We start from the raw sequence: 57671 nt of genomic DNA on the forward strand, positions 1-57671 counted from the left end.
CAGGGTTGAAGGTAATGCCCGGCTTGCCTTCTTTAAGGCTGGCAGCCACGGTTTCGACATCCTGGCCAAGGCAGGAAACGATACCCATACCGGTAATCACGACGCGTCGCATAGTGATAATCCTCAGAAACTGTCAGTAGAAGTAAACAGACCTACCCGCAGACCTTCGGCGGTATAGATCTCGCGACCGTCAACAGCCATGCTGCCATCGGCAATGCCGAGTGTCAGGGAGCGATTGATGGTGCGCTTGATATGAATAGTATAGGTAACCTTCTTCGCGGTCGGCAGGACCTGGCCGAAGAACTTCACCTCGCCGGAGCCGAGTGCGCGACCGCGGCCCTCAAAGCCCAACCAGCCAAGGTGGAAGCCAACCAATTGCCACATCGCATCCAGACCCAGACATCCGGGCATTACCGGATCGCCTTCGAAGTGGCAGGCGAAGAACCACAGGTCAGGATGGATATCCAGCTCGGCAACGATTTCACCCTTGCCAAAGCGGCCGCCGGTCTCGCTGATGTGAACGATCCGGTCGATCATCAACATGTTCGGGGCGGGCAATTGCGCGTTTCCGGGGCCGAATAGTTCACCGCGGCTGCACTGTAGCAGCTCTTCCCGGCTGTACGCGTTTTGTCTAGACATAGAAGCTCCTGCTCATCCCCAAAGGTGGGGCGCTAATGATTCGGCTTGGCGGTAATAATTGTGTGAGGCATCCGCCAGCGTAAGCTCAGACTGCTGACCAGGGGCGAAAGTCACACCATGTCAGACCAGAGGCGCTAGAGGATACCCGCAAGGCCCGCCGAGGACAAAATTTCTTGTCTTCGCCGGACACGTGGCTCAGTAGCAATTCCGGGCGTCAGTCCAGCTCACCATGGGTTGCCTGGAAGCTATCGCGTAGCTCTCGCTTGAGCACTTTGCCGATGGCGCTGCGTGGCAGCTCATCAGTAAGTATCAGGCGGTTCAGTCGCTGGGTCTTGCCCACCTGCTCATTGAACCACTGCACAATGTCTTCGGCAGCTGTGGTTGCGCCCGGTTTGAGTACCGCGTAACCCACCGGGGTTTCGCCCCAGCTGCGCGACTGCACGCCGATAACCGTCACTTCCTGCAGGTCCGGATGCTTGCGCAGCTCGGCCTCCAGGTCGCTCGGATAGATGTTGAAACCACCGCTGATGATCATGTCCTTACGGCGGTCCATCAGTGTCAGGAAACCGTCTTCATCGAAACGGCCGACATCGCCGGTGCGGATGAAGCGCTTGCCGGTACTGTCATACCACTCTGCTTCGGCGGTCTTCTCCGGTTTGTTGAGGTAGGCGGTCATCATCGCGACCGAATGCCCCACCACCTCGCCGATTTCGCCACGGGGCAGTTCGTTGCCCTCTTCGTCGATCACGCGCATGTCGTGGCCATCCAGTGGTTTGCCGACAGTGGCGAGCTTGTCGGGATGCGCGTGTGCGGCGAGCATGCAGGAGCCACCGCCTTCGGTCATACCGTAGAACTCCAGAAGCCCACCGGGCCAGCGCTGGAGAATATCGGCCTTGAGCTCGGCATGAAAGGGCGCGCTGGTGCTGAACTTCATCTGGAAACTGGACAGGTCGTACTGATCGAAGTCTTCCCGCGCCATGATGCGCTGGTATTGCACCGGCACCAGCATGCTGTGAGTGGCGTGGTGTTCGGCGGCAAGCTCAAGATACTTCTTGGCGTCGAACTTGCTCATCAATACCAGCGTGCCGCCCAGGCCTAGCGTCGGTAAAAAGGAGACCAGCGTGGTGTTGGAATACAGCGGGGTCGACATCAGTGTGACGCAATCCGCGCCGTAACCAAACGCCAGGCCGCGCTGGATGTGCGACCACCGCATGCCATGCGATTGCACGATGCCCTTGGGCTCGCCGGTGGTGCCGGACGAGTAGATGATATTGAACGGCATCTCGGGGAAGAGCGTTACCGGCTTCGGCGCAGCGTCAGTCAGCCATTCGGAAAATCCCTCTGCGGGCCGGCTATCGTCCAGAGTGAACAAGGGCTGCGTTATCCGCTCCTGGACCCCGCTCAGCTCTCGGTCGGTATGTTGATCGACGAAGAACAGTTTCGCAGCGGAATCCTTGAGCATGATCAGTAGGCTTTCCGGCGTCGAGGAGGGCGCTAGCGGGGCTACGATTACGCCAGCACGCAGTGCGCCGACAAACAGGATGGCGTAGTTGATCGAATTGCTGGAACAGATCGCAATGCTGTCGCCTGGCTCAAGGCCGTCACGCTGCAGAGACGCGGCCACGCGGCTCGCCAACCGATCCAGCTCCCCGTATGTAACGCGGCGATCATCCTGGATCAGCGCCGTCTGTTCCGAGCGGTCACGTCCGTGTTGGGCAATCAGCTCCGGCAGGGTGGTAAAAGGAGACTCGAGGGTGATTGGCGAAGCGGCATTGGCACTCATCAGTTGTTAGGCCCTGTTAGATGATGGATGTCCTAGGATCTGTTCCCGTTTCATCGCGAGCCGCGTTGCTGTGTCAAATGACGCCAGGCAAGGCGCGGGACGCAGGTAATGGTTGTTCCCTTGCCAAGTCTCGCAACGCCGCATGGCGTCATTTGCCGCGCAACCCGAAGGGACGGGGCCCGTTTAGCGCAGCACTGCGTTACTCGTCGCTCATTTGGAACAACCAAATTTCGTTTCTCGCGCCTTGTTCTGCACCAAACGGGCCTCCGTCGCGGCCGCGATGAAACGGGATCAGACCCTAGTGTCCCCTTTTGCAGGCCAATATTCCATTGCCGCGTCCGATGAAGGACGAACAGAATGATGCGCGATCAGTGCGGTAAATGGCGCGGCAAAATCCAGTCATCAATTGCCTGGTGCAGCGCGCGGGCTGACAGCGGTTTGCTCAGAAACCCGCTCATGCCGGCTTGCTCACACTCCAGCCGCTCTGACGTCAGTGCGCTGGCGGTCAGCGCGACGCAGGGCACCGGAATCGCGTTTTGCTGCTGACAGTACCGCAGGTAGTGCTGATAAACGGCGATGCCATCCATGTCCGGCAGCTGTATGTCCATCAGAATGCCGGCGAAAGCCAGCTGCGGATCAGTGAGAAGGTCGATTGCCTGTTGGCCATTATGTGCCGTTCGTACTTCATACCCCCTATTGCGCAACATGCCTTCGATGACCATCAGATTGACCGGATTGTCTTCTACCAGTAGCAATGCGCCGGACGGCGGGCTGCTGCCTGACGGTTTCAGCGTCGTGCTGTTGGCCGTCATGCCGGACCGGGTAAATGGCAGGCGCAGGGTGAAACAGGAGCCTTCATTCAGCTCGCTGGTCGCGCTCAGCTCGCCGCCCATGCTGCGGGCGAATGTCCGGGCTATGGAAAGCCCGAGGCCGGTCCCGCCGAACCGCCGTGAGGTGCTGCTGTCCGCCTGCTGGAAGGCTTCAAACATGGTCTCCAGACGATCTGCTGCGATGCCGATGCCGGTATCGCTTACCTCGCAGTGCAAGACGACCCCGGCGGCCTCCTGATACCAGCGGGCATCAATGCGGATTTCACCCTGCGCAGTAAACTTCAAGGCATTGCCAATCAGATTGACCAGTATCTGGCGTAGGCGGGTAGGGTCGCCGGTCACATCGCACAGTGCTGGCGGCCCATTGAGATCAACAACCAGACGCAGTCCTTTCTGTTTCGCGGCATATTCGAAGGGAGCGATAGCACTGGTGAGCTTTTCGCGCAGGTCGAAGGGAATGCGCTCATATTCGATGGTGCCGCTTTCAATGCGCGACAGGTCGAGAATATCGTTGATCACGTCGAGCAGATGGTGAGTCGATTCGCCGGCGATATGCACATATTCCGCCTGCTCCGGGTCGAGCTCAGTGGTTTCGAGTAACTGGAGCATGCCCATCACCCCATTCATTGGCGTGCGCAGTTCATGACTCATCATCGCCAGAAACGCTGATTTCGCGCTGTTGGCCCGCTCGGCATCTTCTCTGGCAGCGATCAGGTCCCTGATGGTCAGACGTTGCTGCTCACGCGTCTGCTGAAGCCTGTCGGCAAGCGCATTGATATTCGCGCCCAGGCGGCCGATTTCGTCGTTGCCCGCGCTGATGAGGCGCGTTTCAAACCGGCCATTTCTCAACGATTGAATGGCGCTGCTCATATGGGTCAAGGGCATGGCCAGCCTGCGTGCGAGGCGCAGTGCAAGGAGCAAGGTAATCAGCACAGCCAGGCCGATAAATGCGGCACTCCAGAGGATGTCCTCTCGCCGGTCGCTAAGCGTCTCATGGTTGAGTACTACCTTCACCTGACCGAGAAAATCGTGCGCAGCATCGGTGCGGTCTGTCACATCAAGCATGTAAAGCTCATGATCCAGTTCAATGCGCTGACGGAGGATATCGGCGTTGAACACCAGGCTGGCCGAACCCGGTTCGATATCCCTGGCCTTGCGGGGCAACCGGATCAGCAGCTCGCCGTCCCGGTCATATACTTCGATAGCCAGCACGTCGCGAATCTGCAAGGCGCCGGAAATAAGATTTTCCAGCGTGGCGGTGTGGCCCGTTACGACGCCAAGTTCGGCAGTGGACGCCAGCTGCGTGGCGATGAGCTCCCCCGTTTCATGCTGTTGACGTTTGACGTCGTCCAGCCGCGCGTTGACGAAGTACAGGAGTAACGTAAGACCCAGTATGACCGCGGGCATCAAGGCAATGAGAATCAGACGGTTATGGATACTGCCTGGTTTGTAGTGTGTCACTGTCCGGTCTTCATCGTTGCCAGCTCCTGCGACAGTGCGGCGTCATCCGGCGGCGGGAAGCCGAGTGATCGGGCGACGTGTGGGTTGCTGATGACTGAGAAATAGGTCGGATAGCTCATGCCAGTAGAGATACCCCCTGCAAGTATCTCGTTAACACTGCGCGCCGTATCGGCAGGCGAGCTGAACGTGGTGCCCAGGCTTCCGGCAGAAATGAATGGAGCACTGGGGCCGATCATGAGCTTGTCCCGCGCGTAGCTGGTTAACAGTAGCGTTCTGAGAGTGTCGGCCCGATAGATCGTCTGGTCGTCGATCGCGATCAGTACGTCGCTGCGCGATAGCACTTCGATCAGCGGGCGGGTCAGTTTGTCCGGGGTTTCAACGAGCTCGGCGGACAGCTTGAGGCCCGCAGAATCGGCCGTGTCCTGCCAGGCCGGCAGTTGCATGCGGCTGGCGTCGCTGTACAGCAGCCCCAGCGTGTCGATGCGGGGGAGCAGCAAGCGCGCAAGCGCTACCTGACGGGAGGGTTTCGGGCTGGCAAGCAAGATATGTCGCGGGCCCCGAAGCAGCTCGGGCAGGTGCTGCTGAATCTGTTCAAGTCTGAGGTAGGCTGCGACTGTAGGTGCGTCGGGGAGATGTTCCTTCTGCCACTGGGCCGCCCGCCACCCCATGGTCACAACCATGTCGGGAGGCGTCTCTGACAGAGGCTCGCCGAGTATATGAACCTCGATGTTGTCGGCTGGCCGAAGCTGCCGCAGCGCGGCAATGAAATGGTCAGTCAACTCGGTGGTCTCGGGGGTTGCTACCGTCAGGTTGGCCGCCCAGGTCGGGAGCGCAAGCAGCACCAGGCAGGCGTACAGCACCTTTTTCAGGCGCTTCACCAACATAGGGTCGCAAGGGGAGGAAGAGTCATCAAACATCCTTGTCAATGATCTATTAGTATGACCGAAGCCGCGATCATACGCTGCTTCCCGGCTCTCAGAAACTCAGTTGGGCGCTGAGGTAGTAATGGCTTGGACTATCGAATCGGTTTTCAGCCCAGGTCAGACCTTCGTCATCCAGCCTGTATTGCCAGGTCAATGCCAGATCCAGGCTGCTGCTGCGGGTCAGCTCCAGTCGTTTTCCGACCCGGGAGTCTACACGTTCGAAGCGTCGTTCGTTGAGCATGTCAGCACCGTAATAGATCAGGCTACTGTCAAAGCCGCCAGGCCATTGCCGCAGCCACGCCACCGATCCGCTGTTGCGCGGGGTCAGGCGCTGGTCCAGCTTGTGTGCCGCTGTAAAATCGATGTAGGCGTAGGTGAGCCGAAGACGATCGGTTGGCGTGGCCTGCCAATCCAGTTGCCCCTCGGCACCGGTAAAGCGCACGAACCCGGCGTTGGTCGGGACAAAATTCTTCAGCTGCAGTGGTTCGCTCATCATGTCGTCGATTTCTTCATGAAACGCACGGAAATCCATCGATAGCGCGAGCTGGTGGCTGTACCCGTTGTAGCCCAGCTCGGCCGATCGCATATGTTCCTGCTCCAGATTCCCGGGTCCCTTTGCGTGGGCATAATATGTCCGGCTGAGCGTTGAGGCTCCGTTCATGTTCGTCGGGCGATAGGTCCAGGAGGCATGATTCTCGTACATGTCCGGGGAGCGTACCGCTTCGGAATACACGGCCCGCAAGCTATGACTCGGGCGGAGGAAATAATGCACGGCCAGGCGCGGGGAAAACGAGTAACCGGTCAGCTCGCTGTCCTCAGCCATGCCGGCAGCGTGCAACAACCATTGATCGTGGGGCCGGTATTCCACGTTGGCGAAGAGCTGAAGGGCCCTGTTGTCCACTACGCCATTGAAGTAGGTCTCCGAGCGAACCCGGTCGTAACGCAGATTCGAACCGAACACCGTGCGCAGTTGTTCGGTGAGCTGCAAGGTGTCCTGCAGCTCCACCTCGTAGCGCGTTTCGCGCAGCGTCTGGTTTATGTCCCAGCAGACCGGTCCGGTATCAAGGGATGCGTCATGCTGCGCGATGACCTCTTCGGCCAGGGGGAACAGCGCCGCCTTGTCGCCGGGGAATAATGCTTGCAGCGCTTCGGCATCATCCAGCTTGCCGCGGAAATATTTGTTCAGATGCCGTGCCAGTTGCGGATCAGCCTGATAGATCGTTTTCAGCTCAGGGGAGAACACAACAGGCGAGTCGCAGGCTCGCCACTGCTGCAGCCGTTCCATATGCTGGATGGAGCTACTCGCCTGAAGGCTGTGGGTCGAGGAGAAATCGTTGGTCCAGCGCGCCGAGGCAAACCAGTTACGATCCCGCAGATCCGAAGAAGGCGCATGGCTGTTGATCCTTCGCTCAAAGGCGGAACCTTCCGCACCCGGATAATCCGGGTTGCCCGGAGCCATGGCTTCGTAATCATAATCTGCCTGACGGGAGCCATCCGCCGCGCCCAGTTGCCACTCCAGCGTCTGGGTCGGATCGATTTCACTGACGCCGGACAAGGTGAATGCATCGCTGCGCTGACCGTCGCGAATGGACTCGCCGTCTTCGTCGTGGTCAAAACCATTATCGCGTCTGCCGATAATGCTCAGTCGCATATGGGTGTCGCCCGCTTTGAACCCGTGGCTGCCGTAGCGATCCCGCACGCCCCGGGTGCCGCTGGTTACCTTCAGACGGGTGCCCAGGCTCCCGCTCGGGTCCCGGGAAACGATGTTGATCACGCCCATCAAGGCGTTCGCACCATAGGCCGCGGTATTCGGCCCGCGAAACACTTCGATGCGTTCGATGTCTTCCATTGCCAGGGAAAGTCCGGGCCAGTCGATCGTGGCAAATCCGGGGCGGTAGATCGAACGGCCGTCCACCAGCACCTGCAGGCGGCGGGCTTCGCTTACGTTGGTGCCATGGTAATTGACGTTGACCGTGTTGCCCGAGTGGTAGCCAACCAGCATTCCCGGCACCAGCCTGAGCAGTTCGGGCACATCCCGTGCGCCGCTCGCGCGGATCAGTTCGCGATCAATGACCGTCATGCTGCCAGGCACGTCAGCTGGCGCTTGCCTGAGCCGCGTAGCACTAAGAACCGTAGGCAGATCGGGATTACCGAGCGGGCTGCCTTCCCCGGCTTGAACTGCACCGGTCATGGCTATTGTCAATAGAATGACCAGACTACGGGTTTTGATCATATCCTGAGCTGTCCTGGCTGTTTGGGCGGCGCCATCATAGCGGCGAGAACAGATTTTGCCACTCCCGCATCGCTGTTATCGTGCTCTGAACTTATAATGCCGTTTGTCATTTGAACAAAGGATCTTGCATGACTGAGCAAAAACAGCCGGTTTGCGTTCTGGGTGGGGGCAGTTTCGGAACCACCCTGGCCAATCTGATGGCCTCGCATGGGGTGCAAGTGACCTTATGGTTGCGTGATCAGGCCGTCGCAGACGAGATCAACCGCGAGCACAGGAACAGCCGATACCTGCCGGACATATCGCTGGACCCGCGTCTTGTTGTCACGACCGATCTGCATGCCGCTCTGGCGTCGGCCCAGTTGATATTTCTGGCCATACCCAGTGGCGCGTTTCGCAGTGTATTGCAGCAGATCGGACCGGATCTGGCGGGCAAGGGCGTCGTCAGCACAACCAAGGGAATAGAGCAGCCCGGCTTCCTGCTGATGAGTCAGATAGTCGAAGCCGAGGCGCCTGCTGCGCGGGTCGGGGTGCTGTCGGGGCCCAATCTGGCCCGTGAAATGGCAGCAGGCGCACTGACTGCCACCGTGATCGCTTGCCGGGACGAGACGCTGTGCAGCGAGGTTCAGGCCGTGCTGGGCAGCAAGAGTGTTCGAGTGTATGCCAGCCAGGACCGTTTTGGTGTGGAGCTCGGCGGTGCGTTGAAGAATGTCTACGCCATCATCTCTGGTATGGCAGCGGCAATGGGTGTCGGGGAAAATACCAAGAGCATGCTGGTCACCCGGGCGCTCGCGGAAATGACCCGGTTTGCCGTCAGCATGGGTGCCAATCCCATGACATTCCTCGGCCTTGCCGGCATCGGCGATCTGATGGTCACCTGCACGTCACCGCAATCACGCAATTTTCAGGTTGGTTTTGCGCTTGGCAAAGGCCAGACGCTTGAAGATAGCGTGGCGCAACTGGGGCAGGTCGCCGAAGGGGTGAACACCCTGCGCGTGCTCAAGCAGAAATCCGATGAAGAGGGCATCTATATGCCGCTGGTTGCCGGCCTGCACGCTATCTTGTTTGAAGGTCAGCCACTGGCTGATGTGATCGGTCGGCTTATGTCAGCCTCTCAGAAAGACGACGTCGAATTCGCCTCCTATGTCACTACCGAAGCCGGGAACGCCACACCATGAAGCATGCCAAGACTGCCGTCACCTCCGCCGATTTCTGGCTGCGGTTACTCTATATCCTGTTGTTTGCGCTTGCGTGGCAGATTACCGAGCTGCTGCTGGTCGTGGTGGTGGCGCTGCAGATCGGCTCCCAGTTACTGAACGGGGCCCATGAGCCACGGCTGACCGGCTTCGGTAACAGTCTTTCCCAATATGCGTGGCAGATCGGACGTTATGCGACCGGCGCTACCGAGCAGAAACCCTGGCCGTTTATGGAATGGCCGGACCCTCAGGCTCAATGGCACGTCACTATTGCTGAGCCGATGTCCGCGGGCAACGCCAAGGCCGGTGACGCGGGTACTGGAACTCCCGGCGAATCGCCCAGCGGGCCAGTGCAGCCATGAAGCTCTGGATACTTCGACATGGTCAGGCCGAGGCGCAGGCGCCCGCAGACGCCCTTCGTGAACTGACCGAGGCGGGCCGTCATGAGGTACGGGGCGTTATGTCCGGTCTGGCTGGTGAGCCCTTTGAGGCAGTGCTTTCGAGCCCGTACGTGCGCGCGCAGCAGACTGCTGAGCTGGCATGCCAGGCAACCGGTTATAGCGGCGAGGTAACCACCGTCGACTGGCTGGTACCTGAATCGGATCCCCTCACTGTAATCAGCCAGCTGGAACAGCAGACCGAGCAGAACCTGCTTTTGGTAAGTCATCAGCCTTTGGTCAGCCAGTTGATCAGCCTGCTGGTGGAGGGACATCGTCGCGGCCACTTCCCGGTGCCCACCGCAGGGCTGGTCTGCCTTGATCTGGACTACGTGGCAGCGGGGCTGGCCCGGCTCGTCAAATGATCTGGCATTCATTTGCAGAATCGGTGCGTTTGCCTCTGTTCTGCGCTTGTTTGCCCTTTTTGAGCATGGGATAGTGACGCTCGAAGCGATTATTCGGGTGACGCTATACCTTGGTCATTCAGCATTCAGCGCAGAAAAAAACAAAAAGTCCATGAGGCACAGCAAATGCCAGATCAGGTAAAACTGGCTGTTTCGTCTGCTCTCGAAAGCTTCTATGAGCGGGAGCGGGCTCACCCTGACAAGGTCTATCTGGTCCAGCCCCACGCAGACGCCAGCGTCGACGAATTCACCTGGGCTCAGGTGGGTGACCAGGCGCGCCGGATTGCCAGCTATCTGCGCTCGCTTGAGCTTGAACCTGGCAGCCATATTGCGCTTTTCTCGAAAAATTGTGCCCACTGGATAATCGCCGACCTGGCGATCTGGATGGCCGGGCATGTCAGTGTGCCGATCTATCCGACACTGGGCCGCGATTCAGTGCGCCCGATGCTCGAGCATGCCGAGTGCCGGGCGGCTTTCATTGGCAAGCTGGACAGTTGGCAGAGGGTACGCCCCACCGTGTACCCGGACATTCCGTGGATCGGGCTGCCATTGGCACCGGAGGATGCCGATCTGCTGCCCTGGCAGAGCCTGCTGGAGAGCAACGAGCCGCTGAGCGAAGATGTGCTGCCCGACCCTGCCGCTGTCGCGACCCTGGTCTATACGGCAGGCACATCGGGGCCACCAAAAGGCGTGATGCTCAGCTTCAGCGCGATGTATCACGCGGCCAGCAACTGGCTGCGTCTGTTCGTGATCAATGATAATGATCGACTGCTGTCCTACTTGCCGCTGAGTAACGTGGCGGAGCGTCAGTTCGTGCAGATTGCTTCGCTGCTTGGCGGCGAGACGGTTTATTTCGTGCATGGCTCTGACACCTTCGTGCGCGACATGCGCCGGGCCCGCCCAACGGTGTTTTTTGGCGTGCCGCGGCTCTGGTCCAAGTTACAGCGAAGCGTATACAGACGGGTCCCGGCGATTGTGCTGAATCCTCTGTTGAAGATACCGCTGCTTCGCAGAATCCCCGCCCGTATGGTGCTGGCAACATTGGGCCTGAACCATATCCGCTATGCCGTCAGCGGCGGCGCGCCTCCAGCCGACGACATGCTGCGCTGGTTCCAGCGTCTTGGAATGAACCTTGTCGAAATATACGGGATGACCGAAAACTGCGGCTATTCCCACCTTGGCAGACCCCAGCGATTCAAATCAGGCTGGGTCGGCTTGCCGAACCCGGGCGTCGAATGCCGGCTCGCGGAAGATGGCGAGCTCCTGCTGCGCAGCCGGGCCACTATGCTGGGCTATTTCAAGGATCCGGACGCTACCGCCCGAATGCTCGACGAGAATGGTTTTCTGCACACCGGAGATCTCGGTGAGGTCGACAAGGAGGGATTTGTGCGGGTCATCGGACGCGCCCGGGACCTGTTCACCACGCGCGCCGGCAAGGTGATCCCGCCCGGGCCGATCGAGCGGCTGCTGGATGCCAGTTCGCTGATCGAGCAATCCTGCGTGCTGGGAGAGAAGCTGCCGCAGCCGATAGCGCTGGTGCAATTGCAGGAGACCGAGTCTGCCGCTACGCCCAGCCGCGATCAGGTTGTTGAGGAGCGCCTAACGCGCATCCTCAGCGAAACCAACAAGCGGCTGCCTCAGCATCAGCAACTCGCTTGCCTGGTCGTGATTGGTGATAAATGGAGCGTGAATAATGGCTTCATTACCCCGACGCTGAAGCTCAAACGTCACGTGGTCGAAGCAACCTACCAGGACCAACTCGAAATGTGGTCGGTCAGCGGTAAACGGGTGCTCTGGCAAGAGACACCCACCCCGGGCTGAACTCTTGAGCCGGACCCGCTCCGACGGCGTTGTGCTGCGTTTCATGCATGCCAGACGCCTTGTCTACGGGCCATCCGAGGTATAGATTTTCCCGCTTTTTTAAGGATCCCAGGATTTATGGAACACGCGAGTCATGAAGTCCGCTTCAATCTGCCTTCGGTCGAGGTAGCCGCAAAAGTGTGGGGCAAGCCTGACGGGCTCCCGGTCATAGGGCTGCACGGCTGGCTGGATAACGCTGCCACCTTCGATCTGATCGCCCCCGAACTCGATGGGGTTTATCTGATCGCGCTGGACCTGCCGGGTCACGGTCTCTCCGGTCACCTGCCTGCCGGCGGCTACAGCCTGTGGCAGCAAGCCGCTGCCGTATTACAGGTCGCCGAAAGCATGGGGTGGGACCGGTTCGCGCTGCTGGGCCATTCGATGGGTGCGATTATCAGCAGCATTCTGTCCGCCAGCGTGCCCGACCGCATCATGGGCGCCGCGCTTATCGATGGCCTGATGCCGATCACCTCCGAGGCGGATGACACGCCAGATCAGATGGCGCGCTTTCTAAAAGCCAGCCTGGCCACCAGCAGGAAGCGCAAGCCCATTTACGTATCGCCCGAGAAGGCTACTACCGCTCGGATATTGGGCGGTAGCATGCCCCTGTCACGCGTTGCCGCCAATTGTCTGGTTGAACGCGGGCTGATGCCTGAGCAGGGCGGCTGGACCTGGCGAACCGATCCGCAATTGATGTTGCCTTCGGCGCTGCGCTTCACCCATAAGCAGGCCATTGCGATAGTTGAAGCGATCCGCACGCCTACCTGTCTGGTGGTTGCCAGCGAAGGTATCTTTGCCAGGCGCCCGGAGACGTCAGCCCTGCTTGATCAGCTTGAGAACGTGCAGATTCATCGGGTTGAAGGCGGACATCACTTGCACCTGGAACAGGCCGCTCCACGTGTCGCAACGATTATTGACAGTTTTTTCAAAGGCCTTGCTTGACCCGCTACGGGCGCTGGCCGAGGCTATCAGAAGGTCGGTCTTTGCTATAGGCTCATGCCACCGCATGACTGGCCAGAGTTGGTTGGGTGGGTCTGGCCCCGTGAATCCCCTGGGAGGCGCGGTAATCTGCAACGCTGAGGAGAACAAATGCCGTCAAGAAGACGACCGGCTCTGCTGTTAATGGGATTGGCATTCGGGCTGGCATCAGCCGTCAGTCAGGCTGCCGATGCGGTCCCGGATGAATTGTTGATCCAGCCGTTTCCCCGCGCAGAGGTTGCCAGGGTGAATGTTGAAGAGAACGTTGACCACGGTGTCGCCATTGGCAGCGTGCGACGCATCAACAACAAATTACGTGCCGAGCGTGAAGTGCGCACCATCGGCACGCTGCTGCAGGTTTCCTGGCTTATTCCATCGGGGCATGACGCAGATGAGGCGCTTGCTCATGCCACCCAACAGCTGCTGGATAACGACACCACCATGTTGTATTTCTGCGAAGGTCGGGAGTGCGGCAGCAGCAGTACCTGGGCCAGTCAGGTAATTGGCTTCTCGCGTCTATATGGCCCAGACGATAATCAGACCTATCTGGCGGTGCGTGTGGATGAGACGCCGCAACGATTTGTCAGCCTGTACGCGATCACCCGTGGCAACCGCCAGGTCTATTTGCATGTCGATCAGTTCACGCCTGACGAGCCGGTTGAGCGGGCTCTATATCCAACGCCCGCAACCTTGTTGAAGGTTATCAACAGCGAGGGGCATTTCAGTGTGCCTGCTGCCGAGCTGGAGGATCCCGAAGGGGAGACGATGGCAAGCTGGCTGGACCTGTTGAACCGCGCACTGCGCACAGACACCCGTTTACGCGTAGTGATACACGGAGCTCAGGCGCCGGCCGTTGTGCAGGGGCTCGCTGATCGCGGTATTCGCAAGCAGCGGCTGGAAATTGGCGAAGCAACACCCGGGTTGGGAATACGGATCGTCAAGATATAGGGTCTTGCCCGTTTCATCGCGAGCCGCGATGAACGGCAACAGACCTGCCACCCTCAACGGTTCCGGGAAGGCTTGACCTTCAAACGGTCAGGCAATCCCTGAATAGACACCCAGTCGAAGAGTTGCGTGCGGTAACGCCCCTCGTTGAATAGCTCAGCCTGGTCATCATAATGCGGGTCGAAGGGATTGCCCGACTGCCCAAGCGGCAGGATGCCCAGCGTACCGTCGAGATTACCCAGGTCTACCAGCCGGCGAGACGAAGGCCCCGCGCTGACCTGGTAGACGTCCTGCTCCAGGCCGAAAGTCATACTGTTGATACTCTCCCGGCTCCCATCAACAGGCACCGGACTACTACTCAAGAGCGCGCCAAAGGGAAGTTTATCCGCCAGCGGATGGGCATGCTCGAGTCGAATGACACGCTCCCATTTCCAGCTGTCGACGTCTGGCCCCAGTTGCTCAGCGAGTCCTTCGATTGTGCTGACCCAGGCGTGTTCAACCGCTGCCTGGCGTCCATCCAGGGAGGGCTGCTCACGGTTGTCCCACCACGGTGAAGCGGGCTTCCAGTAAAGACTGAGCAGGCTTTTCTCGGCCATATTGGTGTTCTTGAAAAACTCATACTGGTCGCCCAACTCATCGGCAAATAGCGCTCGCATCAGTTGGTCATGCCAGCGTTGATAAAGGGTTGCGCCCACATTGTTGCGTTCGAATTCGCCGTCCCACCCTGCGACCAACTCCGCTGCCCGAGCTGCAGGCGCGCGCAGCTCTTCGCGAAACAGTTTTTCGCTGAGCAACGGCAAGGCGTCGGTAATCATTGCCGCCGATTGAGAGCGGCGGGTATCGAGCTGTATATGGCGGAAAACCGTCTGATCCATTGGTTGATCGTCGGACAACATCTCGGCCAGCCGCTGGGAGCGTTCGGACGGTGCATAGTAACCAGGCACCAGGCGCCGGGGGTTGTCCTGGTCGTAGGGGTGGTTGGCGCTGTATACATGCCCGACGGATGGATTCACCGTGCGCGGATTGAGCGCAAACGGCTGATAGCCGAGAAATTTGTCCCGATCACTGCCGCCACTGAGCAGGGCGAAACTGTTATTGCTTTTTGGCCAGCGTTTCATGCGACCGATGGCCCAGGAGGCGATGTTGTCTTCCACGTCGGCGTACACTACGTTCAAGCCGGGAGACCAGTGCTTTGCTGCCGCGGCCTCGAACTCAGCCATGTTGCTGGCCCGTGAGAAACCGTAGAAGGCCTCGGTGGAGTCGCTTTCGGGATCAAGAAACGTCCAGAACAGGCTGACCGGGCGCCGATCCGCTTCAACCTCTTCCGATGCGTCCAGACGGTCATTGATGATAGGTCCGTTTTTCGAACTGCGCAGGCGGATCAGGCGGTCTTCCTGGCCGCGCACCTTGATCACCTCCTCGTGCACGGTCAGCTTCTGCCAGCGGTTGTCGGTCCACACATGGTCGGGTTTGTCCGGATGAACGCGCTCACGATAGAAGTCCACATCATCGTTCATCAACATGGTCAGCCCCCATGCGTGATGCCGCGTCTGGCCCAGCAGGGCAAATGGCAACCCGGCGAGGAAATGCCCGTAGACCTCATGCTCAGGGGTGCGGATATGGGCTTCATACCAGGTGGCGGGGACCGAGAAGCCAATATGTGGATCGTTCGCTAGCATCGGGGCGCCGCTTGCGCTGCGGCTTGCGTTGATGGCCCAGGCGTTGCTGCCCAGGAACTGGCCGACCGGCAGATGTTTCTCGACGTGGGCGACCCGATGGAGCAGCGGCCCGAGCAACGCGGCGCTCTGCGCTGGCGGTGATGTGGGCGGCTTGCTGCTTGGCCATCCAGGCACCAGATCCTGCATGTGGCGTTCGCCGAGGGTGCCGCGGACATGGTCGACCAACGCGTCCGTCTTGAAGGCTTCGGCAAACGAATACGCCATGTAGCCCATGACATGCGCAATATCAGCCGTGGAGAAGTAGTCCGGCTTGCTCAACAACAAGCGGTACTCGACCGGCACATTGCCTTGGTCGATGTACTGGTTTATGCCGCTCTGGTATGCATTTATCAACTGTACGTGCGGCGCATCGGCATTTTCTTCCATACGCCTGGCATATTCGCGGGCGAACCGGCTGATGCCCAGTGAGCGAAAGAAACGGTCAGTTACCAGCGACTCCTGGCCGAAGAGTTCGGACAGTCGCCCGGCCCCGATGCGGCGCAACAGGTCCATCTGGAACAGACGGTCCTGGGCGTGCAGGTAGCCAAGAGTACGATAGGCATCGAGGTCAGATTGTGCATCAATATGCGGCACTCCCCAGGTGTCGTAATATACCCGCGCCGGTTGTTCCATGCCCTGCAGTCTTAACGTGCCGCTGCGCTGTGCTTCCGAGCTGTGAAATATCCAGGCGCCCAGTCCGGCCAGGGTTATTGCGAGAATGAGCACTACGGCGGCCAGCTTCAACAGAAAGGTACGGCGTTTGTTCACGGGTTGCCTTGATATGGTGAAAATTATCCCGGCATCATGCTGAGAGTGAAACCCGTCGTCAATCGGGATTAATCAGAAGAGGAAAAGGCAGCATGGGACGCAGCGTCGCATTGGTTCTGGGCAGTGGCGGAGCCCGTGGTTACGCTCATATCGGCGTGATCGAGGAGTTGGAACGTCGCGGGTATTCCATCGAGTGCATCGCCGGGTGTTCCATGGGCGCGGTAGTGGGTGGCGTATATGCCGCGGGGGGGCTGTCGGCATACCGTGAGTGGGTTTCCGGTCTGGCTTATCTCGACGTGCTGAAGCTGCTGGATGTTGGGTTTGGCAACCTCGGCGCCATCCGTGGGGAAAAGATTTTCGGCCGCGTCCGGGAAATCGTCGGCGATATGCGGATCGAGGATCTGAAAATTCCCTTCACCGCAGTCGCTACCGATCTGACCAACCAGCAGGAGGTCTGGTTTCAGCAGGGCTGTTTGCACCAGGCCATGCGCGCCTCGGCGGCGATACCCAGCCTGTTTTCGCCAGTTCGTCAGGGTAGCCGGGTGCTGGTTGATGGCGGGCTGCTCAATCCGCTGCCGATTGTTCCGGTGGTGTCCTCCCATTGCGATCTCATCGTGGCGGTCAACCTCAACGGCACACATACCTACGGATACAGTTTGCCGGTAATCGAGCGGCCTGCGCCGATCCGCCAGCAGTGGGACCACTGGGTAGGCAGTATCAATATGCGCAACTGGATCGGCCGTCGCGGAAGCTCCGCCGATGATGTGGTTGCGCTGGATCAACCTGTCGAAGATGAACCGCCCGCAGAGAAGGCTGCAATCCGTCAACAGGACGAAACGGCCCCGGTACGGGTGGAGCAGAATGTCGGCCCGGCAAGCATGCTGGAACTGGTGAACCTGTCATTCGAAACGATGCAGGCTTCACTGACCCAGTACAAGATTGCCGGCTATCCCCCTGACGTACTGATAGAAGTACCGAAACGCCTGAGCCGTTTCTTCGATTTTCACCGCGCCCCGGAGCTGATCGAGCTCGGCCGGATGGTTGCCAGCGACACTCTGGACCGTTTCGAGGGACTCAAGCCCGAAGCCTATGCTTCGTAGCGGCTTCGACGAAAGGTTGGCAGACACCGTCCATTCCGTAGGCCGGTCTGGTCAGGCCTGATAGAATGCCGCTCTTGAATTGGCAGGAGAGACGGCATGAAAACTTCAGTTCGCTTGACCGAATACAGCCATGGCGCCGGCTGTGGATGCAAGATTTCTCCACAGGTGCTGGACGAGATCCTCTCGGTCGGGCAACCCGGTCCGGCGTTCCCGCAACTGTGGGTCGGTAATTCCAGTCGGGATGATGCCGCTGTTTTCGGCATATATGACGAACGCGGTATTGTCAGCACCACCGACTTCTTCATGCCCATTGTTGACGATCCATACGATTTCGGCCGCATAGCCGCGACCAATGCCATCAGTGATATCTATGCCATGGGCGGCACGCCCCTGATGGCAATCGCCATTCTTGGCTGGCCGGTGAATGTGCTGCCCGCAGCCGTAGCGGGCGAGGTTCTGGCTGGCGCTCGTGCAGTCTGCACAGAGGCAGGCATGCCGTTGGCAGGCGGGCACTCAATCGACGCGCCGGAGCCCATCTTTGGTCTGGCGGTGACTGGCCAGGTCACCCGTAACCAGCTCAAGCGCAATGATACTGCGCGTGCTGGCGCAAAGTTATACCTGACCAAACCCCTGGGCATCGGCATTCTGACCACCGCAGAGAAACAGAAAAAGCTGCGCGACGAGGACACCGGTGTGGCGCGTGATCTGATGTGCCGACTCAATCGTATCGGCGCGCAGTTCGCAACGCTGGAAGGCGTACAGGCGATGACGGACGTCACCGGTTTCGGTCTGCTCGGTCATCTGGTGGAAATGGCCGAAGGGTCAGGGGTCAAGGCGCGCGTCGAATACGCGCGCGTGCCGCGCCTGGCCAGCGTCGATTATTACCTCTCGGCTGGCTGCGTTCCGGGCGGCACCGGGCGCAACTTTGACAGTTACGGCCACAAGGTCGCCGATATGCCGCAGGCCTGGCGCAACCTGTTATGTGATCCGCAGACCAGCGGCGGTTTGCTGGTTGCGGTCGATCCGGCGGCCGAGGCATCGTTTGTCGCGCTCGCCGAGTCAGAGGGCCTGCAGCTTGAGCCGATTGGCGAGTGCGTTGTCGCTGATGGCAGCCCCTGCGTCGAGGTCGTTTGATGCGCGCTGACACGCAGGAATTTTCGCGCCTTTTTCTGAACGACGTGCCGTTGCTGGATGTGCGTGCGCCGGTCGAGTGTGCCAAGGGTGCCTTCCCGGGCGTGGTGAATCTGCCGCTGATGCTCGATAGCGAGCGCGAGCAGGTGGGCATCTGTTACAAGCAGAAGGGCCAGCAGGCTGCCATCGAACTGGGCCACAAGCTGGTCAACAGCGACGTCAAGGCGCAGCGGGTCGAAGCCTGGAAAGCCTTCGCCGGAGCGCACCCTGAAGGCTATATCTATTGTTTCCGGGGTGGTTTGCGTTCGCAAATCGTCCAGCAGTGGCTGGCGGAGGCGGGCGTGGAATATCCGCGTGTTGCCGGCGGCTACAAGGCGTTACGGCGTTTCCTGATCGATACACTGGACGAGGCGATTCGTGAGTGCTCCCTCAAGCTGGTAGCCGGTTTGACCGGCACAGGTAAAACTGAAGTGATCGCAGCGCTGGAGTCCAGCCTGGATCTGGAAGGCCATGCCCATCATCGGGGCTCGAGCTTCGGTCGACGCGCTACGCCTCAACCGGGACAGATTGATTTCGAGAATCGTCTGGCCATCGAGGTGCTCAAGGTCCGCGCAAGAGGTCACCAATCACTGGTCCTGGAAGACGAGGGCCGCATGGTCGGTAGTTGTACGGTGCCGATCGAGTTGTTCCGCGCCATGCAGGAGGCGCCGCTGATCTGGCTGGAAGAGAGCTTCGAAAACCGTGTTGAGCGAATCCTGCAGGACTATGTGACGGATATGCATGCTGAATATGCACTGTTGTATCCCGACCAGCCTGAGGCCGCCTTCGCTGCGTTCTCGGAGTTTTTGCTGGGTAGCTTGTTGCGTATTCGCAAGCGTTTGGGTGGCGAGCGCTTTCAATCTCTTGAAGCGATGATGCGTCACGCGCTGGACATTCAGCAGCATGAAGGGAATGTGCATTCCCACCGTGACTGGATTGCCGGGCTGCTGACGCATTATTACGATCCGATGTATGCCTACCAGCGGGCTGGGAAAGAGCAGCGGGTCGTATTCAGTGGCGACAAGCAAGCGGTCATCGAATACCTGGCTGAGCGGTCAACCAGCGAGGCGTGAACCGTTAGCCGGTTATTCGTCCCGTCCTTCCAGCATTGTTCGTTTGAGCAGGACGTAAACCGAGCCGGTGCCGCCATGGCGTGGAATGCATGAGGTAAAACCCAACACCTTCGGGTGTTGGCGCAGCCAGGTGTTTACGTGGCTTTTGAGGATGGGTTTGCGTCCGTCCTTGCGCATGGCTTTGCCGTGAGTCACGCGTACACAGCGGATCTCCAGCCGGTTAGCCTCGGCAAGAAATTCCCACAGAATATCGCGCGCCTTCTCCACGGTCATGCCATGCAGATCGATGGTGCCATCGAAGGGTATCTGGCCGGTTTTCAGTTTGCGCAGCTGGCTTTCCTGAACACCGTTGGACGCCCAGGCCAGCTCTTCTTCGGGTTGCACATCCATCACGAACTGATCCGACAGCCCATCCACCTTGATGCGGTTGTCCGGCCGTACGGCACCCTGACGCAAGGTCCTGAGCCTGGCGTGATCAGTGCGCGGCTTGCCGGTATCGGCCTGGTCGACCTTGATCGGTTTCACTCCCCGGATCGCCTGCCTGAACAGGTCAAGATCATCGGTCTCGTTGGAATCGTGGGTCATGGTTGTCACACATAATTGGCAGACACGCATTGTACCAGCCCCTGTGACTTATGCCTCGGACGAGAAAACCGGCGCCACGAATTTGCCGCGCCTGCTAGAATGGCGGCTCTGATTCAAGGACGCTTTGCCATGACTGAACTTGCTGCGCTGACCACAATCAAGGATCTCGTTCGCTGGGGCGTGAGTCGTTTTCACGAAGCCGGCCTGTGGTTCGGACATGGCACGGATAACGCGTGGGACGAGTCGCGCCTGCTGGTGTTGAGCGGGTTGTCACTGGCCTGGGAGACGCCGCCGGAGTACATGGATTGCCGGGTTACCGAGAGTGAGCGGGCGGCTGTGGTCGCCTTGTTGCAGCAGCGGATAGACCAGCGTATCCCCGCGGCCTATCTGACCGGGCATGCGCGCTTCGCCGGCCTCGATTTCATTGTCGATGAAAGAGTGCTGGTGCCACGCTCGCCGATTGCCGAGTTGATTGCCAATCGTTTCGAGCCCTGGCTGGAGCGCGATCCTGTACGGATTCTGGATCTATGTAGCGGTAGCGGCTGCATCGGTATTGCCTGCGCCTACGCGTTCCCCCAGGCCGAGGTGGTGCTGGCGGATCTGTCCACCGACGCGTTGGCTGTGGCGGAAGAAAACATCGAAGCGCATCAGGTTCAGGATCGGGTTGAGGCGCGCTGGTCGGACGGTCTCGACGGCATGCCGGGCGAACGCTTTGATTTGATCGTGAGCAATCCGCCCTACGTGGATGCGCAGGATATGGATGGGCTGCCGGATGAGTATCAACATGAGCCGGAGATTGGTCTGGCTTGCGGTGAAGACGGCCTGGATCTGGTCCGGCGCATCCTTGCAGAAGCCGCCGATCATCTTACAGAGGATGGCGTTCTGGTGATCGAAGTGGGCAACAGCATGGTGCACGTCATGGCCGAGTGGCCTGAAGTCGATTTCGAGTGGGTACCGTTCAAGCACGGCGGGCACGGCGTGTTCGTACTGAGCGCGGCGCAGTGCCGGGATCATCAGGAGTTGTTTCAGGCCTCGCTGTAGCCACTCAGCGCAGCACCACCCATAGCAGCAATATGGCCTGGAAAATGGAAAACACGATCAGACAGCCGATTGCGAAGCGGTGCCCGATATCGTTGCGTTTATAGCTTTCCAGTGACGCCTGCAACGTGTTGAGCTGACGTTGCTGCTGCAGCTGGGCCGCTTCCTGCTCGCGAAGTTGATGCAGGAGCTCTCCGGGCTCGATGGGTTGTACGCGCTCGGTGTTCCAGCTTCCGATCAGATGCTGCAGATGGCTGGTCTGGGCGCGCCCCCGGGCAGGGGAGTCCGGGTTGAAGCTGATATCGAATCCGGCGCGCTTGAGCAGCTTCCTGCGTATTTCCTGCAATTCCTCGCTCAGGCCCTGGTCATCAAGAATCAGCGGCGTGACCACATACTCCGGCACATTGCGCTGGCACCAATCGATTAGCTGGGCGAGCAAATACCCGGCTATGCCGCGCCGAGCTGGAGCGATGCGCACGCCACTGGGCCCAAAGCGCACCCGTTGACGATTGTGGTCGACCAATACTTCAAGCCGGTTGCCATCTTCCTGCAGCGGTTCGCCATCCAGCCGGACCTGCAGGCGATAGAGTTCAAGGTTGCCGATGCGCTCGTGGGTGGTCGCTACCTGGGCGAGTGTCTCCGGCTGAATGGTCTTGCGCAGCACCGATACCGGCCTGAGCAATATCCAGTGAAAGTCGGTTGGCCGGGCGCGGGCAAAGGGATCCCGTGGCGACCTGGGTTCCGTTGCGTTGATGGTCGGTAGGTCCGCGCTGCTCATGAGTGATGTCCGGTAGGGTTCACAGGCTTATCGGCAGCGTGGAATCAAACTTGACCTCATTACCAGCTGCTCAGCGCATTCCAGATCAATCGGATCGCGAGGAGCGTCAGGAGCAGATTGAAATACAGGCCGAAGCGTTGATCGCTGAGGTTTTTCAGTAGTGTCAGCCCCAGCCAGGTGCCGATAGCGCCGGCCCCGATCATGATCAGTATCAGCCCCAGCCATTCCATGAATATGAAACCTGCGGCGCCGTAAACCAGTGCCTTCGGTGCATGCTGTAATGTCATTGCAGCGGCAAAGGTTGCGACGGTGGCAAAGCGGTCACCCTGTTGCTGCTGTTTGACAAAGGCGGCCACCAGCGGCCCGGTAGCACCGACAAACAGGCTGACGAAGGTGGTCAGCGTGGCTGCGATCAGGGTGCCGACCGGTCCGGTGGCGATCTTCGGGATCTGCGGGCCCCAGCAGAGGAGCAGAATGAAACCCGCAATACACAGCTGGACCAGGGCCAGCGGCAAATCCACCAGAAACTGGCTGCCAAGCCAGGCTCCCAGAAGCACTCCGGGGAAAAACCAGGCGATCACCGAGAGTCTGATATGACGGGCAGTCATCAGAGCACGGTTGAAATTGGAGCCTAGTTGCACCATCCCGTGAACCGGAATGATCGCCGCGGGCGGCATGACCAGTGCCATGATAGCGAGCAGCGCAACGCCGCCGCCGATACCCAATGACGCGGTTATCGCCGAGGTGATGCCCGCAGCGATGACCAGCATGCTGGCCAGTGCCGGAGTGAGGCCAGCCGGTAGAATGAATTCAAGGACCGCTTCCATCGGAACGCCCGTCGCTGCGAAAACGGAAGCTTAGGGTGTGTGCGCCTGTTGCCGCAACTCAAGATCGCACCCCATGGGCAGGGCTAGACAGGCGCCGGGCCAACAGGCTGTCACCCTCCTGCACGGAACGCTATACTGCTGGCCCTTCAATCATCGACTTCGGGTTGCGCGCATGTCCGGAAATACCATAGGCACACTGTTCACTGTCACCACCGCCGGCGAGAGCCATGGCGCAGCCTTGATGGCCATTGTGGACGGGTGCCCTCCGGGCATGGAACTGAGCACGGCTGATCTGCAGCATGAACTGGATCGTCGCAAACCGGGCACCAGCCGGCATACAACCCAGCGTCAGGAGGCAGACGAAGTCGAGATCGTTTCCGGCGTGTTCGAAGGGCGCACCACGGGATGTCCGATCGGGTTGCTGATTCGCAACACCGATCAGAAGTCCAAGGATTACTCGGCAATCAAGGACCTGTTCCGGCCGGCCCACGCCGACTATACCTACCATCACAAGTACGGCACTCGCGATTACCGCGGAGGCGGCCGCTCGTCTGCACGTGAAACCGCCATGCGCGTGGCTGCGGGCGCTATCGCGAAGAAATACCTGGCAACTCAGGGCATCACCGTGCGCGGATATATGAGCCAGTTGGGTCCGATCGAAATCCCCTTCGAGACCTGGGAGTCGGTGGATCAGAACGCCTTTTTCTGTCCGAACCCGGGCAAGGTGGCTGAGCTGGAAGTCTATATGGACCAGCTGCGCAGGGATCAGGATTCTGTCGGTGCGAAGATTACCGTAGTCGCTGAGGGCGTTCCGCCAGGCCTGGGCGAGCCGGTCTTTGACCGCCTGGATGCTGAGCTGGCCTACGCACTGATGAATATCAATGCGGTGAAGGGCGTCGAAATTGGTGCCGGCTTTGCCTCGGTCGCCCAGCGCGGGACTGAACATCGGGATGAAATGACCCCCGCCGGGTTCAGGAGCAACCATGCGGGCGGCGTACTGGGCGGTATTTCCTCGGGCCAGCCGATTGTCGCAAGCCTGGCGCTAAAGCCTACATCCAGCATCACGACTCCCGGCCAATCCATTGATATCAATGGTAATCCTGTCGAGGTTATTACCAAGGGGCGGCATGATCCCTGTGTCGGCATCCGTGCCACACCGATCGCCGAGGCGATGGTTGCTATCGTGTTGCTCGACCATCTGCTGCGTCACCGCGGGCAGAATGCAGAGGTGCAGGTGGCTACGCCCGTGCTCGGTCAGTTGTAATCTTCCGGTTGACTGCTGCGGCCTGTCTGGCTGGTGTTGGCGCCAGCGCAGGCGGGGCTGATCCGAATATCCTGTCAGGGTCATGATCGTGCCGTACTGGCGACTATCGAGTTTTTACTTCGCTTATTTCGCGCTGCTCGGCGGCATAGCGCCATTTCTGTCGCTGTATTTCCATCACCTGGGTTTTTCCGCCGCACGCATCGGTGAGCTTGTCGCCATCCCCATGTTGATGCGTTGCCTGGCGCCCAGTCTGTGGGGCTGGTTGGGTGATGTGAGCGGGCGGCGCCTGCTGATTGTTCGCTGTGGTGCGCTGGCTACTGCGCTGAGTTTCACCGGGATATTCCTGCGGCAGGATTATCTGTGGCTGGCGTTGATCATGGCTTTGCACAGTTTCTTCTGGCACGCAGTGCTGCCGCAATTCGAGGCAATCACACTGGCACATCTGGGAGATCAGTCGGCTCGCTACAGTCAGGTAAGGCTGTGGGGATCGGTGGGCTTTATCGCCACCGTGGTTGGCCTGGGCTGGCTGTTACAGGCGTACGAACTGGATGTATACCCGGTCGTCATGCTCTCTATCATGTCGGCGATTTTTCTGTGTAGCCTGCTGGTTCCGGCGCCCCCATCACGCCTCGTGAAGGAGGGCGGCCAGCTGGCGACGGGGTTCATCAGGCAGTTGCTCCGCCCGGGTGTGCCGGCATTCTTTGTCTGTGTTGCATTCATGCAACTGTCACATGGGCCTTACTACACCTTTCTCACGCTGCACCTGGAAGCGCTCGGTTATACACGCAGCGTGATTGGCGTGATGTGGGCGTTCGGCGTGCTGGCCGAGATTCTGCTGTTTGCCCTGATGACCCGAATCCTGGCTTTTTGCAGTTTAAAGCAGATGCTGGTGGTCAGCTTTGCGCTGGCTGCGCTGCGTTGGCTGTTGTTGGGCGGGCTGGCTGATCACCTGACAGTATTGCTGTTCGCGCAGTTGCTGCACGCTGCCACGTTCGGCAGCTTTCATGTCGCAGCGATCCATTTCGTCCAGCAGAGTTTCAGCGAGAGGATGCAGGGACAAGGGCAAGCTTTGTATGCGACGCTTGCCGGGGTAGGCGGCGCACTCGGTGCGCTATATTCGGGCTACAGCTGGACCAGCATCGGGCCGTTCTGGACCTTTGCCATCGCCAGTTTTGCTGCACTGCTCGCTGCGCTGGTGCTGCAGTGGCGTCTGCCCGGTCGAGCCGATATGGCAACTGAAAACGATCGGGTCCATTAATCGAATAATCAGAGGCGGATGGCCATGACTTTCCTGGCGGTGTATCACCACGAGAACCTGTTGAACCCGATCAAACTGCTGACGCACCGCGACGATATAACCGCCACGCTGGAAGCGGTCTCCGTCAGCTACGAGAACCTTGATATCTCCGCTGCATTCACTGGCGTGGAAGATGACTCGCGGATTCTGGGCAGCCTCGAAGCGCAGTTCGAGGACTACCCGCACAGAAAAGTTATCCGGCTGCCGGCGATACCCCGTTACGCAACGCCGCCATCCGACGCTGGCGAGCCCGAGCAACGCTGCGTTGACGCAGGATTGCGACTGTTTGTTCAAGGCCGGGGCGTATTCTGCCTGCATCAGGCGGACCACCTGTACGCGCTGGGGTGTGAGGCGGGAGACCTGGTCTCGGTTCCGGCGGGTGTGACCCATTGGTTCCGTCAGAGCACTGGTCCGGAGTGCGTTGTGGTTCGCCTTGCACATAGCACTGACGGGCTCCAGTGCGTCGTCTGCGATGAACGCCTGGCCAGGGGAATCGAGTTGCCGGAATTCTGAGATCCGATAGGCCGTGGCCGTATTGGATTATCGCTGCGTTGCCTATTGCGCAAGCGAAGCTGTGATGATGGTCTAGACTGGAGAAGAACTTCTCAAAACAAGGGCTTAGCGATGGAAAATTTAGGCGGCGGTCTAATTGGTTTGGTGATACTCGTTCTGAGTATCTGGGCCATCATCAAAATTGTACAGAGCGGTGCGAGTACGCTCGCCAAGGTACTTTGGGTATTGTTCATTCTGATCGTGCCGGTGATCGGCCTGATCGTCTGGTTCTTTGCCGGCCCACGCGGTGGGACGACTCCATAAATGATTCCGTTGGATGGTAGGGTGGCGCTGGTTACTGGCGCTGCTCGAGGTATCGGCTATGGCGTGGCTACCCGTCTGTTACGGGACGGGTGGTCGGTAGTGCTGGCTGATATCGACGAAGCTGGCGGCCAGGAGGCCGCCGAGGAGCTGGCGCGACTGGGCACGGTCGAGTTTGTCACCCTGGATGTTGCAGATGAAGCCAGTGTGATTGCCTGCATGGAGCGCGTCGAGGAAGACTTCGGGCAGCTTGATGGCCTGGTGAACAATGCCGGCATCGCCGATCCGGATAATGGTCCGCTGGAACAGTTGAGTCTGGACAGCTGGAATCGCTTGATCGGCACCAATCTGACCGGCGCTTTCCTGCTTTCCAAGCATGCAGTCGGATTGTTGCGCCGGCGGGGCGGTGCCATCGTCAACATGGCTTCAACCCGCGCCGTACAGTCCGAGGCACAGACAGAGGCCTACGCGGCGAGCAAGGGCGGGCTGGTAGCACTGACGCATGCCATGGCGGTAAGCCTCGGGCCTGAAATTAGGGTGAATGCGGTCAGTCCGGGATGGATCGACACGCGACCGCCGGTTCAGCAAGCCAGTGATCCGCTGAGGGTGGTGGATCATGAGCAACATGCCGCGGGCAGAGTAGGGCAGCCAGCAGATGTTGCGGCGCTGGTTGCCTTCCTCCTGGGGCCGGATGCCGGCTTCATTACCGGACAGAATTACCTGATTGATGGCGGCATGACCCGACAGATGTTTTACGTCGAGTAACGCCTGATCCTGTCGGGTCTTTTGGAAGAATAACGCCGGCCTCGTCTGAAGCCGGCGATCCACGAGTTGGCGCGCTGCCAACCCGGCCTATTTTTCTACGAACGCCCGTTCAATCACGTAGTGCCCCTGATCGCCATGCCGTGCTTCCTTGAAGCCCTGCGCATCAAGGATCTGGCAGGTGTCCTTGAGCATGTTCGGACTGCCGCAAAGCATGAACCGGTCGTTCTCCAGATCGATGGGCGGCAGCCCGATATCATCGAACAGTTTTCCGCTGTTCATCAGATCGGTAAGTCGGCCCTGGTTGCGGAATGGCTCGCGGGTGACAGTGGGATAATAGATCAGCTTGTCGCGCACCATATCGCCGAAGTATTCATGGTTCGGCAGATCCTGGCCGATCAGATCCTGATATGCCAGTTCACGAACGTACCGGCAACCGTGCACCAGAATCACCTTGTCATATTGCTCATAGGTTTCCGGATCCTGGACGATGCTGATAAAAGGTGCCAGGCCGGTACCGGTGCTGAGCAGGTACAGATTCCGGCCCGGGATCAGATGGTCGAGCACCAGTGTGCCGGTAGGCTTGCGGCTCAGCATGATCTGGTCGCCTTCCCTGATATTCTGCAACCGCGACGTCAGCGGACCATCCGGCACCTTGATGCTGAAAAACTCCAGAGTGTCTTCGTAGTTCGGGCTGGCGATACTGTAGGCGCGCATCAACGGACGACCCTCGACTTCCAGACCGATCATGATGAAATGACCGTTCTTGAAGCGAAACCCCGGATCGCGGGTGGTCTTGAAGCTGAACAGGTTGTCTGTCCAGTGGTGTACGCTGAGAACGCGTTCGGTGTTGAATCCCGCCATTTTCAAATGCTCCTTAGCCCGTCTGATGGCGTGAATACTACGCTCTGGTAGTATATCGGTTAAGCGACTTGTATCTCTTTAGCTAAACGGAAATACCGATAATGAAATTTACCCTGCGCCAGTTAGAGGTCTTTCTTGCTGCGTCCTTTTACGAGAACCTGACGCGTGCCGCGGAGAGCCTGTCCATGTCGCAATCCGCTGCCAGCAGCGCCCTGCGGGATCTGGAAAAGCAGTTCGGTGTACAGCTGTTTGACCGGGTCGGCAAGCGGCTGCAGCTGAACGAACTGGGTAACACCGTGCGGCCCAAGGCTCGCGCCCTGATTGATCAGGCGCAGAGCCTTGAGTTGGCATTGGCGAACCATGCTGATGTCGGAGATCTCAAGGTGGGCGCAACCCTGAGTATCGGCAATTACCTTGCGGTAGAGATCATGGCGCGCTACATGGTCGAACAACCCGGTGCGCGGGTTGAGCTTGAGGTCGCCAACACCGCAACGATCGTGCGCAAAATCGCGAACTTCGAGCTCGACATCGGTTTGATCGAAGGCGAAACACACCATCCCGAGCTGGAAATGAAGTACTGGCGCGATGATGAGCTGGTGGTTTTCTGCGCACCGGATCACCCCTGGGCCGGTAAGCCATGGCTGACGGACGAGGAGCTGGTGGAAGCCGAATGGGTAGTGCGCGAGCAGGGTTCGGGCACGCGACAGCATTTCGAATGGGCCTTGCACGGGTTGCTGCCGAGGCTGCAATTCAAGCTCGAGCTGCAGCATACCGAGGCAATCAAGCGTGCGGTGGAAGCGGGGCTCGGCATCGGTTGCCTGTCAGCCATTACCTTGGTCGAAGCCTTCAAACGCGGCAGTCTGGTGCCCCTGCCAGTGCCGCAGCGAGACTTCAAGCGCAGCTTCTATTTCGTGCTTCAGCGCAACAAGTTCCGCAGCGCCGGTATAGAACGCTGGCTGGAAATGTGCAGAGAAGCCGAGGAGCAGGCATAAACGAAAAGACCGGGCGCAGGCCCGGCCTTTTCTGCAACATGAAAGCGGTTTAGAGCGTATCGAGATTCAGCTTGCCATCGGTCAATGCGATCTGCTTGCCGGGGTGCTCGCTCATGCGAACGCTGCCCTGTTCCTCACCGATGCGGTAATCCACCTGGTAGCCAACCACTTTGGTAGTAGTGTCGTAAACTGTTTCACAGCGGTTTTCGATAGTGGTGTAGGTGCTGTTCGCCTGCAGTTTTTCCTGTGTCTTGTTGCCGGCGTAGCCGCCTGCCGCAGCGCCCGCCACAGTGGCGATCTTCTTGCCGCTGCCGCCGCCAACCTGATTGCCCAGAACGCCGCCGACGACAGCCCCGGCAACTGAACCGATAATCTGGTGCTGATCCTTGACCGGCTTCTGGCGGGTAACTGCCACGTCCTGGCACACCTGCCGTGAAGTGCGCTCGTCTTCCTTGATCTCCGCCACGCTGACGACGTCTGCGTGAGTGGGCGTCTTGGGTGCCAGTGCGTTATATCCGGCGATAGCGCCGCCCGCAGTGGCTACGATGGCGCCTATGACAATTCCTGACAGCATTGATTTATTCATGGGTAACGCTTCCTTATTTCCGGATTCCGGCACGGCCGGCGATTATGCCGGGCCTCGGACATCATCCCATAGGAAATGGTTCAATAATCTTACATTTGGCGCCGATGTGAAGTGGGGCGCGAATCAGCTCTGCCGTGCGCTCTGCTGTGCGACACGGAATACTTCGAGCATATGCACAAGCCTGTCGGCATCCACTGCAGGACAAAATAAGGCTCCCTGAAAGTAATCGCAGGGGAGGTGGTCGAATACGGCGAGTTGCTCGCGGGTTTCAACACCTTCTATCACAACCTCCAGATCCAGGCTGTGAGCTATGCCGATAATGGCGCGCACTACGGCAGCGTCGTGAGGGCTGGCTGCGCAGTTCTGAACAAATGATTGATTGATCTTGAGCACGTCGACGGGGAGGCGCTTGAGGTAATTGAGCGATGAGTAGCCAGTGCCCAGGTTGTTCAGGGAGAGTAGTACGCCCTGTTGATGCAGTACGGTCATCCTCGACAGAGCTCCGCTCATGTCCTGAATGACTGCACTTTCCGGTACGCCGAGCTTGAGGCAGCGCGCAGGGATGCCGCTGGCATACAGTGCATGATTGAGATGTGGGATGAAATCGGCGTGATGAAATTGCCTGGGGCTGACGTTAACGCTGACACGGAACTGTGTGGGCTCGGCCAGGCCCGATGCCAATAGTTGTGCTGTCAGTTGGCCGGCCTGTTCGAGCTGCCAGTGCCCGGTCTCAATGAGTATGTCGCTTTGCTCCAGCGCGTCTTCGAACGCTCCGGACGCAAGCAACCCCCGGACCGGATGATCCCAGTACAGGAAGGCTTCGACGCCGATAACGCGCTGTCTGGAGACATCGAATTGGGGCTGATAGCGGATCCGCATCTGGCCACACTGAAGCGCCTGTGCTAATTCCGTCTCAATTTCCAGGCGCTCGACGGCCTGGGTCTGCATGGCTTCCTCGAAGAAAGCAATGCCGTTGCGGCCGCTCTCTTTTACTCGGTACAGCGCAATGTCGGCGCGCTTTAGCAGCTCCTCAGGATTGTCGCCATGATCCGGAATGAGTGCGATGCCGACGCTTGTGCTGAGTTGCAGACTGTGACCATCGATGTCCATTGGTTCAGCCAGCACATTCAACAGCTTCACTGCACTCTGGTTGATCTGCTCCACAAAGGACTGCTCATTTTCTTCGAGCCCGCTGATGAGAACCACAAACTCGTCGCCGCCCAGCCGGGCGACGGTGTCTTCCTTGCGCACTACCGAGAGCATGCGCCGCGTCACTTCGCACAGCACTGCGTCGCCGAACGCATGTCCCAGCGTATCGTTGATCTGTTTGAAGCGGTCAAGGTCAAAGAACAGCAGTGCGCCCTTCAGTCTGTGACGGTTATACAGCGCGATGTTCTGCACGAGCCGGTCACTGAGCAGCAATCGGTTGGGCAGATCCGTCAGAGCGTCGTGATAGGCGAGGTGTCGGACCCGTTCTTCGATGTACTTCTGTTCGGTGATATCCCGGGCGGTGGTCAGCAGGCAGTCGGTGCCGTTAATGTCGAGCGTTTCGACAGATATCAGCACGATACGAATCTGGTCGTATTTGTCACGCAGGCGTAATTCACGCTGGCGTATCCGGCCGCAGCGTTTTAGCTCAGCCAGGATTGCAGCACGCTCTCCAGGTTCGGCCCACAACTCAAGCTCTGCGCTGGTACGGCCGATGGCTTCGGCCGGTGTGAAGCCGGTAAGACGGGTAAAGCCTTCATTGACCTCCAGGTGTCGGCCCGAGCGCTTCTCGGTAATACTGATTGAGTCGGGACTGGCGCGGAAGGCGCGGGAGAATTTGTTTTCGGAGGCGCGCAGGGCGCTTTCCGCTGCCTTGCGCGCAGTAATATCTTTGAGGCTTACGAGTGTGCATTGCCGACGGTTGATGGTAAACAGCGCGCTGGAAAGTTCGCAGGTATGTGTCCGGCCATTCACATGGCGTACGTCGATCTCATCTACATGCACGGCTTTGCCTGCCAGCAAACCGGCAATGGTGAGCTGGGAATCATTCGACGGGTTTATCAGCCTTGTTTCTGTCAATCGCATGCCGATCACGTCTTGCAGGCGGTATCCGAAAGTACGGATGAACGCGCGATTCAGCTCGATAATCACGCCGCTGTCGGTATACATCAGCAGGTATGGCTCGGGTGCGCCCTGGAACAGCTCGGAAAACTTCCGTTGGCTCTCCGCCAATGCTTGCTCACTTCGACGTCGTTCAGTGATATCCAGCAGCGTGCCGGTCAGGCGCAATGGCTTGTCTTCAACGTCCCGGTCCAGGCGTGCGGTCGCTTCGAGCCACTTCAAGCTGCCATCCGGTTGGCTGATACGATAGGTCAGTCGGTGGCGGCGTCGGCGACCGCGGCAGATCGCAATGAAGGCACGGCGCATGGCGCGCTGATCTTCCTTGAGCACCACGGTCATAAAGGTTTGTATTAGTCCTTTCCAGGCGTTCGGCGAGCAACGGTGAAGTACCGCCGACCGCGCCGAGGCATTCAGCAAGCCGCTCTGGATGTCCAGCTCCCATATCCCCATTTGTGAGGCATCCAACGCAAGAGCAAGGCTATCCTGATCGGGGAGGGTTGTGTCCCCAGCATCGAGGGGCGATGGGCGGTGACTTCCTCGAGGGCTTGCAAGCGGCTGAAACAGATACAAACGGTGGGGCCCGTTGGCAAGGGATACACGTTCGATGCTGAGGCTACAGCTGAGCATTCTGCCGTCACGGCAGCGAAGCGATGTTTCAAGCGTTATTGGATACTCTCCGGCGGCAAATCGTGCAAGCCATTGCTTGCGCCCGGCGGCATTGGGCCAAAGCGGAAATCTCCCGTCCTGCTGACCCTGCAGCGCCTGCGATTTCCAACCAAACAGTTGGTCGAATGCGCTATTCGAATCGAGAATCTGGTCGGACTGATCACCCACCAACAGGCCTGCGGTGGGCATGCGGTGGAAAAGAATGCCGAAAGCATCATCCTGATATTGCCCGGTGTCAGCTACGTGGGCCCCTGACACATACTCCATGGAAGGTTCCTGCGGCGGTAGGTAAGTCGGTCTGTTCTGAAAATAGCTGGTTGGCTGACGGGCTACAAGGCCAGTGGTCTGTAAACTTGCGCTGGGTGCGTTTTGAGCATGTCGATCATGGCGCGCCCTGCGTTTGACATGGTTTTGCCGCTATGCCAGATGCACCCCAGCTGTCTGACCAGGTGAGTGTCCGGAACGGTCAGGCTGCGCACCTGCTCATCTAGCATGGTGCGCGGTAATACGCTCCATGCCAGGCCGATGGAAACCATCATTTTTATCGTTTCAAGATAATTGGTACTCATGCTGATTTGTGGCGTAATGCCATGCCGCTCGAACGCCTGGCTGACGATACGGTGGGTAAAGGTATTCAGCCCCGGAAATACGGCCGGGTAGCTGGCCAATTGTTCCAGCGTGATGTGTCGTTCAATGGCAAGTGGATGATCTGGGGCTACGACGAATTCCAGCACGTCGTTCCAGATGTTCTCTGCAATGATCGGCGACTCAACCCTTGGCGCGAGAGTAATCACCGCCAGTTCGACTTCGCCATGCATGACTCGGTCGTGTGCGACCTCGGAATCCAGAAAATGAATATCCAGCGCGACCTCGGGATAGCGCTTGGTATACTGCCGGAGCACCGGCGGCAGCCGATGAAGCCCTATATGGTGGCTGGTGGCGAGCGATAAACGGCCTTGCACAGTGGACGACAGGTTGCTGAGAGCCCGCTGCGTGTCACCCAGCACGCCGAGGATGTCCTCTGCGCGGGGTTTGAGCACACGGCCTGCCTCCGTCAGGGTTATATGTCGACCGATTCGGTCGAACAGCCGAGCGCCGAGCTGGGTCTCGAGGGCTGCGATTCTCTTGCTTATCGCCGGCTGGGTAAGATGCAGTGATTCGGCCGCTCGCGAAAAGGATCCGCTGGCCGCAACCGCCAGAAAAGCAGACAGATTCGCAGTGTCCATAGGTATTCCAGTTGGTAATCCAAACCATGAATATAATGAATTTGTTTTATTGGTTGCCAGCTTTTAGTATTCGCCATGATTAGCAACGCAGGTTCTGCATGACGGCGTCCGACCGTCCTCGGCCTGATTCAGGAGATCAGCATGTCCGCCAAGACGCTTTACGACAAGCTTTGGGATAACCATCTGGTTAAACAGCGGGACGATGGTTCCGCACTGCTTTATATCGATCGCCACCTGTTGCACGAGGTGACCTCGCCGCAGGCTTTTGAAGGGTTGCGGTTGGCTGGTCGCAAGCCCTGGCGCATTGATGCGAACCTGGCGACGCCAGACCATAACGTGCCGACTACCAATCGGTCGGCGGGGGTAGCGGGTATCGACGATCAGGTCTCCAAGCTGCAGGTCACCACCCTGGACGACAACTGTCTGGACTTCGGCATCATGGAATTCCAGATGACTGATCGCCGTCAGGGCATTGTGCACGTGGTCGGTCCGGAGCAGGGGGCTACATTGCCGGGTATGACCATCGTCTGTGGTGATTCGCATACCGCAACGCATGGCGCTTTTGCGGCCCTGGCGCATGGCATCGGCACCTCCGAAGTCGAGCACGTGCTGGCCACCCAGTGCCTTGTCGCCAAGAAAATGAAGAACATGCTGGTCAACGTTGAGGGCAAGTTGGGCTTTGGCGTGACGGCCAAGGACATTGTCCTGGCCGTCATCGGCAAGATCGGTACCGCCGGTGGTAACGGGCACGCAATTGAATTTGCCGGTTCCGCGATTCGGGATCTGTCGATCGAAGGGCGCATGACCATATGCAATATGGCTATCGAGGCGGGTGCGCGGGTTGGTCTGGTTGCCTGCGACGAGAAGACCATCGATTACGTCAAGGGTCGTCCCTACGCGCCCAAGGGTGAGGACTGGGAGCGGTCAGTTGCAGCGTGGCAGGATCTGGTCTCGGATGCCGAGGCTGAGTTCGACACAGTTGTTGAACTGGACGCGACGCAGATTCAGCCCCAGGTGTCCTGGGGTACGTCTCCGGAAATGGTCGTTGCCATCCACGACAAGGTGCCGGATCCGACACAGGAAGCGGACGCCGTCAAGCGCAGCGGTTATGAACGCGCGCTGCAGTATATGGGGCTCGCGGCCAACCAGCCGATCAGCTCCATCAAGCTTGATCGGGTATTCATCGGTTCCTGTACCAACTCGCGTATCGAAGATCTGCGCGCCGCAGCGGCTGTCGCGAAGGGCCGCCACGTTTCGCCAATGATCAAGCAGGCGATGGTGGTGCCGGGCTCCGGACTGGTCAAGGAGCAGGCCGAAAACGAGGGTCTGGACAAGATCTTTCTGGCCGCGGGTTTTGAATGGCGCGATCCGGGTTGTTCCATGTGTCTGGCAATGAACCCTGACCGCCTGCAGGCGGGCGAGCATTGCGCTTCAACGTCCAATCGCAACTTCGAGGGTCGTCAGGGCAACGGGGGGCGCACGCACCTGGTCAGCCCGGCAATGGCAGCTGCGGCCGCTATCGCTGGTCATTTTGTCGACGTTCGGGAAATGCTCAAGCAGGAGGTAAGCGCATGAAGCCTTTTACACAGCACACCGGCCTGGTTGCACCGCTTGACCGCGCCAATGTCGATACGGATCTGATCATTCCAAAGCAGTTCCTGAAGTCGATCAAGCGTACCGGCTTTGGTCAGAACCTGTTCGACGAACTGCGTTACCTTGACGAAGGTTTCCCGGGTCAGGACTCCACCAACCGCCCGCTGAACCCTGACTTCGTACTCAATCAGCCCCGGTATCAGGGGGCAAGTGTGCTGCTGGCGCGCAAGAATTTTGGTTGCGGCTCCAGTCGCGAGCATGCGCCATGGGCGTTGGAAGAGTACGGTTTTCGCGCCATCCTTGCGCCGAGTTTTGCCGATATCTTTTATAACAACAGCTTTAAGAACGGGTTGTTACCCATTGTTTTAAAAGAAAAAGATGTTGACGACCTGTTTCGGCAGGCAGAGACGGAAGAGGGCTATCAGCTGACCATTGATCTCGACGCACAAACCGTCACCCGGCCCGACGGTGTCAGCTATTCCTTCGAGATTGACGAGTTTCGCAAGCATTGCCTGCTTAATGGTCTGGATGATATCGGCCTGACTCTTCAGGATGCCGATGCCATCCGGAACTTTGAAGAGCAGCACAAACAGGCCAATCCGTGGCTGTTTGGTGCGATCAAGTAGCTCAACGTAGGTGCACCAGCTCGCCGGAGGAGCGCGATGAGCAAATTGGCACATGACCAGGTCGTTCAGCGTCAATTCGGCGAGCAGGCGCAGGCGTATCTGCAGAGCGGCATTCATTCGGTTGGGCCTGAACTGGCCGAGCTGGCGGAAGCCGTAACGCAAACGCGGCAGGCTCAGGTGCTGGATCTGGGTTGTGGCGCCGGCCACGTCAGCTTTCATGTGGCGCCGCTGGCAGGGACTGTTGTCGCTTACGACCTGTCGCAAGGGATGCTTGATGTAGTCGCCGCCACAGCCGCGGCAGAAAAGCTTGGCAATATAAGCGTCAGGCAGGGCGCGGCGGAGCAATTGCCCTTCGCGGATGAAAGCTTTGATTTTGTATTCAGTCGGTATTCGGCGCACCACTGGTACGACCCGCAGCAGGCATTGCGCGAGGTTCGGCGCGTGCTCAAGCCAGACGGTCGAGTTGCTTTTGTTGACGTTGCTTCACCTGGCGAGGCCTTGGTGGATACCTACCTTCAGACAGTAGAAGTGTTGCGCGACACCAGCCATGTGCGCGATTACTCCGCGACCGAATGGCTCGACATGTTCAGTTCGGCTGGGTTGCTGGTATCCGGTCACCGCATGCAACGGTGTCACTGGAGTTCAGTTCCTGGGTCGGCCGCATGCGCACTCCCCGCGCTATGACTGTGGCTATTCGCCTTTTGCAACAATCAGTTAGCGAAGACGTTGTAAGTTTTTTCGAGATATCAGGTGACGGTTCATTCAGCACCGATGTGATCGTGCTGTGGGGCGGTCGCTGATTTGTATTCACCAGACGCTGCGGCGTTAACAGAGAGAGATTATGAGTAAGCAGATTCTCGTTTTACCCGGTGACGGCATCGGTCCGGAGATTATGGGCGAGGCCGTCAAGGTGCTTGACCTGGCAATCGAAAAGTTCGATCTCGATATGCAACTTGAGACCGACGACCTGGGTGGTGCGGCCTATGACCGTTATGGTTCGCCGTTGGCTGATGAGACGCTGGAGCGCGCTCGCAAGGCGGATGCGATTCTGCTCGGGGCGGTAGGCGGGCCGAAATGGGACTCGATCGATCCGTCTCTGCGCCCTGAGCGGGGATTGCTGAAAATCCGCTCGCAGCTGGCGCTGTTCGGCAACCTGCGTCCGGCCATTCTGTATCCGCAGCTGGCCGATGCGTCGACGCTGAAGCCTGAGGTGGTATCAGGGCTGGATATTCTGATCGTGCGCGAATTGACCGGTGGCATTTACTTCGGTCAGCCACGCGAGCGCCGTACGCTCGAGAATGGCGAGCGACAGGCCTATGACACCTTGCCCTACAGCGAAAGCGAGGTTCGTCGCATCGCCAAAGTCGGTTTTGACATGGCCATGGTGCGCAATAAAAAGCTCTGCTCGGTCGACAAGGCCAATGTGCTCGCCTCCAGCCAGCTATGGCGGGAAGTGGTTGAAGAAGTGGCCAGGGATTATCCCGAGGTCGAGCTTTCGCATATGTATGTCGATAACGCTGCCATGCAGCTGGTACGTGCGCCCAAGCAGTTCGACGTCATCGTCACTGACAACATGTTCGGCGATATCCTGTCGGATCAGGCGTCCATGCTCACGGGCTCCATCGGCATGCTGCCCTCGGCATCGCTGGACTCGAACAACAAGGGTATGTATGAGCCGTGCCATGGCAGCGCGCCTGACATCGCGGGGCAGGGCATCGCCAATCCACTGGCGACCATCCTGTCCGTTTCGATGATGCTGCGTTACAGCTTCAATCAGGTTGCCGCTGCTGATGCCATCGAGAAGGCGGTCAGCCTGGTTCTCGATAAAGGGTTGCGCACTGGAGACATCATGTCGGAGGGCTGCCGTCGGATAGGCACCGCCGAGATGGGTGATGCCGTGGTAGCGGAATTGAAAAACCTGTAATCTGTACGGCTACGTGCATTCGGCTCATGCCGGATGCAGCTGTTTCTGAATTTTTACCCCCCGGGGGGCAAATATGAAAAGAGTTGGACTGGTAGGTTGGCGTGGCATGGTCGGCTCCGTGCTGATGCAACGCATGCGTGAAGAAAACGATTTCGACAACATCGAGCCGGTGTTCTTCACCACCTCCAATGTGGGCGGCCAGGGTCCGGATATCGGCAAGGATATCCCGCCGCTGATGGACGCCTTCGATCTGGAATCCCTGAAAACGCTGGACGTTGTCATCACCTGTCAGGGTGGCGATTACACCCAGACCGTGTATGCGAAGCTGCGCGCCGAAGGCTGGAATGGTTACTGGATCGACGCTGCTTCCACCCTGCGCATGGAAGACGAGGCAGTCATCGTCCTCGATCCGGTTAACCGTCGGAACATCGATCAGGCGCTGCGTGACGGGGTCAAGACCTACGTCGGCGGAAACTGTACTGTAAGCCTGATGCTGATGGGGTTGGGAGGCCTGTTTGAAAACGGTCTGGTCGAGTGGATGACTGCCATGACCTACCAGGCAGCCAGTGGCTCCGGCGCGCAGAATATGCGGGAACTGATTAACCAGATGGGCACAATCAACGCCTCTGTCGCTGACAAACTGGCTGATCCAGCCAGCGCGATCCTGGAGATTGATCGCACTGTTGCCTCGACGCTGCGTGATGACAGTTTCCCGGTTGAGCATTTTGGTGTGCCATTGGCCGGCAGCCTGATTCCATGGATCGACAAGCAGCTGCCGAACGGGCAGAGTCGTGAGGAATGGAAGGCGCAGGCGGAGACCAACAAGATCATTGGTCGTAGCGGTCGTCCTATCCCGGTGGACGGCATCTGCGTGCGAATTGGTGCCATGCGCTGTCACAGCCAGGCATTGACCATCAAGTTGAACAAGGATGTGCCGCTCGCTGATATCGAGGCGATGCTGGATGCACACAGCCCTTGGTCGAAGGTAGTGCCGAACGAGAAGGAAGCCACTCTCCGGGATCTGACACCGACGACTGTTACCGGTAATCTGACCGTTCCCGTAGGCCGCTTGCGCAAACTGAACATGGGCTCGCAGTATCTGTCCGCGTTCACTGTAGGCGACCAGTTGCTATGGGGCGCTGCAGAGCCGCTACGTCGCATGCTGAACATTCTCCAAGAAGACTGAGGCTGGTCCAGCTCGATAGTCTGAGCAGGCCTGACAGGGCATTCCCGTTATCTCGGGGATGCCCTTTTTGTTTTAAAATCAAGGGGTTGTAATGACGAAGTCATGTGATGTGGCAATAGTAGGTGTGTACGGGATCGTCGGTGAGAATGTGATGAGTCTGCTGGAGGATCACGCATTTCCCTTTGCTACGGTGCATCTGCTTGAAACCAGGGAAGCGGCTGGTGGCAGGCTGATGGTCCATGGGCAGAGTCAGCGGGTGGAGATTGTCGAGCAGTTCGATTTCAGCCGGGTTCAGCTCGCGCTGTTTGTTGGCGACATGGACCTGGCAGCCGAGTGGGCCCCCAAAGCCGTGGCTGCCGGATGTGCTGTGGTTGATGCCACCGGCGCCTTCCGTGATGCGGATATCCCCCTGGTGGTCGCTGAAGTTAACCCTCAGTCTTTGGCCGGGTTCGCGACGCGGCGCATTGTTGCCTGCCCTGATAGTGAGGTTGCACAGGCTGCAGTCGCGTTGAAACCGCTGCTTGATGACGCTGGGCTGCGGTCGGTGAACATTGCGACCTATCAGTCCATGTCTACTCAAGGCAAGGAAGAGGTCGAGGCCCTGGCGTTGCAGACGGGTCGGTTACTCAACGGTCAGCCTGCAGAGCGGGGCGCATTCGACAAGCAGGCTGCATTCAACCTGATCCCACGCATCGGTGAAGTAGACGAAAACGGCGATAGTCAGTCTGAACGGCGCCTTGCCGAGGATTTGCGGCGAGTGCTGGGTCTGCCGGATCTCCCGGTGTCTGCGACCTGTGTACTGGTGCCTATCTTTTTTGGCACTGCCCAGGCGATACAGGCGCGTACCGAACAGGTAATTGCCGGCAAACGTCTTGGCACGCTCGTGCGTAAAGCCAAAGGAATCAAGCTGCTGGACAAGCCGGCCGAGGGCGGTTATCCAACGCCAGTCAGCGATGCCACGGGCAGTGACCATGTCTGGATAAGCCGTCTGCGTCAGGACCGTCTCGAGCCGCACTCAGTCAATCTGTGGGCCGTGTCGGATAATCTGCGAAAAGGTGTCGCACTTAACAGTCTTGAGGTCGCTGGGTTGTTGATAAAAGATTTTTTGTAATCAATACTTGCTGTGGATTTCAACTTAGCGGTTAAGGTTTGCAGAAGCAGACTTACGTAAGGCTCTGATGGGTATACGGGTAGTCTCTATCGGATGGGGGGAGTACAGGGCCGATAGAGATAGCCGGAGTCTTAGACGCGTGAAAAAACGATAAAGCAAAGGATTTTCGCTATGGTTCGCAAACTGGTTTTGGCTGTCACCGCGGCAAGCGCCTTGATGTCTTCCAATATGGCTCTGGCTCTGGGAGTAGGTGATATAAACCTGCGTTCAGCGTTGAATCAGCCCCTCGAAGCAGAGATCGAGTTGCTTCAGGTCAAGGATTTGTCCAGTGAAGAGATTCTGCCCACCCTCGCGTCAGCAGATGATTTTGGAAGGGCAGGTATCGACCGGGCGTTTTTTCTCACCGATCTGAATTTCACCCCCGAAATCAAGCCCGACGGGCGAGCAGTGATCAAGGTTACCTCCAGCAGACCAGTCAACGAACCCTTTCTGAACTTCCTTATGGAGGTACGCTGGCCTTCAGGTCGAGTGCTTCGCGAATTTACCGTACTGCTTGATCCTCCCCTGTATCAGACGTCATCTACTCCTGTCACTGCAGCGGCACCGGTAACCCCTCCGAGTGCCCCCCGCCAGCAAGCGTCAGCGCCTTCTCGACCTACGCAGCAGGCTGCGGCTGCGCGACCTACGCAGCAGGCTGCGGCTGCGCGCCCTGCACAGCAGGCGTCATCCGCTGCGTCTGAAGGGGGGACTCTACGCACCAGTCCTTCCGATACGCTGTGGGAAATCGCCCTGGCACACCGGCCGCGCGGCGCTTCAGTACACCAGACCATGCTGGCCATCCAGGATCTCAATCCCCAGGCGTTCCTGAACCAGAACATAAATACCATGCTGGCGAACCAGACGTTGACCTTGCCTGATGCTGAGCAGGCATCGCAGCGAAGTCGCGCTAACGCCCTGGACCAAGTTGCCCAGCAGACCAGCGCCTGGCAAAGCGGCCGCAGGGCGGCTGAGCCATCGCAGCGTCAGCTCGATGCGCGACAGCGAGAAACTGCAGCGGCTGCGCCCGCCGAAGCCGATACCAGCGATTCGTTACGGCTGGTTGCCGGGTCTGAAGATGGCGGTGGCTCGGACTCCGCGGGTGGCAACGGCGAAGGTCAGCTACGTGATGCGCTTGACCGCACCAAGGAACAGCTCGATTCCGCTGAGAGTGAAAAAGCCGAATTGGCTTCGCGTCTCGACGATGTTCAGGGACAGCTGGAAACCTTGCAGCGGCTGCTGACATTGAAAGACACCCAGCTTGCTGCGTTACAGGAGCAAATGGGTAACGTGGCAGCGCAAGAGGCCGGTGCTGAGCCTGGCGCGCCTGAGAGTGCTGCTGTGGAAGAGGAATCACCGGTCGACCCCCAATTGGCGGGCACAGCCGAGCCGGTGGGATCGGATAACGAGTCGGAGTCTGCCACTGCACAGGACGAGGCCGCGCTCGCCGAGGTATCGACATTGGATAACGAGGCAGTATCGGCCGCCGATGCGCCCGTTGAGCCCGTTGCTGTCGCAGAGGCGCCGAGCGTAAGCGAGCCTGTGGAAGCAACGTCTTCCGCGCGACCGGAAGTTGCAGCGGCACCGACCGAGTCCGCAGAGCCAGCCGAAGTCAGTGCAACACAAGCTGGCGGCATCGAGGGAATGCTTCAGCGCTTCCTGCAAAACCAGACCCTGATGTTGATAGCAGGCGCCGCGGCGCTGTTCATATTACTGCTGATCCTGATGTCGATTTCGCGCCGTAACGCTCGTCGCGAGCAGGAGTTGTCGAATGATTTCCTCGGTTCATCGGTAGACTCGGACAACGATATCGGTACGCATGACGGTGAGGATTTCAATGTTGCTCTGGCTAACTTTGACGAACCGGAAGATGACCAGCGTCTGAATCGGGATGTGATTACCGAAGCTGACGCACTGGTTGCCTATGGGAAACTGGCTGAGGCGGCTGAAACCCTGCGCTCTGCAATCGATGATGAGCCTGGACGTACCGATCTGCGGCTCAAGCTGATGGAGGTCGAGGCGCTTCAGGACCACCCTCAGGGCTATGCAGAGCAGGCTGAAGCGGTCGAGCATCTGGGCGGGGCGGATGCGCAGCTGGCGGAAATGAACGCACGGTTCCCGGCCATGGCTGCAGGTCTGGTCGGGGCCTCGATGGTGATCAGTGATCTGGACGAAAATGAATTCGACCTTGATCTCGATACGGCCCCGGGTGGTACTGACGACACGAGCGACTCCCTCTTCGAAGAGGACGCCCGCAACTTTGACTTCGGCGATCTCGACGAGCCTGCCCAGCCGAAAGACAGTCTCTTCGAAGACAAGCAAGATGAGAACGATGCGTTCGATCTGGATTTCGATCTGGACGACTCGCTTGCCGAAGAGCTGGCCAAGCCTGAGCCGACTGACGAAGCAACTGCTTCAGGATTCGACCTTGATCTGGATGATGAGCTTGACTCTGAAACGGCGTCCTCCGCGTACGCTGATGATTTCGATGACGCTGATCTGGTATTGCCTCCACGCAATGGGAATGACGCGCTGACCGAGTTGGATGTTATCGATCCGCTTGAAGCTGATGCTGCTGCTACCGGCACCGGCGAGACAGCGGAAACCGAACAGACAACGGGTGACTTCGGTTTTTCTGATGCCGATCTGGCGGACTTTGAATCCGAGCTCAACGCGTCGATCGAAGCGGAAACTGAGGCAGCGGAATCTGAAGCCGACGCCGGGAAGCTATCTTCGTTGCCTGATGCACTGGACCCTTTCACTGGAAATATGCCCACCGATCAGGCGATGAGTGAAAGCATGGAAGATGAGTTTGACTTCCTGTCCGGCACCGATGAGTGCGCAACCAAGTTGGACCTTGCCCGTGCCTACGTTGATATGGGTGACGAGGAAGGTGCGCGTGATATCCTTGCTGAAGTGATTGAAGAAGGGAACGATCAACAGCAGCAGGATGCGCGTGAAATGATGGAGCAACTGGCCTGACAAATGGTTTCACAAACCTTCGAAGCGGCCGCCCCTGAGGCGGCCGTTGTTGTTTCAAGGGTAGCCGCCTGTATCGAATATCGCGGCACGGCCTATCGTGGCTGGCAACGCCAGCAAAGTGGCGTCCGCAGCGTTCAGGAAGCGGTCGAAAAGGCGCTTTCCAGAGTGGCAAATCATCCTGTGAGCACGGTGTGTGCAGGGCGGACGGATGCAGGCGTCCACGCGTCCAGTCAGATCATCCACTTTGACAGCGATGCAAGGCGTTCCATGGCCAACTGGTTCCATGGCGCGAACGCCAACCTGCCCGCGGATATCAGCCTGGCGTGGGCGCAGCCGGTAGAGCAGGACTTTCACGCCCGGTTTTCCGCAAAGGCCCGGCGCTACCGTTATGTTATCTACAACGACCCGGTGCGGCCGGCGCACCTCGCTCATGAGGTGACGTGGAATTACAGGACGCTGGATATCGAACGGATGCAGCAGGCCGGTGCGCTACTGGTCGGGGAGCATGATTTCTCCGCTTACCGCGCGGTTGCCTGCCAGGCTAAATCGCCGGTCAAGACGATCCATCATTTGCGCCTGGTTCGCTTCGGCCAGTTCATTGTGCTGGACGTTCGGGCGAACGCCTTTCTGCATCACATGGTGCGCAACATTGCTGGCGTATTGATGGAAATTGGTTGTGGCGAGCGGCCGGTAGAGTGGGCCGCAGAGGTGCTGAAAAGTCGAGACAGGCGGGAAGGAGGGTTGACCGCGCCGCCGTTCGGTCTGTATCTGGTTGATGTTACCTACCCTGAGCGGTTCCAGCTTCCTCATCGTTATATGGGGCCACATTTTCTGTCTGCGCTGAATTCGCTGGACGACTGACGCTCTCCGGATGATCTGCTACTATCGTCAGCCCTCGATTTCAAACGGGCATAGCGAATGGTACGAGTAAAAATCTGTGGCATCACCCGGGTGGAGGACGCGCTGGCTGCGGCCGCCGCCGGTGCCGATGCCATTGGCCTGGTGTTTTATGCAGCCAGCCCGCGTGCCGTCAGTATCGAACAAGCCCGCATCATTCAGCAGGCGCTACCGCCTTTCATTTCCACCGTGGGACTGTTTGTTGACGCGACTGCCGAACAGCTCCGCGAGGTGTTGGCCCAGGTTCGCCTGGATATGTTGCAGTTTCATGGCGATGAACCGGACGACTTCTGCCGACAGTTCGGAATTCCCTACTTGAAAGCCATCCGCGTCAGGCCCGGACAGGATGTCAACGCGGCAGCCGCACAATGGCCGGGCGCCTGCGGCATCCTGCTCGATAGTTATCGCCCCGGCGTCCCTGGCGGCACGGGTGAGGTGTTTGACTGGACCATGATCCCCGCTGAGCGCAAATGGTCGCTGGTGCTGGCCGGCGGACTCGATACCGCCAATGTGCAGCAGGCGATCACTCAGGCTCACCCCTGGGCCGTTGATGTGAGCGGCGGTGTAGAGCTTTCGAAGGGCAAAAAAGATATCGACAAAATCAATGCTTTTATCAGAGAGGCCAAGCGTGTCTGACTCTAACCCGATCGATTTTTCAGCTGTTCCGGATAACCGGGGGCATTTTGGTCCCTACGGCGGACGCTTTGTTTCCGAGACCTTGATGGATGCGCTCGAAGAGCTCGAGTCGCTGTACAACCGTTTATCCGCCGATGCCGACTTTCAGGCCGAATTTGATCGAGACCTCGCACATTACGTTGGTCGTCCGTCGCCGCTCTATCTGGCTGAGCGTCTCACCGCAAAGGTTGGAGGCGCACAGATCTATCTCAAACGTGAAGATCTCAACCACACTGGCGCACACAAGGTAAACAATACTATCGGCCAGGCGCTGCTCGCCAAGCACATGGGCAAGCCACGGGTCATTGCCGAAACCGGCGCGGGCCAGCACGGGGTTGCGACCGCGACAGTGGCTGCCCGGCTAGGCTTGAAATGTCAGGTATACATGGGTGCCGAGGACGTTCAGCGGCAATCATTGAACGTTTACCGTATGAAGTTGCTCGGCGCTGAAGTCATTCCGGTGACATCAGGATCAAGAACCCTCAAGGACGCAATGAACGAGGCGATGAGGGACTGGGTCACCAACGTGGATGACACTTTCTACATCATCGGTACCGTCGCCGGTCCGCATCCTTATCCCAAGCTGGTTCGGGATTTTCAATGCGTTATCGGCCGCGAAGCCCGCCAGCAATGCCTGGATCAGACCGGCGTGTTGCCTGATGCGCTGGTCGCCTGTGTAGGCGGTGGCTCCAATGCGATCGGCCTGTTTCATCCGTTCCTAGAAGATTCTGCCGTGCAGATGTACGGTGTCGAGGCTGGCGGGCGCGGTATAGAGACAGGGCAACACGCAGCGCCTCTGTGTGCTGGCCGCCCGGGTGTCTTGCATGGCAATCGCACCTACCTGATGGAGGATGACGCCGGCCAGATCATCGAGACCCATTCCGTCTCTGCAGGGCTTGATTATCCTGGCGTCGGGCCGGAACACAGCTGGCTCAAGGATATCGGCCGGGTCAATTACGTGAATATCACCGATGACGAAGCCTTGACCGCGTTCCGCGAGCTGACGCGGATCGAAGGCATCATGCCGGCGTTGGAATCCAGTCACGCGGTGGCGTACGGAATGAAACTCGCCGCTACCATGCGCCAGGATCAACGAATCGTCATCAACCTGTCCGGGCGCGGCGACAAGGACATTCACACCGTTGCAGGCATCGACGGAATAAGCATCTAGAAGAGTCTGAAATGAGCCGAATTCAACAATGTTTTGAAAACCTGCGCAGTGAAGGCCGCAAAGCCCTGATTCCCTACGTCACCGCAGGTGATCCCGATCCGTCCATGACGCTGCCGCTGATGCATGCACTGGTCGAGGCGGGCGCTAATATCATCGAGCTGGGCATCCCTTTTTCCGACCCGATGGCTGACGGTCCGGTGATCCAGCAGGCGATGGAGCGCGCCCTGTTGCACCATGTGAGCCTGCGCCAGGTGCTGGATATGGTTCGCGCGTTCCGCGAACAGGACCAGACGACACCTGTAGTACTGATGGGGTATTTGAACCCGGTTGAGCGCATGGGCTATGAAACCTTCGCCCGGGAGGCAGCTGACGCCGGAGTGGACGGCGTATTGACAGTCGACCTGCCCCCTGAGGAAGCCGATGAAGTGATTGGCTTTTTCAAGCAGCATGATCTGGACTGTATCTTCCTGATGTCGCCGACGACAACCCTGGACCGTGCCCGCCGAATCTGCGAGCAGGCCAGTGGTTATGTCTATTATGTTTCACTGAAAGGTGTGACCGGATCCAGTGCTCTGGACGTCACCGATGTGGCAAGCAAACTCGAAGCGCTGCGCACTGTGACCGATTTGCCTATTGGCGTTGGGTTTGGCATACGCGACGGTGAGTCCGCTGCGGCGGTGGGCAAGGTCGCAGACGGCGTGGTGGTTGGTTCGGTGTTGGTCAACAAGATTGCGACCTACGCCAGCCAGCCGGAACAGGCCCGCGAAGCGATCGCCGCGACCATCAGAGACATGCGACAGGCGATGGATCAGTGAGCAGTTCAACTCGAACAGCAGATAAATTGAATAAGGATTGGCAATGAGCAACTGGCTGGTGGATAAACTGATTCCTTCCATCGTACGCTCTGAGGCTCAGAAGAGCAGCGTACCAGAAGGCCTATGGCGTAAATGTCCCTCCTGTGATGCAGTGTTGTATCGACCGGAGCTGGAAAAGAATCTGGACGTGTGCCCCAAGTGCCAACATCACTTGCGCATCAATGCCCGCCGCAGGCTGGACATTTTCCTGGATAAGGAAGACCGCACTGAAGTGGCCGCTGAACTGGAGCCAGTCGATAAGCTGAAGTTCCGCGACAGCAAGAAATACAAGGATCGCCTGACCGCCGCGCAGAAGGAAACCGGCGAGAAGGACGCTCTGATAGTGATGCAAGGCAAGCTGAAGGGCATGCCGATCGTCGCCAGCGCCTTCGAATTCAGTTTCATGGGCGGCTCCATGGGCAGCGTAGTAGGTGCGCGTTTCGTCCGGGGCGCTGAGATTGCCCTGCGTGAGCGCATCCCTTATGTGTGCTTCCCGGCCTCTGGCGGTGCGCGGATGCAGGAAGCCTTGTTCTCCCTGATGCAGATGGCCAAGACCAGCGCCGCGCTGGCCCGGCTCAAGGAAGAGGGTATCCCGTTCATCTCCGTGATGACCGATCCGGTGTATGGCGGCGTGTCGGCGAGCCTGGCGATGCTTGGCGATCTGAATATGTCCGAACCCAACGCGTTGATCGGTTTTGCCGGTCCGCGAGTAATTGAGCAGACCGTTCGTGAGAAGCTGCCGGCCGGCTTCCAGCGCAGTGAGTTCCTGCTTGAGCATGGTGCGCTGGACATGATCGTCTCGCGCCTGGAGATGCGTGACCGTGTGGCCAGCATTCTGTCGATGATGACCGGCGTGGCGCTTCAGCCCGGAACCGAGCTGACCGAGACAACTGAAGACGAGGCCGACGAGGTCTGATGACGCCGCGCAGTCTCACCGAATGGTTGACCCGTCTGGAAGGGCTGCATCCCAAGGAAATCGATATGGGGCTTGCGCGGGTCAATCGTGTCGCCAGCCAGCTGGACGTGCTGCGGCCGGCCTCGCTGGTTTTCACCGTGACCGGCACCAACGGCAAGGGCAGCAGCTGTGCCGCGCTTGCATCGCTTCTGCACCAGGCCGGCATGCGTGCCGGCTGCTACACCTCCCCGCATCTTGTCCGCTATAACGAGCGCATCAGCATCGCCGGCCAGCTGGCCACTGACGACCAGCTCTGTCTGGCCTTCGAGGCTGTGGAACAGGCCCGGGGTGAGGTTTCGCTTACCTATTTCGAGTTCGGTACGCTTGCTGCGCTGTGGTTGTTCAAGGATGCAGAGCTGGATGCCGTCGTGCTTGAAGTAGGCCTCGGCGGCCGGCTGGATGCGGTCAATGTGGTCGATGCGAATGTCGCTGTGGTCACCAGCATCGGTCTGGATCATCAGGAATATCTTGGCGACACGCGCGAACTGGTGGGCTATGAGAAAGCTGGCATTCTTCGCCAGGGTCGCCCCGTGGTATGTGGGGAAATCGACCTTCCTGCAAGCTTCATCGGCGAAGTGAACCGGCTGAATGCGAACTTGCTGCAGCGCGGCTCGCAATTTGACTGGTCGCACACGACAGATGGGCGCTGGTCGCTGTATGGCCTAGATTGTAAGAGCCAGTCGCGCACGCTGACCGATCTTCCGGCGGTGCGCCTTCCCCGTGACAACCTGGCGGTGGCGATACAGGCATTCTGGGCTGCAGGTCTGGAACTGTCGGACACCCTGTCAGCTCAGGCCCTGCGCGACGCCTACGTGCCCGGGCGCGTGGAGTGGCGCACGGTGAGCTGGCTCGGTCAGCCGCGCAGGGTGTGTCTCGACGTCGGGCATAACCCTCACGCGGCCGCGTTTCTGGGCGCGTCACTGCAGCAACGTCCGGTTACCCGTCATGCCATTTTCGGCCTGCTTTCGGATAAGGATCTCCCCGGTGTGGTGGAGCCATTGAGCGGGCTGTTCGAGTCCTGGGCGGTCACGCCTCTGCCAAGCCCGCGCAGCCGGTCCGCTGAAGAACTCGCAGAACATCTGATCGCCAGAGGCGAGCGAGCCGAGCTTTTCCAGTCCGTCGCAGACGCGTTGCGCGATGCGCTGGATAACACGCCGGCGACAACCGAAATAGTGATTTTCGGATCGTTTTTTTGCGTGGCAGACGCCATACTCTGGCTTTCCGAACACACTCAGGAGCTGACCGATGGATCAAGGCCTTAAGCAGCGCATAATCGGTGCACTGGTACTTATCGTAGCTGCCGTGGTGTTCCTGCCCATGCTGTTGTCCGGACAGGACGAGACGGTCACGGTGGAGATCGATGCCCCTCCTGCGCCCCAGATGGACGAGCGCGAGATTGACGTGGCTGCGCCAGTGGAATTACCGCAGCCCGAACAGGTCCCTGACTTGCCGCCCACACCCTTACCCGATCCCGAACCTATCCCTTTGCCCGAGCCTTCTGAGCCGCCTGAACCACCTGAACCGGCGGTTGCAGTAGCGCCGACGCCACAACCCGCTGACGCAATCCCGCCTGCGCCTGCCGAGCCGGCGCCGTCTCAGCCGACGCAAGCAGCGTCCGCTCCGACCGGCGACTGGGTAGTGCAGCTGGGAAGCTTCTCCAGCACCTCCAACGCAGAGGGTTTGCGCGAAACGCTGTTGACCCAGGGCTACAACGCCTATACCCGGTCTTCCAGTGTCGACGGTCAGTCGCTCACCCGTGTATTCGTCGGGCCGGTAATCGATCGTGAGGGTGCGAACCGTCTGCGCGACGAGTTGGCACGCCGACATGGCAGCAAGGGAATGGTCGTCGCATACGACTCCGACAATCGCTCGCAATGATGTTTCGATCCGATACGGCGCTCTGATAGAATGACGCACTTTTCGCAGCAGGGCGCCGAATAGTGACATTCACCTGGGTAGATTGGGTAATAATCGGGACCATTGTCGTATCGGCTCTAATCAGCCTGACTCGTGGCTTCGTCAAGGAAGCCCTGTCCTTGCTGACCTGGGTGATCGCTGGCCTGGTAGCCTGGATGTTCGGCGGGGCCTTTGCCGACCTGCTCACCGGCTATATTGAAACGCCATCGCTGCGTGTCATCGTGGCCTGCGGTATTCTCTTCGTTCTCACATTGATTCTGGGTGGATTGCTCAATTACCTGATCGGTCAGCTGGTTGTGGCGACCGGTCTGTCGGGTACTGATCGCTTCCTCGGGATGGTCTTTGGCGCCGCGCGAGGCGTCTTGCTGGTGGTCGTGGCTGCTGGATTGTTGAGCCTGGCCCCGGTAGAGGCTGATGAGTGGTGGCGTCAATCGCAACTCATTCCCCATTTTTTGCTGGTGGCCGACTGGTCCAAGGATTTCATCCTGGGTTTGATAGGTCGCTGATTTCCGCCTTCCTCGGCGAGCGCGTTTCAACGTTAACGAAAGGGTTCAGGTATGTGTGGCATTGTTGGCATAGTGGGCAGATCGAACGTCAATCAGGCGCTCTATGACGCCCTGACCGTCCTGCAGCATCGCGGCCAGGACGCCGCCGGCATCGTAACCAGCGACAGGGGCCGGCTGTTCCTGCGCAAGGACAACGGCCTGGTGCGCGACGTCTTCCATCAGCGCCATATGCAGCGTCTGATTGGCAACATGGGTATTGGCCATGTTCGCTATCCCACAGCCGGGTCCTCCAGCTCTGCTGAGGCCCAGCCGTTCTATGTCAACTCCCCGTATGGCATCACCCTTGCGCATAACGGCAACCTGACCAACGTCGAGCAGCTGTCGCGCGAGATCTACGAGTCTGATCTGCGTCATGTCAATACCAACTCCGACTCGGAAGTGCTGCTCAACGTGTTCGCTCACGAGCTCGCTCGGGCAGGTAAATTGCAGCCGGGTGAGGAAGATATCTTCAATGCTGTGCGTGCCGTACATACCCGTTGCCGGGGTGGCTACGCCGCTATCGCCATGGTCACCGGCTATGGAATCGTCGGTTTCCGTGATCCCAATGCGATTCGCCCCATCGTATTCGGCAAGCGTGACACCGAGAGCGGCACGGAGTACATGATCGCCTCGGAAAGTGTATCGCTTGATGTGCTGGGTTTTGAGCTGATTCGCGACCTGGCGCCCGGCGAAGCGGTGTATATCACCGAGCAGGGTGAGCTGTTCACGCGTCAGTGCGCAGATAACGCGCAGTATTCGCCATGCATTTTCGAGCACGTGTATCTGGCCCGACCTGACTCGATGATTGACGGTATTCTGGTGTACAAGGCGCGCCTGCGTATGGGTGAGAAGCTCGCCGAAAAAATTCAGCGCGAACGGCCTGACCATGGGATCGATGTAGTCATTCCGATCCCCGACACCAGCCGCACGTCCGCCGTCGAGCTGGCTAACCATCTGGGCGTCAAGTTTCGTGAAGGTTTTGTCAAGAATCGCTACATCGGCCGCACCTTCATCATGCCGGGCCAGGCGGCCCGGAAGAAGTCCGTGCGCCAGAAGCTGAATGCCATTGAGCTGGAATTCCGCGGCAAGAACGTGATGCTGGTAGACGATTCCATCGTGCGCGGCACGACCTGCAAACAGATTATCCAGATGGCCCGGGAAGCCGGCGCCAAGAACGTGTATTTCTGTTCGGCAGCACCCGCGGTTCGCTTCCCGAATGTATACGGCATTGATATGCCGAGCGTGCATGAACTGATCGCGCATGACCGTACGACAGAAGAAGTCTGCGAATTGATCGGGGCCGATTGGCTGGTATATCAGGACCTCGAAGATCTGGTCGATGCGGTACGCGAAGGCAACCCGAAACTCGGTCGGTTCGACTGTTCGGTGTTTGACGGTGAATATGTCACCGGCGACGTGAACGAAGCCTATCTCGGCAAGATCGAGCAGGCGCGTAACGACGCTGCCATGGCTGGTGGCGAGATTCACAATGAAATGATCGATCTGCACAAGCACAATGGTTGAGACTGACATGACAACTGAATGGGAGCCAGGCCGGCTCAACAGTGATCTGGGCGACGCCGGCTTTGACACACTGGCGGTACGGGCCGGGCAGCGCCGCGGACCTGAGGCGGAGCACGGCGAAGCGTTGTTCCTCACTTCGAGCTATGTGTTTCGCAGCGCCGCGGATGCCGCGGCCTGCTTTGCCGGTGATGCGCCGGGTAATGTCTATTCACGGTACATGAACCCGACCGTGCGCACCTTCGAGGAGCGCATCGCCGCGCTGGAAGGTGCAGAACAGGCGGTTGCTACCGCATCGGGCATGGCTGCGATTCTGGCCACTGTCATGAGCCTTTGTTCAGCCGGTGACCATATCCTGGTGTCGCGTAGTGTTTTCGGGGCAACCGTCAGCCTGTTTGACAAGTACTTCAAGCGCTTCGGGATTGAGATTGACTACGTTGGACTTGCCGATCTGGATGGCTGGCAGGCTGCGTGTAAACCGAATACCAGAATGTTCTTCGTCGAGTCTCCGTCCAATCCGCTGGCAGAGCTGGTGGATATCCGCGGCCTGTCTGCGGTGGCAGACGAGCAGGGCGCTTGGCTGGTTGTCGATAATTGTTTCTGCACGCCGGCCTTGCAGAAGCCACTTGAGCTTGGTGCGCATATCGTTGTGCACTCAGCAACCAAATACATCGATGGCCAGGGCCGCTGTCTCGGCGGCGTGGTCGCCGGACGCAGTGAGCAGATGAAGGAAATCGTCGGGTTCCTGCGCACTGCCGGCCCGACCCTTAGCCCCTTCAATGCCTGGGTATTTCTCAAGGGACTCGAGACGCTTCGTTTGCGCATGAGAGAGCATTGTGCAAACGCCCAGATTCTTGCCGAGTGGCTGGAGCAGCAACCGGCTATCCAGCGGGTGTATTACGCTGGGCTCGTCTCTCATCCGCAGCATGAACTGGCCAAGTCTCAGCAAAGCGGTTTCGGTGCAGTGGTGAGCTTTGAGCTTGAGGGCGGTCGCGATGCTGCGTGGCGTTTTATCGATGCCACACGGATGCTTTCCATCACTGCGAATCTGGGTGACAGCAAAACGACCATCACCCATCCGGCCAGCACTACCCACGGTCGCCTGGCGCCCGACGTGCGCTTGGCAGCCGGTATCAACGAAGGCCTGATCCGTTTGGCGGTAGGACTGGAGGACGTAGAAGATCTCCGCGCGGATCTGCAGCGGGGTCTGTCTGCAATCTAGAGGTAGCGCACAGTAGTAGGGGCAGCTATGGCTAACGGATCACAAACCATGTGATCCGTTTTGCTTAATGGGGTTGGGTTGTTCTACGTTTGTGAAGCCGCAGGGATAGTCGACCCGCGTAGTGGTATTCGCGGGCAGTGCGGCTTAACTCAAATCAAGGAAGAAACCTATGAAAGCCATATATCTTGCTGTTCTGTTTGTCCTGTCGTCCTGGTTCGCGCTCCCGGTTGTTGCCGAGACATCCGCGGCCCCGGCATCGGTTATCTCGGTCAACATCAATAACGCCAGCGCCGCGGAAATCGCCGAAACCCTGCAGGGTGTCGGTGTTGCCAAGGCGGATGCCATTGTTGCCTACCGCGAAGCCAATGGTAGTTTTGCTTCCGTCGAGTCCCTGTCCGAAGTATCGGGTATTGGTGCGGCTACCGTCGAAAAAAACCGTGCCCGTATTGCTCTGCAGTAAGCGTTAACCCTTCCGTAACTCGATTGGCGTCATTGCAACTCGCATGGCAATGGCGCTCAATCCGACTCTCAGGTTTTTAGTCTACTTACCGAATCCGTCAGCTGATGAGCCAGGGCCGCCAATTGTTCGCTGGTGGTGGCACTCTGGCGAGTCTGATCGACGGTTTGTTCCGTTACGTCACGTATCTGGATAACGCTCTGGGTAATGGCTTCAGCCGCCTGGCTCTGTTGCTCGACAGCTGATGCGATCTCCGAGTTGCCGTCGCGAATGGCGGTGACCGCTGCGGTAATCTCCCCCAACGAGACGCCCGCTTGTTCTACCTGCTCGACCGACTCATGGGTTAACCGCGCACTGTCCTGCATGTCCCGGACTGCATCACCTGTGCCGCGCTGCAACCCCTCGATCATTCGCTGGATTTCGTTGGTGGATGTCTGTACGCGCTGAGCCAGCGCTCTGACCTCATCAGCAACGACCGCAAAACCACGCCCGGACTCACCCGCGCGGGCAGCCTCAATGGCAGCGTTCAGAGCAAGCAGGTTGGTTTGTTCAGCAATCTCGCCGATAACCCTGACCACACCGCTGATTTCCTGGCTGTGGCCTTCGAGGTTTTGCATATGTTTGGTGCAGCGTTCAATGCTGGTTGCCAGACCGGTAATCGTCTGGCTGACCCGAACGACCTGATCGCGGCCTTCCCGCGCCAGGCCATCGGTACGGTTGGAGCGTTCGCTGGTTCGCGCAGTATTGCCGGCAATATCCTGTACCGTAGCGCCCATTTCGTTGACCGCAGCGGCGACCATGTCGGTCTCGCCTTGTTGTGCCGTCATCCCATCGCGCACCCGTACCATCAGCCCGGCCAGTTCGCTGGCTCTGCGGTCTAGCTGTTCGGCCGCCTGGCGAACCGAGCCTACTACTTCCTGTTGGGCACTTTGCATGGCGTTAAAGGCTCTGGCGATGGATCCGACCTCATCACGTGTGTCAGCTCGGGCACGCAACCGCAGATCACCTGTTTCCTGCACGGATAACATGACGTCACGCACGGCAATAATATGGCGCGTAATGAACAGGATCAGCACCTGGGAGACGACCAGAACGCCGAGCATCAGCAAAAAGACTGCCGGGGCGTAGGTAGTAATTCGGGAAAGCAACAACGCCATATAATGCTGGCGTTGTACGCCCAGCGCGCGCTGCTGCCCATCGACCTGCGCCGTCCACAGACCAAACAGGTCGCCAGTAGCGGTTTGCTTCAGGTTCTCTTGCGGGATCCATACGTCCGAAGTGCCAGCGCCGGCTTTCATTTGGCTGCGTATCGCTGCGGGATTGATCCAGCTCAGACCGGGTACGTGCTGATTTTCAGGCAGACTATGGATCAACGAAGCGGCCAGTGCCTTGCGCTCGCCATGCAAAGCATTTTGCTCAGCGTACAGAGCGACCAATACCAGTAGCAGCAGGCTGACGAACGAAACGCCGTTCACTGCCCAGAACTTGTATTTCAGCGGTACATGCTTGAAAGAAACCATGCCTAATCCATTTCCCGAGTGTTATGTCTTGGTATCGGTCGGTGAGGCATATTCTTGATAGCAAAAGCAAAACTTTTACCGGTCTAGGGTCTGTTGCCGTTTCATCGCGAGCCGCGTTGCTGTGTCAAATGGAGCAAGGCCGGGCGGCGATCCGCAAGGCGCGGGACGCAGGTAATGGTTGTTCCCTTGCCAAGTCCCGCAACGCCGCGTGGCGTCATTTGCCACGCAACCTAGGCGGCCCCACCCGTAGGGACGGGGCTCGTTTAGCGCAGCCCTGCGTTACTCGTCGCTCATTTGGAACAACCAAACTTCACTCCTCGCGCCTTGTTCTGCACGAAACGGGCTTCCGTCGCGGCCGCAATGAAACGGNGAAACGGGCTTCCGTCGCGGCCGCAATGAAACGGCAACAGACCCTAGAGTGCAGTGCGGCCAGAAGCGGATCGGGTATACTTGCGGCTGGTTTGGGGCTGTTGACGTTTCGTCGGGGCTCGCCGCGAAACGAGGAAAACATGATGGAAGTGACCCAGGCGAAAACATTGTTTATTGATCGTAATGAAGTGCTCGCAGAGTGGTGTGAGCGATGGCTCAAGTTACCCTATGTGGCGGTAGACACCGAGTTTGTACGCACCGAGACCTTCTACCCGATTGCTGGTTTGATCCAGATCGGCGATGGACAGCATGCTTATCTGATCGACCCGCTGGCTATCACCGAGTGGGCTCCCCTGGTCGAGCTGCTGGGCGCTCCCGGGGTGATCAAGGTGTTCCATTCCTGCAGCGAAGATCTGGAAGTCTTTCATCATCTGTGTGGCGTGGTCCCACAACCGTTATTTGATACCCAGCTCGCGGCTGCCTATCTCGGCATGGACTTTTCCATGGGCTATTCCCGGCTGGTAAAAGCCTTGCTCGATATCGAGCTGGCCAAGGACGAAACGCGATCGGACTGGCTGCAGCGGCCCCTGAGCCCGACGCAGCTGCAGTACGCCGCAGACGATGCGCTGCACCTCGCGCAGATCTATGAACTCATGGCGCCGCGTATCGATGCAGCGGGTCTTACCTCCTGGTTGCTCAGCGATACGGCGGAGCAGGGCAGTCATGTAGGGGTCTTGCAGGACCCTGACCAGGCATATCGGGGCATCAAGCAGGCCTGGCGTCTGAAGCCCGATGAACTGGCCATACTCAAACTGCTCGCGGCATGGCGGGAGCGTGAAGCGCGGCAGCGGGATCAGGCGCGTAACCGTATCCTGCGCGAATCGGCGATGGTTCCGATTGCACAACGCCAGCCCGACTCGCTCCAGACACTTTCCAGAATCGAGGATATGCATCCTCGTTCGGTCCGACATGATGGTGAAATGGTGCTCGAGTTGGTCCGTCAGGGCCAGGCGATACCTCCATCCGAGTGGCCACAGCCTTTGCCCGAGCCGCTGCCGCCGGATGCCAATCGCCTGTTGAAGTCGCTGCGTAAGATTGGACAGCGACATGCAGTCAAACTGAATATCGCGCCTGAATTGATGCTGCGCAAAAAAGTACTGGAAGCCATCGTGCGTACAGGTTATCCGGCGGGCCCTTACAGCCTGCCCGACGAATTGAATGGTTGGCGGCGCGAACTGATGGGCGCCGAATTACTGGACGTGGCTAACGCAGGTTGAGTATGCAAATTGAAGTGTCGATTTACCGTAGCAAGCGCAAGCCGGGGATGTATCTATACGTACCGAAGGAAACCGATCTGGAAGAGCTGCCCGGACATTTGTCGGTCGTTTTCGGCGTGCCGGAACACGCCATGGATCTGGTCCTGACCGAGCAGCGCAAACTCGCGCGTGAAGACGTGCTCAAGGTGATGGATAACCTGAAAGCCCAGGGCTATCACTTGCAGATGCCGCCTGAGCCTGAAGACTATCTGGTTCATCTGCCCGATGAGCTGCTGTACCGCAACGATCCGATCTAGCCGGCACTGCTGGTAACAAGGCCCCGTTACCTCAGACCAGCAACTCCACCACAGTCGGGTGTCCGAGAAAGGATGCCGGGCTGGCACTGGCGCCATAGGCGCCCGATTGCAACACCACCAGCCAGTCGCCCGGCGCAGCTTCGGGCAGGCTGACCTTGTCGGCAAGGATATCCAGAGGTGTGCACAGCGGGCCCTGGGCCGTCACTGTCTCGGTGGAGGGCAACCCGGCCTTGTTACCAATGAGCACGGGATAGTTCTTGCGCAGTACCTGACCGAAATTCCCCGAGTTGGCCAGATGATGATGCAGCCCGCCATCGCACATCAGGTACGTCTGGCCGCGGCTTTCCTTGCGCTCGATCACGCGGCATACGTAATAGCCCGCTTCGCCAACCAGATAGCGGCCCAACTCCATGACCAGCCGGGTTTGGCCAAGCCAGTGGGTATTACCATCGATCAGGCTTTGTAGATGCTTGCCCACCGCCGGTAGGTCAAGCGCCTGTTCACCCGGAAAGTACGGAATACCCAGCCCGCCGCCCAGGTTGATCAGCTCGAACGGCTTGCCCCAGGCGTCGCTGAGGCGCTTGGCCAGGGCAAAGGTCTGTAGCTGGGCTTCTTCAATCGCCGCCTGACGCAAATTCTGTGAGCCGCTGAATATATGCAGGCCGCAGAGCTGCAGCGGGCCGTCACGCAAGGTATCTAGCAGAGCGGGCATCTGCTCGGCGTCGATACCGAAGGGTTTTGCACCCCCGCCCATCTTCATGCCGGAAGACTTGAGCTCGAAGTCGGGATTCACGCGCAGGGCGATGCGCGGCTGCAGGCCGAATTCCCCGGCGATCCGCCGGATGCGCGTCAGCTCCCCGGCGGATTCCACGTTCAACATGATACCGCTGGCGATCGCCGCAGCCAGCTCATGGTCGCCCTTGGCCGGGCCGGCAAAGCTGATTTCCTGCGGATCCATGGTGGTATCAAGTGCCGTGCGCAACTCGCCGATGGATGCGACATCCAGGCCGTCTACCTCGCTGGCCATGAGTTGCACGACTGCCGGCATCGGGTTGGCCTTGATTGCATAATGCAGCTCAATACAATCGGGCAGCGCGCTGCGCAACTCAGCCACCCGGCGCCGGATCATGGCGCGATCATAGGCATAGAAGGGCGTCTGGCCGGCACGCAGGGTCAGTTGCTGCAGTGTCTGGCCGTTTATCAGTAGCTGATTGG

50 protein-coding genes and 4 pseudogenes (2 of these 54 running past the window's edge) are annotated in these 57671 nt (G+C 58.9%); 37 read left to right on the forward strand and 17 right to left on the reverse strand.

The features are described from left to right. The 6 genes from fabB to FZE95_RS12295 form a co-directional block, all read right to left on the reverse strand. Positions 1–112, reverse strand: partial view of a beta-ketoacyl-ACP synthase I gene (gene fabB / locus FZE95_RS12270; protein WP_150301159.1) — the 5' end (the start) only. 1106 nt of this gene lie to the left of the window's left edge; 112 of the gene's 1218 nt are visible here — the first part of the coding sequence; the start codon lies at positions 110–112; the stop codon falls past the left edge of the window. 11 nt (positions 113–123) lie between these two features. Continuing rightward, complete coding sequence (gene fabA / locus FZE95_RS12275) at positions 124–639, reverse strand: 3-hydroxyacyl-[acyl-carrier-protein] dehydratase FabA (protein ID WP_150301160.1); 516 nt, start codon at positions 637–639, stop codon at positions 124–126. Between the two features lie 214 nt (positions 640–853). Continuing rightward, positions 854–2422 carry a class I adenylate-forming enzyme family protein gene (locus FZE95_RS12280; protein WP_150301161.1) on the reverse strand — a complete coding sequence of 523 codons (1569 nt, stop codon included), beginning with the start codon at positions 2420–2422 and terminating at the stop codon, positions 854–856. A 368-nt stretch (positions 2423–2790) separates the two neighbouring features. Further along, positions 2791–4713, reverse strand: a complete 1923-nt coding sequence (locus tag FZE95_RS12285) for an ATP-binding protein (RefSeq protein WP_150301162.1) — start codon at positions 4711–4713, stop codon at positions 2791–2793. Next, entirely contained in the window at positions 4710–5597 is an 888-nt protein-coding gene (locus tag FZE95_RS12290; RefSeq protein WP_150301163.1) for a hypothetical protein, read from the reverse strand. The genes FZE95_RS12285 and FZE95_RS12290 overlap by 4 nt, the downstream gene beginning before the upstream one ends. A gap of 91 nt (positions 5598–5688) precedes the next feature. Next, entirely contained in the window at positions 5689–7869 is a 2181-nt protein-coding gene (locus tag FZE95_RS12295) for a TonB-dependent receptor plug domain-containing protein (RefSeq protein ID WP_223825050.1), read from the reverse strand. A gap of 128 nt (positions 7870–7997) precedes the next feature. Between FZE95_RS12295 and FZE95_RS12300 the strand changes: the two genes are divergently transcribed. From FZE95_RS12300 to FZE95_RS12325, 6 genes are all read left to right on the forward strand, one after another. Then, positions 7998–9044 (forward strand): NAD(P)H-dependent glycerol-3-phosphate dehydrogenase, encoded by a 1047-nt coding sequence (locus tag FZE95_RS12300; RefSeq protein WP_150301164.1) that lies wholly within the window; start codon positions 7998–8000, stop codon positions 9042–9044. Then, entirely contained in the window at positions 9041–9424 is a 384-nt protein-coding gene (locus FZE95_RS12305; protein ID WP_150301165.1) for a DUF4389 domain-containing protein, read from the forward strand. Before FZE95_RS12300 ends, FZE95_RS12305 begins: the two co-directional genes overlap by 4 nt. Continuing rightward, positions 9421–9864, forward strand: coding sequence for a phosphohistidine phosphatase SixA (sixA, locus tag FZE95_RS12310; protein ID WP_150301166.1), 444 nt, complete (start codon positions 9421–9423; stop codon positions 9862–9864). Before FZE95_RS12305 ends, sixA begins: the two co-directional genes overlap by 4 nt. 165 nt (positions 9865–10029) lie before the next feature. Next, positions 10030–11724, forward strand: coding sequence for an AMP-binding protein (locus FZE95_RS12315; protein WP_150301167.1), 1695 nt, complete (start codon positions 10030–10032; stop codon positions 11722–11724). A 117-nt stretch (positions 11725–11841) separates the two neighbouring features. Then, a complete protein-coding gene (locus FZE95_RS12320) occupies positions 11842–12705 on the forward strand; it encodes an alpha/beta fold hydrolase (RefSeq protein ID WP_150301168.1) in 864 nt (287 codons plus the stop codon). A gap of 147 nt (positions 12706–12852) precedes the next feature. Then, complete coding sequence (locus FZE95_RS12325; RefSeq protein WP_150301169.1) at positions 12853–13689, forward strand: DUF4892 domain-containing protein; 837 nt, start codon at positions 12853–12855, stop codon at positions 13687–13689. A gap of 53 nt (positions 13690–13742) precedes the next feature. On the opposite strand, the gene FZE95_RS12330 is transcribed toward FZE95_RS12325, so the two are convergent. Next, complete coding sequence (locus FZE95_RS12330; RefSeq protein ID WP_150301170.1) at positions 13743–16172, reverse strand: penicillin acylase family protein; 2430 nt, start codon at positions 16170–16172, stop codon at positions 13743–13745. A 92-nt stretch (positions 16173–16264) separates the two neighbouring features. Here FZE95_RS12330 and FZE95_RS12335 point away from each other — a divergent pair, with 92 nt between their 5' ends. The 3 genes from FZE95_RS12335 (at position 16265) to mnmH (ending at position 19515) form a co-directional block, all read left to right on the forward strand. Next, positions 16265–17272, forward strand: a complete 1008-nt coding sequence (locus tag FZE95_RS12335; RefSeq protein WP_150301171.1) for a patatin-like phospholipase family protein — start codon at positions 16265–16267, stop codon at positions 17270–17272. A gap of 96 nt (positions 17273–17368) precedes the next feature. Further along, complete coding sequence (gene selD, locus FZE95_RS12340; RefSeq protein ID WP_150301172.1) at positions 17369–18406, forward strand: selenide, water dikinase SelD; 1038 nt, start codon at positions 17369–17371, stop codon at positions 18404–18406. Further along, positions 18406–19515, forward strand: coding sequence for a tRNA 2-selenouridine(34) synthase MnmH (mnmH, locus tag FZE95_RS12345; RefSeq protein WP_150301173.1), 1110 nt, complete (start codon positions 18406–18408; stop codon positions 19513–19515). The genes selD and mnmH overlap by 1 nt, the downstream gene beginning before the upstream one ends. A gap of 12 nt (positions 19516–19527) precedes the next feature. Here mnmH and FZE95_RS12350 read toward each other — a convergent pair whose 3' ends face one another. Continuing rightward, positions 19528–20100, reverse strand: coding sequence for a Smr/MutS family protein (locus tag FZE95_RS12350; RefSeq protein WP_150301174.1), 573 nt, complete (start codon positions 20098–20100; stop codon positions 19528–19530). Positions 20101–20229: 129 nt separating this feature from the next. Here FZE95_RS12350 and prmB point away from each other — a divergent pair, with 129 nt between their 5' ends. Next, complete coding sequence (prmB, locus tag FZE95_RS12355) at positions 20230–21141, forward strand: 50S ribosomal protein L3 N(5)-glutamine methyltransferase (RefSeq protein ID WP_150301175.1); 912 nt, start codon at positions 20230–20232, stop codon at positions 21139–21141. A gap of 4 nt (positions 21142–21145) precedes the next feature. On the opposite strand, the gene FZE95_RS12360 is transcribed toward prmB, so the two are convergent. Continuing rightward, the gene (locus tag FZE95_RS12360; protein ID WP_150301176.1) at positions 21146–21916 is read right to left on the reverse strand and encodes a hypothetical protein; all 771 of its coding nucleotides are present in this window, start codon (positions 21914–21916) and stop codon (positions 21146–21148) included. A 59-nt stretch (positions 21917–21975) separates the two neighbouring features. Next, entirely contained in the window at positions 21976–22743 is a 768-nt protein-coding gene (locus FZE95_RS12365) for a sulfite exporter TauE/SafE family protein (RefSeq protein ID WP_150301177.1), read from the reverse strand. A gap of 172 nt (positions 22744–22915) precedes the next feature. On the opposite strand from FZE95_RS12365, the gene aroC reads away from it, so the two are divergent. The 5 genes from aroC to FZE95_RS12390 all read left to right on the forward strand — a co-directional run bounded on the left by aroC (position 22916) and on the right by FZE95_RS12390 (position 26882). Beyond that, on the forward strand, positions 22916–24007 hold the full coding sequence (aroC, locus tag FZE95_RS12370; RefSeq protein WP_150301178.1) for a chorismate synthase: 1092 nt from the start codon (positions 22916–22918) through the stop codon (positions 24005–24007). Between the two features lie 82 nt (positions 24008–24089). Then, complete coding sequence (locus FZE95_RS12375) at positions 24090–25265, forward strand: MFS transporter (protein WP_150301179.1); 1176 nt, start codon at positions 24090–24092, stop codon at positions 25263–25265. 24 nt (positions 25266–25289) lie between these two features. Beyond that, positions 25290–25817, forward strand: coding sequence for a hypothetical protein (locus tag FZE95_RS12380; RefSeq protein ID WP_190324560.1), 528 nt, complete (start codon positions 25290–25292; stop codon positions 25815–25817). 111 nt (positions 25818–25928) lie between these two features. After that, positions 25929–26120, forward strand: coding sequence for a PLDc N-terminal domain-containing protein (locus FZE95_RS12385; RefSeq protein WP_150301181.1), 192 nt, complete (start codon positions 25929–25931; stop codon positions 26118–26120). Further along, positions 26121–26882, forward strand: a complete 762-nt coding sequence (locus tag FZE95_RS12390; protein ID WP_150301182.1) for an SDR family oxidoreductase — start codon at positions 26121–26123, stop codon at positions 26880–26882. Between the two features lie 87 nt (positions 26883–26969). On the opposite strand, the gene FZE95_RS12395 is transcribed toward FZE95_RS12390, so the two are convergent. Continuing rightward, the gene (locus tag FZE95_RS12395; RefSeq protein ID WP_150301183.1) at positions 26970–27743 is read right to left on the reverse strand and encodes a ferredoxin--NADP reductase; all 774 of its coding nucleotides are present in this window, start codon (positions 27741–27743) and stop codon (positions 26970–26972) included. 101 nt (positions 27744–27844) lie between these two features. On the opposite strand from FZE95_RS12395, the gene FZE95_RS12400 reads away from it, so the two are divergent. Continuing rightward, the gene (locus tag FZE95_RS12400) at positions 27845–28735 is read left to right on the forward strand and encodes a LysR family transcriptional regulator (protein WP_150301184.1); all 891 of its coding nucleotides are present in this window, start codon (positions 27845–27847) and stop codon (positions 28733–28735) included. Between the two features lie 49 nt (positions 28736–28784). Here the strand turns inward: FZE95_RS12400 and FZE95_RS12405 are convergent, their stop codons facing one another. From FZE95_RS12405 to FZE95_RS12415, 3 genes are all read right to left on the reverse strand, one after another. Then, the gene (locus FZE95_RS12405; protein ID WP_150301185.1) at positions 28785–29321 is read right to left on the reverse strand and encodes a glycine zipper 2TM domain-containing protein; all 537 of its coding nucleotides are present in this window, start codon (positions 29319–29321) and stop codon (positions 28785–28787) included. A 123-nt stretch (positions 29322–29444) separates the two neighbouring features. After that, complete coding sequence (locus tag FZE95_RS12410) at positions 29445–32363, reverse strand: EAL domain-containing protein (RefSeq protein ID WP_150301186.1); 2919 nt, start codon at positions 32361–32363, stop codon at positions 29445–29447. Positions 32364–32425: 62 nt separating this feature from the next. After that, the gene (locus FZE95_RS12415) at positions 32426–33322 is read right to left on the reverse strand and encodes a LysR family transcriptional regulator (RefSeq protein WP_150301187.1); all 897 of its coding nucleotides are present in this window, start codon (positions 33320–33322) and stop codon (positions 32426–32428) included. 141 nt (positions 33323–33463) lie between these two features. Here FZE95_RS12415 and leuC point away from each other — a divergent pair, with 141 nt between their 5' ends. The 19 genes and pseudogenes from leuC (at position 33464) to FZE95_RS12510 (ending at position 52997) form a co-directional block, all read left to right on the forward strand. Next, on the forward strand, positions 33464–34897 hold the full coding sequence (gene leuC / locus FZE95_RS12420; RefSeq protein WP_150301188.1) for a 3-isopropylmalate dehydratase large subunit: 1434 nt from the start codon (positions 33464–33466) through the stop codon (positions 34895–34897). Beyond that, positions 34894–35541, forward strand: a complete 648-nt coding sequence (gene leuD / locus FZE95_RS12425; RefSeq protein WP_150301189.1) for a 3-isopropylmalate dehydratase small subunit — start codon at positions 34894–34896, stop codon at positions 35539–35541. The genes leuC and leuD overlap by 4 nt, the downstream gene beginning before the upstream one ends. A 36-nt stretch (positions 35542–35577) precedes the next feature. Beyond that, positions 35578–36341 (forward strand): annotated as a pseudogene (locus FZE95_RS12430) (class I SAM-dependent methyltransferase). 41 nt (positions 36342–36382) lie between these two features. Further along, positions 36383–37465: a 3-isopropylmalate dehydrogenase gene (gene leuB, locus FZE95_RS12435; RefSeq protein ID WP_150301190.1), complete on the forward strand. Its 1083-nt coding sequence runs from the start codon at positions 36383–36385 to the stop codon at positions 37463–37465. Positions 37466–37538: 73 nt separating this feature from the next. Then, positions 37539–38651, forward strand: coding sequence for an aspartate-semialdehyde dehydrogenase (gene asd / locus FZE95_RS12440; protein WP_150301191.1), 1113 nt, complete (start codon positions 37539–37541; stop codon positions 38649–38651). 91 nt (positions 38652–38742) lie between these two features. After that, positions 38743–39762, forward strand: coding sequence for an aspartate-semialdehyde dehydrogenase (locus tag FZE95_RS12445; protein WP_150301192.1), 1020 nt, complete (start codon positions 38743–38745; stop codon positions 39760–39762). A 228-nt stretch (positions 39763–39990) separates the two neighbouring features. After that, positions 39991–40737 (forward strand): annotated as a pseudogene (locus FZE95_RS20190) (type IV pilus assembly protein FimV); the annotation flags it as partial. 1866 nt (positions 40738–42603) lie between these two features. Further along, positions 42604–42780 (forward strand): annotated as a pseudogene (locus tag FZE95_RS20195) (FimV/HubP family polar landmark protein); the annotation flags it as partial. Between the two features lie 3 nt (positions 42781–42783). Beyond that, the gene (truA, locus tag FZE95_RS12455) at positions 42784–43641 is read left to right on the forward strand and encodes a tRNA pseudouridine(38-40) synthase TruA (RefSeq protein WP_150301194.1); all 858 of its coding nucleotides are present in this window, start codon (positions 42784–42786) and stop codon (positions 43639–43641) included. A gap of 57 nt (positions 43642–43698) precedes the next feature. Further along, a complete protein-coding gene (locus FZE95_RS12460) occupies positions 43699–44313 on the forward strand; it encodes a phosphoribosylanthranilate isomerase (RefSeq protein ID WP_150301195.1) in 615 nt (204 codons plus the stop codon). Further along, the gene (gene trpB, locus FZE95_RS12465; protein ID WP_256669827.1) at positions 44306–45523 is read left to right on the forward strand and encodes a tryptophan synthase subunit beta; all 1218 of its coding nucleotides are present in this window, start codon (positions 44306–44308) and stop codon (positions 45521–45523) included. Before FZE95_RS12460 ends, trpB begins: the two co-directional genes overlap by 8 nt. Before the next feature lie 11 nt (positions 45524–45534). Further along, complete coding sequence (trpA, locus tag FZE95_RS12470) at positions 45535–46338, forward strand: tryptophan synthase subunit alpha (protein ID WP_150301197.1); 804 nt, start codon at positions 45535–45537, stop codon at positions 46336–46338. A gap of 43 nt (positions 46339–46381) precedes the next feature. Further along, positions 46382–47293: an acetyl-CoA carboxylase, carboxyltransferase subunit beta gene (accD, locus tag FZE95_RS12475; RefSeq protein WP_150301198.1), complete on the forward strand. Its 912-nt coding sequence runs from the start codon at positions 46382–46384 to the stop codon at positions 47291–47293. Continuing rightward, a complete protein-coding gene (gene folC / locus FZE95_RS12480; protein ID WP_150301199.1) occupies positions 47293–48594 on the forward strand; it encodes a bifunctional tetrahydrofolate synthase/dihydrofolate synthase in 1302 nt (433 codons plus the stop codon). Before accD ends, folC begins: the two co-directional genes overlap by 1 nt. Continuing rightward, complete coding sequence (locus FZE95_RS12485; RefSeq protein WP_150301200.1) at positions 48578–49210, forward strand: SPOR domain-containing protein; 633 nt, start codon at positions 48578–48580, stop codon at positions 49208–49210. Before folC ends, FZE95_RS12485 begins: the two co-directional genes overlap by 17 nt. Positions 49211–49272: 62 nt before the next feature. Then, positions 49273–49755: a CvpA family protein gene (locus FZE95_RS12490; protein WP_150301201.1), complete on the forward strand. Its 483-nt coding sequence runs from the start codon at positions 49273–49275 to the stop codon at positions 49753–49755. 51 nt (positions 49756–49806) lie between these two features. Then, on the forward strand, positions 49807–51318 hold the full coding sequence (purF, locus tag FZE95_RS12500) for an amidophosphoribosyltransferase (RefSeq protein ID WP_150301202.1): 1512 nt from the start codon (positions 49807–49809) through the stop codon (positions 51316–51318). Between the two features lie 7 nt (positions 51319–51325). Next, positions 51326–52537, forward strand: coding sequence for an O-succinylhomoserine sulfhydrylase (locus FZE95_RS12505; RefSeq protein WP_150301203.1), 1212 nt, complete (start codon positions 51326–51328; stop codon positions 52535–52537). 169 nt (positions 52538–52706) lie between these two features. Continuing rightward, positions 52707–52997: a ComEA family DNA-binding protein gene (locus FZE95_RS12510; RefSeq protein ID WP_150301204.1), complete on the forward strand. Its 291-nt coding sequence runs from the start codon at positions 52707–52709 to the stop codon at positions 52995–52997. Positions 52998–53065: 68 nt separating this feature from the next. On the opposite strand, the gene FZE95_RS20200 is transcribed toward FZE95_RS12510, so the two are convergent. Further along, a complete protein-coding gene (locus tag FZE95_RS20200; RefSeq protein ID WP_449619078.1) occupies positions 53066–53929 on the reverse strand; it encodes a methyl-accepting chemotaxis protein in 864 nt (287 codons plus the stop codon). Then, positions 53930–54514: pseudogene (locus FZE95_RS20100) on the reverse strand (HAMP domain-containing protein); the annotation flags it as partial. 509 nt (positions 54515–55023) lie between these two features. On the opposite strand from FZE95_RS20100, the gene rnd reads away from it, so the two are divergent. Both rnd and FZE95_RS12530 read left to right on the forward strand, forming a co-directional pair. Then, positions 55024–56160, forward strand: a complete 1137-nt coding sequence (rnd, locus tag FZE95_RS12525) for a ribonuclease D (protein ID WP_223825051.1) — start codon at positions 55024–55026, stop codon at positions 56158–56160. Positions 56161–56162: 2 nt separating this feature from the next. After that, a complete protein-coding gene (locus FZE95_RS12530) occupies positions 56163–56456 on the forward strand; it encodes a YcgL domain-containing protein (protein WP_150301206.1) in 294 nt (97 codons plus the stop codon). A gap of 31 nt (positions 56457–56487) precedes the next feature. Here the strand turns inward: FZE95_RS12530 and FZE95_RS12535 are convergent, their stop codons facing one another. After that, positions 56488–57671, reverse strand: the 3' portion of a protein-coding gene (locus tag FZE95_RS12535) for a pyridoxal-dependent decarboxylase, exosortase A system-associated (protein WP_150301207.1). The gene runs 40 nt beyond the window's last position; only the last 1184 of its 1224 coding nucleotides appear in the window; the start codon falls outside the window, past its right edge; its stop codon occupies positions 56488–56490.

The organism is Pseudomonas profundi, assembly GCF_008638305.1.
Lineage (GTDB): Bacteria > Pseudomonadota > Gammaproteobacteria > Pseudomonadales > Pseudomonadaceae > Halopseudomonas > Halopseudomonas profundi.

Coding starts and splice junctions, on each gene's coding strand:
- fabA (WP_150301160.1), bottom strand. CDS start 639: ATGTCTAGACAAAACGCGTACAGCCGGGAAGAGCTGCTACAGTGCAGC.
- FZE95_RS12280 (WP_150301161.1), bottom strand. CDS start 2,422: ATGAGTGCCAATGCCGCTTCGCCAATCACCCTCGAGTCTCCTTTTACC.
- FZE95_RS12290 (WP_150301163.1), bottom strand. CDS start 5,597: ATGTTGGTGAAGCGCCTGAAAAAGGTGCTGTACGCCTGCCTGGTGCTG.
- FZE95_RS12295 (WP_223825050.1), bottom strand. CDS start 7,869: ATGATCAAAACCCGTAGTCTGGTCATTCTATTGACAATAGCCATGACC.
- FZE95_RS12300 (WP_150301164.1), top strand. CDS start 7,998: ATGACTGAGCAAAAACAGCCGGTTTGCGTTCTGGGTGGGGGCAGTTTC.
- FZE95_RS12305 (WP_150301165.1), top strand. CDS start 9,041: ATGAAGCATGCCAAGACTGCCGTCACCTCCGCCGATTTCTGGCTGCGG.
- sixA (WP_150301166.1), top strand. CDS start 9,421: ATGAAGCTCTGGATACTTCGACATGGTCAGGCCGAGGCGCAGGCGCCC.
- FZE95_RS12315 (WP_150301167.1), top strand. CDS start 10,030: ATGCCAGATCAGGTAAAACTGGCTGTTTCGTCTGCTCTCGAAAGCTTC.
- FZE95_RS12320 (WP_150301168.1), top strand. CDS start 11,842: ATGGAACACGCGAGTCATGAAGTCCGCTTCAATCTGCCTTCGGTCGAG.
- FZE95_RS12325 (WP_150301169.1), top strand. CDS start 12,853: ATGCCGTCAAGAAGACGACCGGCTCTGCTGTTAATGGGATTGGCATTC.
- FZE95_RS12335 (WP_150301171.1), top strand. CDS start 16,265: ATGGGACGCAGCGTCGCATTGGTTCTGGGCAGTGGCGGAGCCCGTGGT.
- selD (WP_150301172.1), top strand. CDS start 17,369: ATGAAAACTTCAGTTCGCTTGACCGAATACAGCCATGGCGCCGGCTGT.
- mnmH (WP_150301173.1), top strand. CDS start 18,406: ATGCGCGCTGACACGCAGGAATTTTCGCGCCTTTTTCTGAACGACGTG.
- FZE95_RS12350 (WP_150301174.1), bottom strand. CDS start 20,100: ATGACCCACGATTCCAACGAGACCGATGATCTTGACCTGTTCAGGCAG.
- prmB (WP_150301175.1), top strand. CDS start 20,230: ATGACTGAACTTGCTGCGCTGACCACAATCAAGGATCTCGTTCGCTGG.
- FZE95_RS12360 (WP_150301176.1), bottom strand. CDS start 21,916: ATGAGCAGCGCGGACCTACCGACCATCAACGCAACGGAACCCAGGTCG.
- FZE95_RS12365 (WP_150301177.1), bottom strand. CDS start 22,743: ATGGAAGCGGTCCTTGAATTCATTCTACCGGCTGGCCTCACTCCGGCA.
- aroC (WP_150301178.1), top strand. CDS start 22,916: ATGTCCGGAAATACCATAGGCACACTGTTCACTGTCACCACCGCCGGC.
- FZE95_RS12375 (WP_150301179.1), top strand. CDS start 24,090: ATGATCGTGCCGTACTGGCGACTATCGAGTTTTTACTTCGCTTATTTC.
- FZE95_RS12380 (WP_190324560.1), top strand. CDS start 25,290: ATGACTTTCCTGGCGGTGTATCACCACGAGAACCTGTTGAACCCGATC.
- FZE95_RS12385 (WP_150301181.1), top strand. CDS start 25,929: ATGGAAAATTTAGGCGGCGGTCTAATTGGTTTGGTGATACTCGTTCTG.
- FZE95_RS12390 (WP_150301182.1), top strand. CDS start 26,121: ATGATTCCGTTGGATGGTAGGGTGGCGCTGGTTACTGGCGCTGCTCGA.
- FZE95_RS12395 (WP_150301183.1), bottom strand. CDS start 27,743: ATGGCGGGATTCAACACCGAACGCGTTCTCAGCGTACACCACTGGACA.
- FZE95_RS12400 (WP_150301184.1), top strand. CDS start 27,845: ATGAAATTTACCCTGCGCCAGTTAGAGGTCTTTCTTGCTGCGTCCTTT.
- FZE95_RS12405 (WP_150301185.1), bottom strand. CDS start 29,321: ATGAATAAATCAATGCTGTCAGGAATTGTCATAGGCGCCATCGTAGCC.
- FZE95_RS12410 (WP_150301186.1), bottom strand. CDS start 32,363: ATGGAGTATGTGTCAGGGGCCCACGTAGCTGACACCGGGCAATATCAG.
- FZE95_RS12415 (WP_150301187.1), bottom strand. CDS start 33,322: ATGGACACTGCGAATCTGTCTGCTTTTCTGGCGGTTGCGGCCAGCGGA.
- leuC (WP_150301188.1), top strand. CDS start 33,464: ATGTCCGCCAAGACGCTTTACGACAAGCTTTGGGATAACCATCTGGTT.
- leuD (WP_150301189.1), top strand. CDS start 34,894: ATGAAGCCTTTTACACAGCACACCGGCCTGGTTGCACCGCTTGACCGC.
- leuB (WP_150301190.1), top strand. CDS start 36,383: ATGAGTAAGCAGATTCTCGTTTTACCCGGTGACGGCATCGGTCCGGAG.
- asd (WP_150301191.1), top strand. CDS start 37,539: ATGAAAAGAGTTGGACTGGTAGGTTGGCGTGGCATGGTCGGCTCCGTG.
- FZE95_RS12445 (WP_150301192.1), top strand. CDS start 38,743: ATGACGAAGTCATGTGATGTGGCAATAGTAGGTGTGTACGGGATCGTC.
- truA (WP_150301194.1), top strand. CDS start 42,784: ATGGTTTCACAAACCTTCGAAGCGGCCGCCCCTGAGGCGGCCGTTGTT.
- FZE95_RS12460 (WP_150301195.1), top strand. CDS start 43,699: ATGGTACGAGTAAAAATCTGTGGCATCACCCGGGTGGAGGACGCGCTG.
- trpA (WP_150301197.1), top strand. CDS start 45,535: ATGAGCCGAATTCAACAATGTTTTGAAAACCTGCGCAGTGAAGGCCGC.
- accD (WP_150301198.1), top strand. CDS start 46,382: ATGAGCAACTGGCTGGTGGATAAACTGATTCCTTCCATCGTACGCTCT.
- folC (WP_150301199.1), top strand. CDS start 47,293: ATGACGCCGCGCAGTCTCACCGAATGGTTGACCCGTCTGGAAGGGCTG.
- FZE95_RS12485 (WP_150301200.1), top strand. CDS start 48,578: ATGGATCAAGGCCTTAAGCAGCGCATAATCGGTGCACTGGTACTTATC.
- purF (WP_150301202.1), top strand. CDS start 49,807: ATGTGTGGCATTGTTGGCATAGTGGGCAGATCGAACGTCAATCAGGCG.
- FZE95_RS12505 (WP_150301203.1), top strand. CDS start 51,326: ATGACAACTGAATGGGAGCCAGGCCGGCTCAACAGTGATCTGGGCGAC.
- FZE95_RS12510 (WP_150301204.1), top strand. CDS start 52,707: ATGAAAGCCATATATCTTGCTGTTCTGTTTGTCCTGTCGTCCTGGTTC.
- FZE95_RS20200 (WP_449619078.1), bottom strand. CDS start 53,929: ATGCAAAGTGCCCAACAGGAAGTAGTAGGCTCGGTTCGCCAGGCGGCC.
- rnd (WP_223825051.1), top strand. CDS start 55,024: ATGATGGAAGTGACCCAGGCGAAAACATTGTTTATTGATCGTAATGAA.
- FZE95_RS12530 (WP_150301206.1), top strand. CDS start 56,163: ATGCAAATTGAAGTGTCGATTTACCGTAGCAAGCGCAAGCCGGGGATG.